Source organism: Abiotrophia sp. HMSC24B09 (genome assembly GCF_001815865.1).
Lineage (GTDB): Bacteria > Bacillota > Bacilli > Lactobacillales > Aerococcaceae > Abiotrophia.
This window is the reverse complement of the sequence record NZ_KV822213.1, coordinates 34,666-92,336: the sequence shown is the minus strand read 5'-3', so window position 1 is coordinate 92,336 and position 57,671 is coordinate 34,666. Positions and strand designations below refer to the sequence as shown.

The following is a 57,671-nucleotide window of genomic DNA, read 5'->3' as shown; positions in this document are numbered from 1 at the left end:
AGTTGCTGTATGTCAATACTTCTATCTTTGTCATTCATGAAGGCTAAGAGATCCCATTTGGTCAGATAGAAGATATCCTCCACTTGCTCTAGGTAGCCTTGTTTAAGATAGGCTCGACCCAAAGCTAGACTAACTTGCCGAATCAGGTGGTAGGCATGCGTTGAGCAATCCTTAAATTCTTCTCGCCACCACAATAAGTGACGTAAGGAGGTAGCAATCTCCTTAATCTTGCGGCTTTGACGTCCTGTCAGGCCACTAGGTAGCCCTTGATCCTTATGCTGTCTGACCAGAGACTTTTGCGCCTTATCATAATAGACATCGTCAAGAACTAGGCGTTGGATTAGTTCAAAAATTTGTTTAGGTTCTTCCATATAACTCGGCACTCTCAAGTCCAGTTCCCGCCTTGAATGATGGCCAAACTTAGCCATAAAATCAGCTAAGGCCTTAAAATCATCCCGCTGCCCTTCCTGCTGTGCAAGTTCTAATAAGCCTGGCACTGTTTGCTGCGTCCAATCGTTTTTTATCAGAGGCCGACTTCGAATCATACTAGCTAAGGCTAGCATTTCTTCTAAAGGCTGGGTATGGGAAATATTACCTAGGTCTGCAATCAATTGAAAGAACTGGTCTTGGCTTAACCATTTGAGTAGCCGTGTCTTTTGCATGGAGAGTTGGACCGTATTGATGTAGGCTTGCCAGAAATAAGTCTGCTCCGTTTTCCTGTAGCAGTCTAAGACGACTTGACGCCAGAGGGTCTCAACTTGTTCCAAGGGCGTTTCGTAACTTAGGATTGCAATCTCGGACTCTAGCTGCTTAAAGTTGTCCTGTAAATTAGTTAAGTTTTCAGGAGCTGCTTTCATGAACTTTTTGGTAAGGCTTTGTGTCTTCCAAGCCACCTTGATGAAGCGTGTCAGAAGACCCAAACTTAACTGACTTCGGTATCCTCTACCCTCGTAATCCTTATTAACCCCTAGCTCATCATCGAAATCCCGTTCAATGTAACCAGGAATTTGCTGCATGGCTACTTTGACTACCCCTAAATTCCAGTAGGGACGAGCATGGTGCCGGCGCATCAAGTCCGGCATAGGACCACTAGGGGCTAAGTCAATGGCCTCCAAGAAGCTCGACAAGGACTCTTGCCAAGCATCAAAGTAGAGACTCCACATGAGATTAGGGCAGGATTGGGCTGCCACACCGCCATCGCGAAAATTAGCTGTCGTCCAACGCCCTTGGCTGACTCGAGTAGGCAGCGTCGTCATAGGGCGAGCCTGAACTAGATAGACTTGGTCACCGCAGGCACACCACTCAACATCCATAGGGCGACCAAAGTGGGCGCTAATAAGCATGGCTTGTTCATGAAGTCTGGCCAGTAGGGCTTGAGATAGACCACTGGCTGCAGCTTGCTTCAAATCCGGCTCATACCAGGCTAAGCTTAATCGCTTTGGATTCACGCGACCACTGACTAACTGCTCTCCCGCTCCCGCTACATACTCAATCAGCATCTCTTGGTCTTGATTGGATTCAGGGTTCAAGGTGAAGTAGACCCCACTATAATCAGGCTGACATTGCTCCTGGATTAAAATGGCTAAGCCAAAGTCCTGCCAGGATTTCTCTTGCCGATGCCAATAAGCAAGGGCTTGAGGTTTAAGTAATGACAAGATGCAAGCTTTAATCCCAGCTGCAATTGATGACATGGTCTGGCAATCTGATATCGAGTCATATTGACCGGCAAAAGAAGTTGTCGACTGGTCCTCCAAGAGAGCACTACTGCGAACAATATAGGTTTTACCGTCCTCTATAAAAATCTCCATAGCTGCCTCCCATTTAGCAGGCAGATTCTGACTTTCTAACTGGTCTTGCGCCACTTTTCGATCTAACTTGAGCCACTTTTCCCAATCTAGTCTTGGGCTAGCTAATTCCGGCCAGCAATCAGCTAGCCAGGTCATAACTTGCTCGGCTGATAGAATAAGTCCATTTGGCACTGGAAGATTGAGCTGCCTCAAACTCAAAAGATGATTAATTTTCCCCCCATAGCTTGGGGTCTGTTTGGCTTGGTAGAGTGTATCCATCTTATTACTCCTATAATCGATTTTGCCTTAATTTCGCTAGATATAGTAGACGATTAACTCCTAAGTGGGTCAATGTCCCTACAAGCAATAGGCCAATGATTTGTGCCCAATTTAAGGAAATATAAAGGTGCAAGACCAAGAGAATCCCGATTAAGGAATCAATCTGATCCAGCAAAATAAAGGGATACTTCCAAGCATCCTCAGCGGTTTTACCCGGTGAAATATCTAGGCGACGCTTGAGATAAGAATTAGGTAATTCAAAAACCACATAGGCCAAACCCAAGAGTATCCCCAGCGGAAAGTTAGTCGCTAGCTTATTCGGATAATGAGCATAAATCAAATGAAGTTTCTCTAAATCCGGCTGACTCGCCAGAAAATAGGACCAAACTAATTGAGCAAGTAAGCCCCAGAACACCATCCCCCAGAATCCTTTCCAAGTCTTATTGGCCCCAAAAAGACGACGACCGTCCCCTAGTAGGCGTCCAGCATCAATGGGTTGGTTGACTGAGTCTAATAGGGAAGATTTACAAAATATCATATTAGCAATACCTGCCAATATGACTGGCATAAGGGTCAGATAAAGAGAGAGAATCATGGACATGCTGCGTCATTCCTTTGAACTAATATAAGAACCAAACTGGCCGCACGAAAAGCAGCTAGTCGGCCATCTCCTTGAAGAGAAGATAAGGAGCGATATACAAAAAGAAGCTAGGTCCCCCCAGCCTCCGCAATCGCTACTTAGACCTCGTCCCTCTTGGAAGAGCTAGCGAGCTAGTCTGAGCTGACTAAGTCTTGGCTTGCAAATCTTCATACAAAATAAGGGAGGGTCTGACTTATTATTTCTATAGTATACCATCAACTCTATAATGAAAACAATATAAAACACATATTCCTTACCGTGCTTATACGCTAGATATCCTATATTATAGGGATTTGAAGCTAATTACTGTGATAATTTAGATTGGTATTTCATTATATATAGATCTACAAAAAGGACTTTTATTATCATCTAGCGCAAATACTAACTTAGTATGCTTAATCCCTAGCCTTTCCCCCACAAAAAAAGCTGACATCCTGAGATGTCAGCTTGATACTTTATTTTTCTAGCAAGAGTTTGCGAGTCAGGAAGTTGAAGACCATGACAATAGCTGTCACCGCCACCTTAGCTGGCATGACCGGCCAATGCATGGCATCGACTGCCACCCACATGAGTCCAGCTGTAAGAGCTAAACCCAGTAAGCTTAAGATTAGAAAGAGCAAAAACTCTTGATGTTTTTGTTCCGGGCTAAACTTGCTTTCGAAGGTGAAACGCATGCTTGCCCAGTAATTGAAGATGGTAGCTAGGACAAAGGCGATGAGGACTGCTAACTGATAATGCCAGCCCAGGATACCATTGAGACCATAGACGATAGCAAAGTCAATGAGTGTCGAGAGGCCACCGACCACCAAAAAGCTCAAAATTTGAGTCGATAATCTGGTTTTCACTATTTAGCCTCAATCTTGACCTCTAAGAAATGGTCATTGTATTCAACAAGTTTGGCTTGCCCCAAGCCCTTATATACTTCTAAGCGAGCAATGAGCTCATCGTCAGGGTAGAAAGCCGTGTCTTGCGTTACATCTTCAGGTAACTGCTCCATCGCAGTCTTGTTGGGAGTTGCGTAACCAATATACTCGGCATTACGTGCTGCCACATCGGGGCGCAAGAGGAAGTTAATCAAGGCATAGGCACCTTCTACATTGCGCGCTGTTTTAGGAATAACAATATTATCAAACCAGATGTTGGAACCTTCCTTAGGTACTGTATAAGCTAACTTAGGATTACGTTCCAAGGCAGTCTTGGCTTCCCCCGAAAAGGTAATACCGACGCCCGCTTCACCTTGAGATAGGTACATCTTAATCTCATCCGACACCATAGCCCGGATGTTTGGCATTAATTGCTTGAGCTTAACTGTCGCCAACTCAAGCGCTAGGTCATCCGTTTCATTGAGGGAGTAGCCCAAGGATTGGAGGCCAATTCCCATTACCTCACGTGCGCCATCATAAATCAGAATGTCATTACGCAATTCTGGTCGCCAGAGATCATTCCATGACTGGAAGTCTTCTTCGCTGTATTTGCTGGTGTCATACACAATTCCAAGGGTGCCCCAGAAGTAAGGAACAGAATACTTGTTATCCGGGTCGAAGTCTAGGTTCAAGAAACGTTGATCCAAGTGCTGTAGGTTGCTTAGCTTACTGTGATCCAAAGGCAAGACCATGCCGTCCTTCATCATTTCCTGAATCATGTACTCACTAGGAACCGTGATATCATAAGGAGTCCCACCTTGACGGATTTTAGCCATCATGGCCTCGTTAGAATCGAAGGTCTCATAGATGACCTTGTAGCCTGTCTCGGCCTCAAATTCCTTGAGTAGTTCTGGGTCGATATAATCGCCCCAGTTATAGAAGTTAATGACCTTGTCACCGGTATAGCCCTCTGCATGTTCCAACTGATACCGAACACCGAAGAGGACAGCACTAATAGCCAGAATCGCTAGAATCCCTTGAACAATCTTACGCACGGCGACGGCCTCCCTTCTGTGCCTTAGCCATACGATTGAGTCGGCGTTGTTCCCCTGTTTGGATGAAGTAATAACCGATTACCAAAATCAAACTCATGATAAACATCAAAGTAGAGATAGCGTTGATTTCAAGGCTAATACCGCGACGTGCACGCGAGTAGATTTCAACTGATAAGGTTGAGAAACCATTCCCTGCCAAGAAGAAGGTGACTGCAAAGTCATCCAGAGAATAGGTAAAGGCCATGAAGAAACCGGCCATAATCCCTGACGCGATGCTTGGCAAGACTACTCGAGTCAAGACTTGGAAGTAGTTAGCCCCTAAGTCCTGAGCAGCGGTCACCATGGTATCATTCATTTCATAGAGACGCGGTAGCACCATAAGGACCACAATTGGGACGTTAAAGGCAATGTGAGCCAAGAGAACACTGAAGAAACCTAATTGAATGGCCAAGAGGCTGAAGAGAATGAGGAAACTTGCCCCAATCATAACGTCAGGCGTTACCATCAGAATATTGTTAAGGTTTAGTACTAACTGACGTTTGGATTTCTGTCTCAAATAGTAAATCATGATTGCCCCTAAAGTCCCAATGGCTGTTGCCAACAAGGCTGATAAGAGGGCTAAAATGAAGGTGTTGAGAATAAAAATCATAAGACGGGTATCGCCAAAGACCTTGGTATAGTGGTTTAAAGTAAAGCCAGTAAAACTATTCATATCCCCTCCTGCATTAAAGGAGTAGAAAATCAAATAGAAAATTGGCAAGTAGAGAACGGCGAACATAAACCAGAGATATAGGTTAGAAAACTTAAAAATCTTATTCATGAGTCATAGCCCCCTTATCCTTACGGTCGCGGGTTAAGTACATGACTAGCACCATGAGCACCATGAGGACGACCCCAATGGTGGAACCCATGCCTCGGTTCTGAGTGACCATGAAGTGTTGTTCAACGGCTGTCCCCAAGGTAATGACCCGGTTCCCACCAATGAGACGAGTCAACATGAAGAGGGACAAGGACGGAATAAAGACCGCCTGAATCCCTGAACGCACGCCGGGCATAGACAGTGGGAAGACAACGCGACGAAGGGTCGCCCATTTTGAGGCCCCTAAGTCTGAAGATGCTTCCATCAAGGAATGTGGAATCTCCGTAATAGAGTTATAAATAGGCATAATCATAAATGGCAATTCGATATAACCAGCTACCAAGAGAAAGGCCGCATCGGTAAAGAGTAACTGCTTAGGTCCAATCCCCATAAAGGTCAGGAATTGGTTGACTGAGCCAGTCTGACTCAAGAGGCCGATGAAGGCATAAGCCTTAAGCAAGAGGTTAATCCAGGTTGGCAGCAAGACCAAAAGCATCCAGAGCTGACGGTGCTTTGTTTTGCTAAGCAGATAGGCCATAGGATAGCTAAGAGCTAGCGTAATTATGGTCAAGAGCCCAGCATAGATAAAGGAGTTCATAGTCATCTTGATATAGTTAATAGAAGAAAAATACTCAGCATAGTTGGCCAAGGTAAAGTTCCCATGAATATCAAAGAAGGAAGAACCCAAAACTAAGACCAAGGGTAAAATAACGAAGAGACCTAGCCAGAGATAATAAGGAATAGCATAGAGATGGTTATACTTGCGGTTCATAGGCCCCCTCCTAGTCTTCGTACTGTTCTAGGCGGGCATCGAAATCTTCTTCCGACTCATTGAAGCGCATTACGTGGATGGCATCTGGTTCAAAGAAGAGACCTACTTTGGCCCCAGCGGTCACCTTCTTAGTGGTATGAATCATCCACTCGTTGCCATCTTCGTCATAGGCGATGACTTCGTTGAAGACGCCACGGAAAAGCATGGTATCGACGGTCGCAATCAGCTTGCCCTTTTCAGGCGTGGTTACGTCGATATCTTCGGGACGGATAACAATCTCAACCATTTCACCAGCTGGAATACCAGCATCCTCACAGTCAAAGACCTTACCAACAAATTCTACGCGGTAATCTTCAATCATGCGGGCATCCACAATGTTAGATTCACCGATAAAGTCGGCAACATAGTGGTTAATTGGTTCATCGTAAATGTCTACTGGGGTCCCTGATTGGATAATTTCCCCGTTATTCATGACAAAAATCCAGTCGGACATGGCAAGCGCTTCTTCCTGGTCATGAGTGACGAAGACGAAGGTAATGCCTAGTCGACGTTGCAGTTCACGCAATTCGTACTGCATATCGGTACGTAACTTCAAGTCCAGAGCTGATAGAGGCTCATCTAGCAAGAGCACTTCTGGCTCATTTACCAAGGCACGGGCGATAGCCACACGTTGGCGCTGACCCCCAGACATTTCAGAGATTGCACGATTCTCATAACCTGAGAGTCGGACCATCTTGAGGGCTTCCGTTACCTTTTCCTTAATTGTTGCCTTATCTACCTTTTTAACAGATAGACCGAAGGCAATATTGTCGTAAACATTCATATGAGGGAAGAGGGCATAGTCTTGAAAGACTGTATTGACCTTCCGTTGATTGGCAGGCACGTCTGTGACCGGCTCACCATCCAAATAAACCTGACCACTAGTGGCCGAAGAAAAGCCTGCGATAATTCGTAAGATAGTTGTCTTACCGCAGCCAGAGGGACCTAATAAGGTATAGAACTTGCCTTTTTCAAGCTCCATATCAATCGACTTTAAGACTTGCTGGTCATCATAAGACTTAGTAACGCCTTTGAGAACCACGCTGTATTGCGTTTTATTCATTACATTGCTCCTGTTGCCCCCATAGGGGTTATTTTTTCGACAATTATTGACTCCTTTTGGGTAGTTTTTTTGCCATGAGGGGACCCCTCACTGAGTTTGATTATAGCAGTTATGGTAGGGAATTACAATGTAAAAAACTGAGACTAAACTCAGCCTGAAAAAAGAAAAAAACTCGCCTAGCAAAAGGCGAGTAAAATGGGGGTATAGGGACTCGAACCCTAGACCCAATGATTAAGAGTCATTTGCTCTACCAACTGAGCTATACCCCCGTAAAGCTTAAATAGCTTACTTCATTATCTTACACCTGTTTTCAGCAAATTTCAAGTCCTAAAGTCAAGAAAATACGAAAAAATTCTCTAGCTTTTCCCTAACCTATACGCAGCTACCTAGATACAAAATAGCGCCTGCCCTAATGGGCAAGCGCTGCTTGAAATTATTTTTTGAGATTCTTAGAATTGGTCATGATGGCATCAACCAGGCCATATTTAACCGCCTCTTCAGCTGACATGTAGTTGTCGCGATCTGTATCGCGGGCAATAACCTTAAGGGTTTGACCAGTACGTTCGGCCAAAATCTTGTTAAGCGTATCGCGAGTCTTCAAAATATGCTTTGCGGCAATTTCAATTTCGGTCGCTTGACCTTGGGCTCCACCCAAAGGTTGGTGAATCATCACTTCTGCGTTAGGTAAGGCATAGCGTTTGCCCTTTTCCCCTGCCGCTAGAAGGAAAGCCCCCATAGAAGCCGCCATCCCGATTACGATAGTTTGTACATCGGCATTGATGAAGTTCATAGTATCGAAGATAGCTAAACCGGCAGAGACACTCCCACCTGGTGAATTAATATAGAGATAAATGTCCTTGTCAGGATCTTGGGCATCCAAGAATAAGAGTTGGGCAATTACACTGTTAGCCACCGCATCATCAATAGGACCGGATAACATGACAATACGGTCTTTTAAGAGTCGTGAATAAATATCGTAGGCGCGTTCGCCACGTGACGATTGTTCAATGACTGTAGGAATTAAGTTCATTCCCTTTCCTCCTTCGGATTCGGCTCTGAGCCGATTACTACTGTCTCAGTATACCCTTTTGGTCAATAAAGGTCAAGCAGGATGCTCCTACATCAGCTCTGCTAGGCAAGCGACAAGGGCAAAAGAAAAAAGCCATCCGATTGGATGACTTCCTCAACATTACTATAATTAAGCTTCCTTGGCTACGACTTGTTTGCCGTCGTAGTAACCACAGTTTGAGCATACACGGTGACTTAAACGTAATTCACCACACTCAGGACAAGGGTTCATTCCTGGAACAACTAATTTGAAATGGGTACGACGTCTGTTTTTACGTGCTTTTGAAGTTCTTCTCTTTGGTACTGCCATGGTTTACACCTCCTGAAAAATTTGTGGAATGAATAAGATTACTCATCCGCATTGGCTTCGTTTAATAGAGCTCTTAGATTAGCAAAGCGTGGGTCCCCTGCTTCCGATGACTGACGTTCTAGACTTGCTAGATAATCCGTCTCCGTCAACACAGCCCAATCCTTGCCACTTGGTAATGCAGCCGTCTCTTCCTCTTCACCAACGACACGCATTGGGAGATTCAATAGTAAGGCATCGATGACTGCTAACTCGAGGTCGATATAATCGTGTTCGAGCACAATTGTCGTCTCCTCGTACTCATCGGCATTCGCATCATATTCCGGCATCACATAGCGTTCGTCAATCGGAACTTGTAAATGAACCGGCACAGGTTCTAAGCTGCGAGTTGATGGCAATGTCATCACTGTACTTGCGGTACAATGCAAGAATATTTCCTGTCCATGAGCAACGAAATAACCTGTTACTTGAACGGGAGTTAAATGGAGAATTGACGGTTCCATCGCTTGCACCTTGGCCGCCACATCCAATTCGACATCGAAGTGGAGTAGCTCTTCCTTGTGGTCGCGAATTTTACGTAAGGTCCATTTCATCTAATATCACCTCTAAAACGACTCTTGTATTATACTTAAATTTTAGGGTCCTGTCAATCGTTTCTGGCCCCTTTTCAGCCTAGCTTTCTAATTTTTTTGTCAAAGAAAGCTGAGAACTTGTTTAGGTTGGACTTGTGACTGAATCTGTCCTCCCGGGCGTAACTGGTAGATGGCGTCCGCAGCTAAATTCCAGCCATAATCCTTCTCATAAGCAGGTTTATATTGGCTAAAGACACTTAAATCCTCTCGCTTACGCCAGGCCCCTAGCCAAGGTCGCCCCGCTTGAGAGGCATCTAGCAATCTGAAGGCTTGGGGTGTCGTTTCCTGGTTAAAGGCAGTCACTGCCGTCTGAGGAATTTGCAAGAGAATGGCCATGGCCACTCGCTGAATGGCAGCTTGAGTCCAACGCTTGGAAATCATGGCTTGACGCCAGTCCTCCCATTTCTCCTTAATCTCAGCTTGAGACTTAAGGCGATTGGCTAAACCTTCTTTGACACCGGCTATTTGTTCTAGAGAAGCCGGCGGTTGGGTCAGTAGCTGATAGCGCAGGTAAGGCCAGTAGGCTGACCAAGGTGCATCCAGTTCAGGACTAAGTTGGCCCTGGAGGCCAGCTGCTAAATCTGCCGTTATTTCCTGGCCCTGGCGAAAGGCTTGGCGAATAGCAGACCCACTCAGAATAGGCTGGCCACCCTCAGTTTCCTGCAAGCGAGGCAGGCTCAGCACCTGACAATCAGGCGCTAGTTGAGCGAGTGTCTTAAGATATTGAAGCCCTAGCTGGTGATTGGCCTGCCAAGGCGCTAGATCCGACCAATCAGCCAGAGACTGAATAGCCACTTGATAGGCTGCTGGGTAGGCTAACCCAGTCTTGAGCGCATCTTGAATACCCTTGTCGATATGAGCCTGATGCTGAGCTTCCCAAGCTAAGAAGTCCTTAAGCTGAGCAATCTGGGCACTTTCTGTTCCAAAGACAATCCGCTCCACACCTAACTTGGCTAAGATAGCCATCCCATGTCGACCAAAGTAATCCGCTGACTGCAAACTTGCCAGGGTCGGTAATTCGATCACTAAATCAGCCCCTGCGGCTACTGCAGCTTGAGCCCGATGCCATTTGTCTATGATGGCAAACTCGCCGCGTTGGACCACATTGCCACTCATTAAAACCAGAATCTGGTCTTGGGGAAAGTGTTGCTTGACCCAGTCCAGTTGGTAGGCATGCCCCCGATGTAGGGGGTTATACTCCGCCAAAATTCCTATCAGGGCCATGGTCTAGCCTCCTTTCCTGACTCTTTACTTACTAGCGCGGAAGAACCAACGGTCAGCCGTCTGCCCTTCCTGATAATAGGCCTGGCCGAAGTCCACTAGTACTTCTACCTGGCTAAAGCCAGCTTCTCTCAGCGCTGACTGGTACCAAGCTAAGGGATAGGTTCTTTCTTCTAAGTTGACGTCTGTCCTTTGATAATGGCTCCCGACTTGTTCAAAAACCGTCAGATAGTGTTGGACACTTAATTGATCCATGTCCGACTCACTATCCCACAACAAGGCATAGCGGTCGTCACTATCAAAGTAAGAAAAACCATCAAAATTCTCAATTTGTTGCGGCGACCAAACGTCAAACAAAAGTTGCCCCCCTGGAGCCAATCGCTCATATAGCTCTTTCAAGGCTCTAGCCACTTGGTCAGGACCGGCCAAAAAACAAAGAGAGTCCGCATAACATGTGATGAGATCATAATCTTGGTCTAAGGCACTCAAGTCCAAAAGATCTGCTACCAGATAGGCAGAATTCTCACTGTTGCCTGGCTCTTCCTGGGCTACCTTAATCATGGCCGGGTCGTAGTCAAAGCCTAAGATTTGGCCACAGAAAGGGGCCAAAAGCTGAGTGAACCAGCCCGTCCCACAGGCAGCATCTAAAACCTTGCCTGGCGCTTGATCCCGACTGGTCAAAGTAAAGTCTAACCAGCGCTCATAGATTTCTAAATCATTGAAGTGGTCATAGACATGCGCTATTTGACTGAAGTTACCGGCGCTCATTGAGCACTAACCCAGGCGCTGACATCCACTAATGGCGCGTCACGCCATAATTTTTCTAAATTGTAGTGGTCGCGTTCAGTGTAATGGAAGACATGGATAATAACTTCTACTAAGTCAATCAGAACCCACTTACCACCGTCTTTACCTTCGACGTTCTTGACTTCAAGGCCTTCCTTGTGGGCTGCCTCTACGACGGAGTCTACAATGGCATCCAATTGTTTATCGTTACGGGCATGTGTGACTACAAAGTAGTCAGCGATAGGGGTTACATTGCGCACATCTAAGGCCACAATGTCTTGGGCTAAACGGTCATCGGCTGCCCGGACGGCTAATTCTAAAATTTCTAAAGCTGTTTTTGTCATAGGTTCCTCCTAAATTCCCTCTTGGCACCAGCGGTTGTAGATTTCTACCGCTCCATCAAAGAGAGTTTTTTCCTTTTCAATTAAATAAGTTAATGTGCGTTTCATTTTGTACCAGCATGCCACGTTCAAATCAGTTGCAGCAAGTTCCCGAGCTACTTCAACTCCTGGAAAATCGCGGCCTGGTTCCATGTAGTCAGCTAGATAAAGAATCTTGCCGATTAAATCAAATTGATACCAGCCCACAGTGTGGCCAGCCACCGCTTCTAGGATGCGACGGTCAGTCACACCATAGCAGTCCATAAGTATTTGAGCTGCGGCAGGACCATGTAGAATGTTGCTGCCCTCTTGACTTAAATCCACTTGCGGCCAAAAAGTCTGAGCCAGAACACGCGCCTGCTCCACGTCCAAGTCTTTGGCATAGTCATGAGCTAAAGCTGCAATGCTGACCGCTTCGACATCCGCTCCATAGCGTTCAGCCAATTCAATAGCCGTCTGCTCCACCCTCAGAACGTGCTGATAACGTTTGGGCTTGATACGTTGAGCCAAATCATCCAAGAAGGCCTGACGATTGGTATTCCAATAAGTCATGTCTGCCTCCCCCTATGCTCGACCAAAGGCCGTTTTGTAGAGCCCTTGCGCATCAATGTAAGCAGCCACCGCCTCAGGCACCTGATAGCGAATGCTTTGATCACAGAAGACCCGCAAACGAATATCGGTTGAACTGACTGGCAAGGTTGGGGCTTCTACCCAATCAACCGGCCACTCGGTCTCGGGCATAGGCGTCCCGACTGGCTTTTGCGCCACAAATTGGACTAGCTCAGCCAATTGCTCAATCTGATGCCATTTATGTAATTTCTGGGCTCGATCTGCTCCCATCAGGTAATAGAACTGAGCGTCTGGGAAGAGGCGACGGAAATAACGCATGCTATCGACTGTAAATAACTTATCCCCGTGCAAAAGTTCATAAGGCTGAATTTTGAAGAAGGGATTATCCTGAATGGCCAGTTGTACCATCTTGAGCCGATGAATGACGGGCACATCTGTCCCCTCTTGCTCGTAGTGACGCTTGGCTACCGGCATAAACCAGACTTCGTCTAATTCCAATTCCTTCCCCACCTGCTCAGCTAGTAGCAAATGGCCCAAATGTGGTGGGTTAAAGGCTCCACCCAGTATGCCAATGCGTTTAGGCCCCTGAACCTGCACTTCTTGAGCCAGGCTAGTCAAGGTCTTGCCTAGGGTTTCCGTTTGTGTCATCATGCGATCACCTCTTTGAATGATTGGCTTAAGTCAGCCCAAGCATGGGCATGGTCTTACTTGATTTTCTTAAGATTAGCAGATAATTTCTGATATTTGGCAATATGAGAAGGTCGGTAGAGCACGCCTGTGTGGCCAATAACCTGAACCACATAGGCATCAAGGGCATAGGCAATCTCTGCCGTTACTTCCCGAATTTCTTCTTCGCTATTCTGCAGTACCTTAAACTTAATTAGTTCCCGCTTTGTCAAGGCCTGATCCACCTGATCAAGGAAAGTTTGGCCTAGACCTTCTTTGCCCATCTGAAAAATTGGTTTTTCGTGATGAGCAATCTTTTTAAGATGGTTAACTTGTTTCTTGTTAAGTGATGTCACTTGCTTGTTCCTCTTGTCTTTCTTAAATAATAGCGTCTCGAACGGTCACTGCTACCCCTTTGGGTACCCAAACCGTCACACGGACAGGCCGATTCACACTGAACCACCCTAGACCTGAGATGGCCACATCTTGGTCTTGACTGAGGCTTAATTCCTTAGCCACTAGGTCAGGGAAATCAGCAGCTTCTTCTTCGCTAGGTGGGCTTAGTAAGCCACCTTTGTGTTGGGCATAGAAGGCATCTGCCTTGTCCAACTTGGTACGGTGTAGGTAGCAGTCCTTAGAGACATAATAGGTAAAGGAGGCTCGTTCCCCTTTTTCAAAATCAACTCGTCCAACACCCGCTAAGAAAATTGTCTGACCCGCATTAAGCTGGAAAGTCATAGGTTTGAAAGGCTTGCTTGGCAAAAGCTTACGCATGGCCTCCCGAGACAGATAATGGGCTAGTTGGGTTCGGTGGATAATACCTGGCGTATCAATAATAGCGTGATCAGGCGTCAAGGGAATATGAATCATATCCAAAGTCGTACCTGGATAATTGGAGGTCGTTATAATCTGCCCCTCTCCACCATAATGGGCTAGAAGCTGATTAATCAGCGTAGACTTACCCACATTGGTAACACCCACGATATAAATATTACGGTCATGGATATTGGCTTCAATCAATTCCAGCAGTTCGGTTAGGGTATGGCCCTTATGGGCGCTCCCAAGGATAATATCTTGTGGAAAGAGCCCATTGTCAGCCAAAATGCCTTTGAGCCAATGCTTAACGCGATTCTGACGAGTCACCTTAGGGAGTAAGTCGAATTTATTCCCGAAAACCACGAAAGGTTGGTTGCCAATAAAACGAGCCAGGCCATGGATTAGACTGCCTTCGACATCGAAGATATCTAAGACATTGATAATCAAGGCATCATCATGGGCAATTTCGCTGAGCTTGTCTAGGAAGACTTGGTCAGGAATTTGCAGGTCTTGTAATTCATTGTAGTGGCGCAACTTAAAGCAACGTTGGCAGTAAAATTGCCCTTTTTCTAAGCCCTTAGCTAAGGCAGACGCTGGTAAATAACCAGCCTGTTCAGAATCCTGACTCTGAATGGTCGCCCCACAGCCAATACATTGGTAGTGTTCCTCAGTCAAGTTGACCCCCCCAGTCCCCTTTGCGTTTAATGCCAACTAACTTAAGCGCAAGTCGTTCAATAGCCCGGTTGGCCCAAGTATAGAAGTTGTCGTTGCGAGCGATTGGCTTGACCAAGATGCTAGCCATTTTAGCTCGGTTAGCCCCAATAATATCGGTCATGATTTGGTCGCCAATCATAATAGTATTAGCCTGACTAGTACCCAAGGCATCCAAAGCCAGCTGAAAATTCTTACGGCGAGGTTTGAGTGCGCCGGCCTTGTAGGGAATGCCTAGTGGCTCAGCGACTTTAGCAACTCGCTCCGCCTTATTGTTGGATAAGATATAAATCTTAACACCGGCTTGCGTCATGCGGCTAATCCAGTCTGCCATTTCTTCTGTATAGTTCATGTTATTCCAAGCAATGACGGTATTATCTAGGTCAATAATAGCCGCCTCATAGCCCCGCTTGAGCAGGTCTTGGGGCTGGATATCATAGACCGAGTTAATGGTCCAACTTGGCGTTATGTAGCGTTTCATTCACACATTACTCCTTTAAAGTCTATCACTTCCATTATAGCATAAGAAAACCCGCTCGTCCTTGATTTCGTCGGCCTTAATCAAACCTTAAGCTTCTGCTTGAGGCTAGCAGCAAATTAAAAGAGGCTAGGAGCCATGGTCCTAACCTCTTTGTCTCATTTATTAACCTAACATCTCGAAAATTTCGATTGCTACTAGGTCGATGTCATCGTATTGGAAGACAGACCCAGATTGGTGGTCAGTCAGTTCAAAGGTGTCGCTTTCTTTTACATAAGCCACTTGGCATTTTTCCACGCCTTCAATCTCGAAGCGGCGTACTTCTACGTCACTTTCGGTATGGGTCATAGCTTCTAAACGTTGGATAATCCCATTTAATACTGAACTTTTCATAGTTTCACTCCATTCTTAACTCTGCTGCCCATTGCGCTACGATTTCTCGCCATGAGGCAAAGTCTGGACAACATTCCTCAAACTACAATGTTATCATATCTTACTTTCAAGCTAGACGCAAGTTTCTCACTCAGATTGCCACCATAATTTGATGAGTGCCTGAGTCCCATCCTCTTCATGACCTGCTGCACAGAGTTTATCATAGAGTTGCCAAGCCAGACTGGTAGCTGGTAAATCCAAGCCCATAGCTTCTGCTTCTGCTAAGGCTATTCCTAAGTCTTTTTTGAAATGCTTAGCGAAGAAGCCTGGTGAATAGTCTTGTCGCAAAATACGCGGAGCGTAGTTGGCCATGGACCAGTTGGATGCACTGCCTGCCCCAACAGTCTCTAAGACAGAATCAAGGCTTAAGCCCGCCGCCTTAGCATAGACCAACATCTCAGTCAGCCCCGTCATGGTCCCAGCAATCATAATCTGATTGGCCATCTTAGTGTGTTGACCAGCACCGGGACCACCTTGGCGCTTAATGGTCTTCCCCATCACTTCCAAGTAAGGTAAAACACGCTCATAGCTCGCCTTGGCTCCGCCTACCATAATGGTCAAGCGTGCCTCTCTAGCTCCCAAATCGCCACCTGATACTGGCGCATCTAAGGCTTCAATACCCAGTTCTTGGGCTTTCTCAGCAATTTTAACCGCTAGTTGAGGGGTAGAGGTCGTCATATCTACGAAACAACTACCCGGATGGGCACCGGCAAAGAGGCCCTCTGGACCAAAATAGGTGCTCTCAACATCCTGAGGATAGCCTACAATCGTAAAAACTAGGTCACAAGCCTGGGCTAGCTCTTTGGGCGTATCCGCCCATCGGGCACCCGCCTGCAACAAGGGCTCCGCCTTAGCTTTTGTCCGTGTATATAAGGCTAGCTGATAACCCGCGCCCATCAAGTGACGCGCCATCGCAGCCCCCATAACACCTAGACCAATAAATCCAACGCTTGCCATCTGCTTAACCTCCCATCAGCTGCTTGTAGCGATACTTAACGCCGGCCACAACTTTGTTTAGGCCACTACTCCGCTTACGACGTTTGTTTTGCTTAATCACTTCCTCATAGAAGTCTGCTACTTGCTGTTCAAAATGCTCGAGCGACAGCGGATAAAGCAATTGGCGGTCAATATTTGGCCGGAAACCGGCCTCCATCTTAGCCAAATAATCTAAGATGGCTCGATCAAAATCTTCAAAATCTTCGAACAAGGCGCCAAAATTCTCGTTAGTCATAATTCCAGCCAAGTAATCATTGCGCTTGGCTATAATCGGTAGACGGTTGGCAAAAGCCTCCAAATAGGTCAAACCTTGTGACTCTGACATGCTGGCATTGATATAGAGGTCCGCCATTTGGTAATAAGCAGAGACTTGGCTGTGTTCTACCTCACCAACAAAGATAGGCTTAATACCTAAATCCTTTGCCTGTTGCTCCAAGACCGGGCGTTCTGGTCCCTCACCAACAATGACTAATTTTGCTTGCGGCAACTTATCTAGGACTCTTGGGTAGACTTCCAAGACTGCCGCGATATTTTTTTCCTTGGACAAACGAGAGAGAGATAGAAGTACGATATCATCTTGACTCAAACCTAGCTTCTGGCGCAAGCTATCACGGCCTTCCGGATTGTAATCTGGAATCTCAACCCCCGTCGGAATGACCCGGATAGGCGCCTTAATGCCATAAGACGTCAGGGTGTCCTTGGTCATAAGGCTAGGGGCAATCACCCCATTCCCTTGGTCACAGAAAACCTTGGATAAGACCTTAACTGTGCCAGGGCGGATCAACTTGCCGTTGAGAATGTAGTGAGTATAGTTTTCATACATGGTATGGTAGGTATGAATAGTCGGAATTTTGAGTCGGCTTGCCACATAACGGCCCGCTAAACCCAGGCTGAATTCCGTATGGGTATGGACCAAGTCCAATTGATAATTACGGGCAATCTTAAGGCAGCGCTCGAAACCTGAATAGGCCACCCGCCGATCCTCAAAACTTACAAAAGGCACGCTAGGCAGACGCACAACGCCTGGTTCTGGCCTCGCATTGGGATCAGTTGTAGTGAAGATAATGACTTCATGTCCTTGGCGAACCAACTCATCCCTTAGGAGTTTGACTGAAGTCGATACCCCACTCACTTGCGGAAAATAGGTATCCGTAAAAAAGCCAATATTCATTCGATGTTTCACCTACTTTGCTAATGTCTACTCTTATTATAAAGAATTTTGAACTAGAATTAAACCCTAATCCCTTGTTACAGGACTAGCAGTCTGGTTTTAGGCCCCTCCGGCAGGATTTTTAGGTAGAAATCATGTGATTGATTTTGAGCATAATAGAGACTAGGCACTTGGATTTGAGCCACTTCCTGCCCTGATTCAAAGCTTACCTGGTATTGGGCGTCCTCATAAACGCGTCCATGTACACCAGTCCCAGGTTCAGTGGCGAGTTTAACCTTAAGTACCTGACTCAAATCCCCCTGTCGAAGCAAGGTCACGGTCAAAGGTTGACCCTTAACTCCCTCATAGCAAGCTTGCTCAAAAGCCACTTCACTCGATGCTCGCTGAGTCTTGGCTTGATCTGGCCAACGGTAGACTGCCAGACCACTCAGGATTGGTGCGGCTTGCGCCTGATCAAGTACCAGTCGTAGACGCTGAGTCTGAACTAGCGGCCCTTTAACCAGTCGACGATAGCCTAGGGTCTGACCTTGTGCAAATGGTTGCCACTGGCCTGTTTGATCTAAGTAGTCGATGTGAAAGGCCGACACCCGTTGACCATACTGAATGGCTTCTTGAATTTGGACTAGGTCCAAGCTAGCAAGCTGAGGTAGGACCAACTCTAGCACGTTATCATGGCAAACAGAAGCCTGCCAAAGACCCGATTGATCTAGTAATTGATTCTGCGACTGTCCATTGCTATCTAGGACTTGGCCACCTGCTAAGTAATTAGTCTCATAAAGGGCCTGCCGCGCAATCTGGAAATCTCGTAGAACCTTAATATCTGCCTCTGCAAACTGACCTCGCTGATCAGGTGGAATATTAAGTAGCAGTGGGCTCCCTTTGCCAACTGAATGAAGGTAAATATCCATCAGTTCAGCCACTGACTTTGGCTGCTGATTATCATGATAGAACCAGCCTGGGCGGATGGAAACATCGACCTCAGCCAAGGAGTAGAGATCACCTTCAGAATCCCCATGATTGAGGTAATCAACATCCCCTTGCCGTAGACGGTCAGCCTTGACCTTCTGCCAGAGTGGGTCACCACCATAGCCTCGTTCATTACCTACCCAGCGCAGAGCAGTCGGTTCTGTTGAAAAGATTGCGACAGGATAACCTTGTAATTCAATATAGTCGAACCAACGCTTGAAATCATAAGTCACGGCCTGGGCCCCTTCGCCACGCGCGCCATCTAACCAGACTTCAACAAAGCGCCCTTTATAGCCGTAAGCTGGATTCTCAAACAGCTCTTGCAATTGCTTAAAGTAATAGTCGTTATAGGCCTCCTGGCGGTCAACATGATAATCAGGATGGTGGGCATCCCAAGGCGATAGATAGAAGCCAAGGGGCAAATCATAGCGATTGGCTGCAGCCGATACCTCAGCCAAGACATCCCCCTGTCCTAGTCGCCAGGGACTAGCTTTGACACTGTGGTCCGTATAGGCAGAAGGATAGAGAACAAAACCATCGTGATGCTTGAGCACCAGAATAAGACGTTTGAAGCCTGTTTCCTTGAGCACGCGAACCCATTGGTCAGCATCAAAATCACTAGGATTAAAGTCTTCTGGTGACTCTGTCCCGGTCCCCCACTCCCGGTCATTGAAAGTATTGGGACCGAAGTGAATAAAGGCTGCTAATTCATCTTGATGATAGGCCCATTGGGCGGGACTTGGAACTGGTCCATGAGGAATAATGGACTTTTGTGTTGCTGGCATAAATATCTCCTTTTAGCCGGGATACACCCTGCATTTGCAAACTCTTTCTTTCTTATTTTAACCGCATTTCCCTTTCATGACAAGATAGAGCCAATCAATCTAAATCAGATAGGAAAAAATAGATTCCTACTCCACACAAAAAAGAGGACTGAGATTATTACCCAGTCACTCAGTCTTACAATAGTTCTAAACCTGGTTTTTCATACCAAGGCTGTTGTTGGTTAATATGGTCATAGAACATGATGCCTTTGAGATGGTCTAGTTCATGTTGGACTACAATGGCTTCATAGTCGCGTAGACGGAGCTCATGTTCCTTGCCTTCCATATCTTGGTAGCGCAGGCGGATACGGCGTGGTCGTGGTACCAGGCCTGGTACTTCACGATTAACAGATAGGCAACCTTCCCCATCACGCAGGGCAACTTCCTGAACAGAATGGCTGATAATCTTAGGGTTGAAGAGAATCTCACTCAAGAGCGGTTCCGCCTCATTGCCTTCTTCATCATAGCTCATAATATGAACTGCAAAAATTTGCTTAGGTAGGTTAATCTGCGGAGCGGCTAAGCCCACACCAGCACGAAGGCCGTATTTCTCGGCAATCTCAGGATTTTGGCTATTAACCAAAAATTCATGCATAGCTAAAGCAGTCGCCTTGAGCTCGTCGGTCAAAGGAAATTCTACGGCTTCCGCAGCTTGGCGGAGGGTAGGATGTCCTTCTTCAATAATATCTTGCATTGTAATCAATGCGTCTCCTCCTCTCGGTCTTGCTGGCGACGACGATAACCCTGCAGGTGATAGTCGCCAGTATTTTCATCATAGTCGAATTTAGTCACTAGGAGTTCTTGACGCATGCCCGCCACCTTATAGGCTTCATGGGCAGGAATGCGTTGGTCAACCCAGTCAGCATCTGCCATCAACAGCTTCCAGATTTCCTGCTTCAAACGATCAATATGACTAGGTTCATAGGCAGAGATGGTAATACTTGGAAAGGCCGTCGCTTGAACTGACTGACCTGGAGCCAAACAATCAATCTTATTGTAGACTGTTAGGACTGGCAAGTGCCCATATCCCAACTCCTTAATAATCCGTAGAACAGTCTGTTCATGCAGCGTCTGAGCGGGGTCTGAGGCATCTACTACGTGCAGTAGCAAGTCCATGCCCCCAATTTCTTCCAAGGTTGACTTAAAAGCATGAATGAGTTCTGTCGGCAACTCTTCAATGAAGCCAACCGTATCCGTCAAGGTAAAGCGGTCCTCACCCTTAAGGGGCATACGCCGAGTCAATGGGTCCAAGGTCGCAAAGAGTTGGTCTTGGACATAGGTCTCTGACTGTGTCAACTGGGTTAGCAAGGTAGACTTGCCGGCATTGGTATAGCCTACCAAACCGACTTGCCAGTGACCGCCCTGAGCACGCCGAGAGCGGGTTCGCTCACGATGGGCGGCAATATCAGCCAACTCTTCCTTAACGTGGTGAATGACGCTGCGAATATGGCGACGATCACTTTCCAACTTGGTTTCACCAGGCCCTCGGGTCCCAATCCCCCCGCCCTGACGGGATAGATGCTTCCCTTGGCCATAGAGTCTTGGCAAGAGATAGTTATACTGGGCTAGCGCCACCTGGAGTTTGCCTTCACGACTTCGTGCCCTCATAGCAAAGATATCTAAAATCAGCTGCACCCGATCAATGACTTGAACCTTGAGACTGGCTTCCAGTTGGCGGTTCATGCTAGGTGTCAGAGCATTCAAACTAATGACTAGGTCAATCTCACGGGCTTCCACTAGGGCGGCAATATCTTCTAGTTTACCGCTCCCGACAGCCGTCCGGCCATCTAACTTAGGCAACTTCTGGGTTACCACTTCAATGACCTGGCCACCTGCGGTCTCCGTTAACGAGGTCATTTCATCTAAAATCACTTGGAATTGCTCCGGACTATATTGTTCTGTCTGAACAGCCATTACTAGGACACGTTCAGGGCCAACTTGTAAGTCAATCATAGGGTCCCTCCTTTCTTTGCTTGGCTATCTAATAAGTCTTGTACGAGGCTAGTCGCCTGGGCAAAAGCCATCTCATAATCACTAGCATCTAGCCAGTGGGTGCCCTGGATACGATTGCGGAACCAGGTCAGTTGACGCTTGGCATAGCGCCTAGAATTTTGCTGAATAGCGGCAATAACTGCCTCACGGTCGGTCATGTCCCCTGCCAAATATGGCCACCATTCCTTGTAACCAATACCTTGTACGCTTGGCAACAACTGGCCCTGCGCTAGTTGGTAGAGGTGACGAACTTCTGCTTCCAATCCCTGCGCCACCATGGCCTGGACTCGAGCGTTAATTCGCTCATAGAGTTGGTCACGGGGCCGGTCTAAGGCTAGAATACAGGTCTCATAGCGTGCTTGGGCGGTCTCATGCTGGCTCTGGTCAGAAAATTTTTGCCCTGTCACCTGCATGACCTCTAAAGCTCGTAAGAGGCGACGATGATTTTGAATTGGGATCTTAGACGCCGCGAGTGGGTCTTGTGCTAACAACTCAGCATAGAGAACCTGAGCTCCTTCCGTCTCTAGACGTTGCTCGAGGGCTTGACGGATGAGCGGGTCATGGCTAGCCTTGCCACCGAACTCTAAATCATAAAGTAGACCTTCTAGATAAAGGCCTGAGCCACCAACCAAAATTGGCAGGACACCACGAGCATGGCAATCCCTAATCAAGTTCTGGGCTAAAGCCTGAAACTGGCTGGCATCATAATCCTGGTCTACATCCAGAAAGTCCAAGGCATGATGAGGCACACCCTGCATCTCTTCTAGCGTCACCTTACCCGTCCCAATATCCAAGCCTCGATAAAATTGTAGGCGATCGCCATTAATGATCTCGCCCCCAAAGCGCTTGGCTAGGTCAATACTGAGTTGGGTTTTGCCCACCGCGGTGGGCCCTCCAATGACGATTAAGGGAGCCGCTAATCTAGTCATGGCAAGCCTCCCCTTGGTCTCGTACTGCAAGTGCAGCAGCTGGCGTGTCGGTCATAATGGCTTCTAAGTGGCCATCTTGGGCCAAACTTGTATAGTGCGCCCAATCAGCCGGATCATTAACTGTCCAGAGGCGGATAGGCCACTGCTTGAACTGCGCTCGTAAATTCTCATCTTGGTAAAGTTGTCGATCCAAATGTATGGCAATGGGCTCTAGGGCTGGCAAATGCGACAAATATGGCAAGAGGGCTTCTTCTACCAAGGCAGCAATCTTTGCCCCAGGGGCTAACACTTTAAGGCGTTGGAGCGTGTACCAATTAAAACTAGAGTAGACAATGTCAAAATTTGGAGCTAGTTCCTCCACGGTTGCTAAAACAGCTGCTTCGATACCAGGATAATCCTTTTGGTCAGTTTTAAGTTCTAGATTCAGTCTTCCCTTGAAACCTAAATCTCGCAATAAGTTCAATAATTCCGGTAGAGTCGGCACTCGGTCTGGGCTCACACGACCATCGGGAAAGCGCAGACGTGCGGCTTTAATCTGAGCCAGGCTTAAATCGCTAATCTCACCTTGGCTATCCGTAGTCCGGTCTAATTGTTCATCATGGATTACAAGGAGGGCACCATCTGCCGTCAAGTGCAAGTCGCATTCGATACCATCTGCACCTGCTGTCACGGCGTCTTGAAAGGCGGTTAAGCTGTTTTCGACAGCCTGAGCTTGATTGCCACGATGGGCGTAAATCTTCAACATGGCTTAGTCCTCCTCGCCTAGTTTGGCATGATGGGCCTGCAACTGACGACGTAAATCTTGGGCCATTTGCAGGGAAGCTGGCGTTAAGACCTTACCAGACATCATGCTAGCGATGGCTTCTATACGACCTTCCTCATTCAATGCCTGCACGCGAGTACGCGTACGCTCATTCTCAATAACTTTCTCAATGTAAAGATGTTGGTCGGCACTTGCAGCTACTTGGGCTAAATGGGTAATACAGAGCAGTTGGTGATGCTGGGCAATGCCTTGCATCTTCTCCGCAATGGCCTGGGCTACCCGACCTGATACCCCTGTATCAATCTCGTCAAAGACCAAGGTCATATCCGTCATACCTTGACTGAAGACCCGTTTGAGGGCCAACATAAAGCGAGACAGCTCACCACCTGAAGCAATCTTAACCAGAGGCTTCATGGCTTCACCAAGGTTGGTGGTCGCATAAAATTCTACCTGGCTTAAACCTTCGGCACTTAAGCGCTGTGCATCTGGGAACAGGCTAGCTAGGCTAGAATCACTACCCAAGCTCGTAAAGTCCACTTGGAATCGCGCATTGGCCATATACAAATCGGCCAATTCTGCTTCAATCGCTGCTACTAAGTCCTGAGCTTCCTGACGTCGGCCTTGATCTAGGGCCTGACCAGCCGCCAGACAGTCATGATAAGCGACCGTCAAGTCCTTAACTAGACGCTCTGTATACTGTTCCTGGTGTGTGAGCTGGTAAATTTCTTCGCTAATGGCATCATAATAGGCCAATAGCTGAGCTTCATCCATGCCATATTTACGGGTCAGTTGGCCTAATTGGCTGAGACGCGCTTCCAATTCATCAATGGCTTGATCATTGTCTACTTCCTGGTTGCTGACCGCTAGTTGGTGGGCCACTTCTTCTAGTTGGTAGTAGAGATCTTGTAGTTGGGACGCCAAGGCCGGATAGCTAGAGTCGTAGCTGGCTACTTCCTCTAAGGCTGCTTGGGCTTGGCTCAGTTGCGTCAAGGCGCTGGTGTCAGCTTCCGATAGTAAATGATTAACCGTCGCCAATGCTTGGCCAATCTTCTGACTGTTTTGTAGACGCCGACTTTCCTGTTCTAACTGGGCCATTTCCCCAGCGACTAAGTTAGCGGCTTCTAATTCTTGCAACTGAAATTCCAAGAAACTCAAGCGTTGGCGCTTGTCACTCCCCTCCTGCTGACTGGCTAGCCAGTCCTTACGTAGCTGGTCATAGCACTCGAAGGCAACTTGATAAGTTTGTTTTAGCTGATTTAGGCGCTCGCCCGCAAATTGGTCCAACTGGCTGAGGTGAAATTGCTTATTAAGCAAGGCCTGATGCTCATTTTGGCCATGAATATCGACAAGGTAATAGCCAATTTGCTTCAGTAAAGACACGTTAGCCAACTGACCATTAACCCGAACGGTATTCTTGCCTTGGCGGTTAAGCTCACGACGTATAATCAGGTCTTCCTGGTCCTCAAGCTCCAAACCAAAATCCGCTAATTGTGCTAACAGTGGTTCAGGAGCAGGTGACATAGAAAAGAGACCCTCCACTACCAGTTTATCGGCACCTTGCCGGATTAAATCGTTGGTCCCACGACTGCCCATAAGCAAGCTAAGGGCATCAATTATAATTGATTTCCCAGCCCCAGTCTCCCCTGCTAGAACGGTCATTCCCATCTCTAAATCCAGGGTCACATGGTCGATAATGGCAAAATTTTCAATGTTGAGACTCCGTAACATAATCGGGCCTCCTTTCTTGTCTAATCTCTTTTATTCAAAGGTTGTATGTGCGGCTTCCACCACACCGGCTAAATCCACCTGCTTCCAAGAGTCATTGGCTAGGTCTTGGTCGTTGGTCAGATAGGCCAAAAATTCGATATTGCCTTCGCCACCGGTAATAGGCGAGAAGGTCAAATCACGTAGACGATAGCCTAAGCCACAGGCATAAGACAGGATTTCCTTGAGGACATCTAAGTGTACCGCTGGATCCTTCACGATTCCCTTCTTACCCACGCGCTCCTTACCGGCCTCAAATTGCGGCTTAATTAGCATGAGGACGGTGCCTCCTGGCGCTAAAATAGGCACCAGAGGTGGCAAAATTAAACGTAGGGAGATAAAGGAGACGTCGATTGAGGCCACGCTTGGTTGCCCTTCTTGAAATTGGTCAGGTTGAGCATAACGGAAGTTCTCCCGCTCCATGACAATAACCCGGGGATCTTGGCGTAGGGAATAGGCTAGTTGGTTGTAGCCGACATCTAAGGCATAGGACTTGGCTGCACCAAATTGGAGAGCCGCGTCCGTGAAGCCACCTGTCGAAGCTCCAATATCTAGGAGGATTTGGTCAGTCATATCAATGTCAAAGACCTTAATGGCTTTTTCTAACTTAAGACCACCACGACTGACATAAGGTAGCGTCTTGCCCTTAATGTGGAATACTTTGGAGGCATCCACTTTTTCACCGGGCTTGTCATAACGTTGGTTCTGGCTGTCATAGATTTGCCCTGCCATAATCAAGCGACGTGCTTGTTCGCGCGATTCGGTCAGGCCACTCTGAACAACCAGTTTATCAATGCGTTCCTTTTTCATAGCTGCTCCTTTTACTTAGCAGAGGGTAGGGTTAAATAATCCAAGATTCCTCCCAGAATCTGATAAGGGCGGCCGCTCTCTTTAGCTAAATTCTCTAAAATTTGGCTAGCTGCGCTAACCTCTACTGCCAAGGCATCCTTGGCTCCTTGGAGGCCCAAAAGACTTGGATAGGTAGATTTGGTTAGGGCTTGATCCGCCTGAGTGACTTTACCTGTCACTTCTTGACTTCCTAAAACATCCATTAAGTCATTGTGAATCTGATAGGCTAAGCCAAAGTGACGACCAAACTGACGCAGGGCTTGGCAAGTGCTCGCATCCGCCCCACCGATAATAGCCCCTGCCTCTAAAGCAAAACGGAATAGGGCACCTGTCTTCTGATCATGAATCTGCTTCAAGCCCTGGTAGTCAACCGGCGTCTGTTCTGCTTCAATATCCCCTACTTGGCCAGCTACCATGCCCCAAGAACCCGCTGCTTGACTGAGTTGATCAATCAGGGCTAGCTTGGCCCGGTCATCCAAGAGGTCATCTGAAACCAGAACTTGGAAGGCATCTGTTAAGAGGGCATCCCCAGCCAAAATAGCCAGACCCTCGCCAAAGCGCTTATGGTTGGTGGCTTGCCCTCGACGTAGGTCATCGTTATCCATGGCCGGTAAATCGTCGTGAATCAGAGAATAGGTGTGAATATACTCCAGGGCGATGGCTGTCTTAAGGCCACACTTGACTAGGTCTTCTGATTGAATAGCCAAAACCGCCAAGAGCATGACTGGACGCAGGCGCTTGCCCCCATTTTTGAGGGAGTAGCGCATGGCTTCAATCAGACGAGGAGGTGTTAAGTGATAACGTGTCTGTTGGTCCAAGCTCCGCTCGAAGAGTTGTCGCAGGGTATCGAGTTCTAAGAAGTTCATTGGACATCCTCATCTAGGACAAAATCGCCCTCTTCTGCCATCATGTTGGCGACTGTTTCTTGAGCATCATGGAGGGTCTTTTGACAGTATTGGGTTAATTCTACCCCCTGCTTAAAGGCATCCAGAGCTTGGGTTAGAGGCAATTCGCCTCGTTCAAGTTGTTGTACAATGGTATCTAATTCAGCTAGAGCTGCTTCGAAACTCTCAGGCTTTTTCTTTTTTGTTGCCATGGTTTTTTCCTTTCTGAGCGCTAATAGTTTGAACTTGAGCGGTAGCTTGGCCATCTTGTAAGGTTAAATCGATGACCTGACCAACTTGAAGTTGCTGGACTGACTTCACCGCTTCTTGCTTATCTTCGATAATGGCATAACCCCGCGCCAGAATCTTGAGCGGGCTATAGGCCTCTAGGAGCTGGCTATAACGAGCCATCTCTCCTTGATAATGTTGACTGGTCTGAGCCATAGCCCGTTGCAACTGATGACGGAGACGGGCTAGCCGCTCCCCTTCCAGATGCAAACGACCGCTTGGCCCCTGGACTTTAAGACGAGTGGATAGGAGAGCCAGGCCTTGAGCCTGCCCCTGCAGATAAGAAGACTGAGCACGTAACAAACGCTCCTTGATGAGGTCTACTTGCTGCATATAGGCTTGGTAAAGCCGCTCCGGTTCCCGGAAAATATAGACTTCCTGATAACGACGGAGTTGGGTTTGCTTATGTTGAATCCGGCTTAGCATGGCTTGAGCCAAACGGGTTCGACTTTCTTCCAACTTGAGATAGACTTGACTTAATTCCTCAGCTGCCATTTCAGCTGCTGCGGTTGGTGTCGGAGCACGTAGGTCCCCCACTAAGTCAGCAATGGTAGTGTCAGTCTCGTGGCCGATGGCTGTAATGACCGGCAAGGGACAGGCTAGAATCGCCTGAGCCACGATTTCCTCGTTGAAGGGCCAGAGGTCTTCAATGGCCCCGCCCCCACGCGCTAGAATCACGGTATCAAAAGCCGCATGCTTGGCCTTGAGCCGTTCAAAGGCTGCGACAATTTCGCCGCTGGCCTCCTTACCCTGGACGCGGGTAGGGAAAACTACCACTTGAGCAATAGGATAGCGTCGTTTGAGGGTGGTCACAATATCTCGGATGACGGCCCCACTTGGACTGGTAATGACTGCAATCCGACGCGGAAAACGGCGCGGTTGCTTCTTAGGCAAATCCAAGAGACCCGCTTGCTTAAGCTTGGCCTTAAGTTGTTCTAGGGCCAGATAGAGGGAGCCCACGCCGTCCGGTTGAAGCGACTCAAGGGTTAATTGGTAGGAGCCACTGGGTTCATAGATAGAAACTCGCCCTACCGCTAATACTTTCATGCCTTCTTCTAACTTGAAAGGCAACTTACTAAAGGCCTGTTTGAACATGGTGACGTTGATTTTAACATTGTCTTCCTTGAGGCTGAAGTACTGATGGCCTGTCCGCAAGCGGAAGTTCGAGACCTCCCCTACTACATAGACTTTCTGCAGGTAGGGGTCCACATCGAACTTGCGCTTGAGATAGCGGGTCAGGGCCTTGACACTGAGATAGTCCTTTTGTGTATCGGTCACTGACTAGGCCTCCTCCTGGCTCAAGAAGGTCAAGGGATCTAAGTTTTGTTGTTGGCAGGCACAAGTAAAGGTCTGTTCCATTAACATAGCTACCGTCATAGGGCCAACTCCACCAGGAACTGGTGTGATGTAGCTAACCTTATGAGCTACAGCTTCAAAATCCACATCCCCTACTAGCTTACCAGACATGAGCCGGTTAATCCCGACGTCGACTACTACTGCGCCTTCCTTAAGATGGTCTGGTCCAATTAAATGCGCCTGGCCAGTCGCGACAATCAAGATATCCGCATAACGCGTATAGTGTCCTAAGTCCTGGGTCTTAGAATTGCAGACTGTCACAGTGGCCCCGCGGTTAATTAACATGATAGAAATAGGCAAGCCCACAATTTGGCTACGACCTACGACAACCACATTCTGACCTTGCAAAGGAATCTGGGCATTCTCTAAGAGCCGCACAATGCCTTTTGGCGTACAAGGATAGAGGTCTGTATTGTCTTCAACGACCCGTCCCATGGTCAGGGGGTGGAAACCATCTACATCTTTTTCTGGATCAATTAGGTGCATAGCTGACAATGGATCTAAATGCTCAGGCAGAGGCAATTGTAATAAGAGTCCATGGGTTTGAGGATCCTGGTTATGAACCTTAATGGTCCGCTCCAATTCTTCTTGGCTAATATCTGCTGGCAAGAGTACCCATTCGAAGGCATAGCCAATTTCCAAGGCACGTTTTTGCTTCTGGCCAACATAGACCTTGCTGGCAGGATCTTCCCCTACTGAGATAACGGTCAATTTGGGCTGGGTCCCGGTTTGGGAACGGAAGGCCGCTGTTGCCTGGGATAGCCGGGCGAAAATTGATTGTGAGAGAATTTTCCCATCTAAACGTTGCATGAATACCACACCTTTCGGACCCTAGGGTCACAGACTTTTCCTTCTTATTCTACCATAATTTAAGGGCGCTGTAATGCCATTTTGTCCGAAGGCCTAAAAAGCCAAAAGTGACACTCAGCTGACCTAATCATTAGCTTACGGGATTAGCCTGTTTAAGGCGTTCAATCAAGCAAAAAGCCCACTCCCAAGGGAGTAGGCAATATAATCATTATACAAGTAAAGGCATGAAGAGAGTGGCCAAGCCTAAGAAGCTGAAGAAACCACACACGTCAGTGGCCGTAGTCAGGAAGACAGTTGATACCAAGGCAGGGTCCCCACGGAATTTCTTAACCGCCAAGGGGATGAAGTAACCAAAAATTCCGGCAATGACCATATCTACAATCATAGCTAGGATGATAACCACCCCTAGGTAGACATTACCATACATAAGCATAAGAGCAATAGCAGCCACGCCCCCGGTAATGAGACCGTTGGCGAAACCCGCCCCGATTTCTTTAAGCATACCGCGCCAGTCACCCCAGTCCACTTCGCCCAAAGCTAGGGCACGGACCACAATGGTTACGGTCTGAGTACCGGCATTTCCTCCCATACCAGCTACAATCGGCATGGCAGCCGCTAAGGCCACCATTTGGCTGATGGTATCAGAGAAAAGGTTGATAACGGATGAGGCCAGAAAGGCTGTGAAGAGGTTGATAACCAACCAAGGCAGACGGCGTTTGACGGACTCGAAGACTGGACTATCTAGCGTTTCTTCCGAGTCCACCCCACCCATCAAGTACATATCTTCTGTGTACTCTTCATTGATGACGTGGATGATATCGTCGTTGGTGATAATCCCCAAAATCCGGTTCTTGTTATTAACGACCGGTACAACTGACAGGTTATACTTGGTAACAATCAGGGAAACTTCTTCCTGGTCCGTCGTCGGCGTCACCGAAATGACGTTAGGGTTAAGAATCTCACTGAGTTTTTGTTGGTCGGATTTGGTGAAAATATCGCGGATATCGACTGTCCCTTTGAGTAAGGTTTTGGCATCGACCACGAAGAGGGTCTCGATAACTTCCTTCTCCGGCGCAATCTTACGAATGGTCTCGAAGGCTTCATAAACCGTTAAGTTCTCATTCAAGGCGATGAACTCTGTGGTCATGAGACCACCAGCGGTATCCGGATCGTAGGCCAAGAGTTTCTCTAGGTCATCCGAATCACGATTCTTCATCATGTTCAGGAATTGCTTACGTTGCCAAATGGATAGGTTGCCCAAGATATCCACGATGTCATCCTGGGACATATAGGTGAAGACATTGAGCATGCGGGCAAATGGCACGGCTTCAACAATCTTGACCTGGAGTTCTTCAGAAATCTGAGTCTCCAGAATCAAGGCTAGGGCCTTGTCCGAGATAAAGCTGACAAACTTGAAAACTTCTTCATCTTCAAGTTCTTCTAGAGCCAAGGCAATATCAGCCGGGTGATGTTCCCGAATCATACGGTAAATGGCTTCAGAATGTTCGTTTAATAGGGCTGTTTGAATTTCTTCTACGAGCATAGGGGATTTCCTCCTTTGAGTCTTAGTTTATATTGTCACTCCTTAAGTCGGGACTCACATCGACCAACCCCTTTGCTTCGTTTTTTCCACCCTCTATCATACCATAAGAAGCCCCTCGAGTCAGCCCAAAAGCCAAAGAAAAAACAGTTGGAATTGACTTCCAACTGTTTGATTTACATAAAGAGAGCTCTATTAGAATTTTTAGTCTTGAAATCAAAATTTGTTCACTTTTAAGAACGTAATTTGGCTAACTCATACCCTATTTATCTATGTAATAGATAAATAGGGAAAGAAAAATCAAAACCGCCCGTACTCACGAGCGGTTTCTCCTTTATTTACCTTCAGCTCCCTTACTTAAATAAGACAAAGTAAGTAGGAAGTAAATCATGGAAGCTAACAAGAGGCAGACACCTATGACAGGCGCCATCCCCATAGCCAGGAGTCCCACCACAAGCAAGCCCATAATTATCATATAGCCTAAGCTAATCACCATGACTTGACCAGCGGTTTGACGACTAACTTGACGACTGGTCACGTGTAGGATCAAGACGCCCAGATGGACTAGGGCCACGAGGACCAAACCCCAAATACGACTAATACTATGACCCGCTAGTAGCCAGTTGTCTGGGCTCAGATAGAAGGTCGCTAAAATCAGAAACCAGTTGCTGATAGAAGCCGCGATAATTTCTTGACTTGAAGTTGCCACCTGGTCCGTTTGACGGAAGAGAAAGACAGCCAAGGCTAGAAGCGCGACAAATAAGGCCAGACTCCCCCACCAAAGGGGCTTTTCCAGTAAGACGGCTAGTCCTACCAGTGGCAATAAACCTACCCCAAACGTTCTTAATACCCGCTCTCGTCTCATGCCACACGGCCTCCTACTCCTCATTTGTTCATAGCTACAGTATACCTTCTCACTTGCTAAATGAAAAGCCCAGGCCAAAATAAAGAGACTAGAAGCAGCTTCTAGTCTCTTATGGGCTTAGCGAATTTCTAAACCTGATACTGTTTCGAGTGCAGCTCTAATCCGATCCATAGCGGATTGAACATCCTCGTCTGTTAAGGTCTTGTCTGGGTTTTGGAAGATTAGTCGGTAGGCTAGCGACTTCTTACCTCGGAAGAGGTCAAGGTTAATAAATAAGTCGAAGAGCTCAACCGACACTAAGTTGTCACCACCATGTTCCTTCATAAGCTGAGCTAGGCCTGCTTGGTCTTGCTCCAAATCTACTAAGAGGGCTAAGTCTCGTGAGGTAGAAGGATACTTAGGAATTGGACGTTGAACTAAGGCTGGACGTTGAACCGCTAAAATAGCATCGAAGTCTAATTCAGCGAAGAAGCTGGCTTCATCCAAGTCGTAAGATTTAGCTAAGACTGGATGGATTTGTCCCATAACCCCAATGACTTGGTCACCTAGGAGAACTTGGGCAGTCCGACCAGGATGGAGCTCAGGATAACTAGACACAGCCTGGAAGCTGACTTGCTTATCCAAGCGGATGGCTGCCAAGTAGCCTTCAAGAGCACCTTTGAGATCAAAGAAATCATAGGATTGAGCTGGCCCATACCAGGATTTACTTTCCTTAACCCCTGATAAGAGGATGGCTAGACGCTCTTGTTCGAGTGGTTGAACATTGCTGCCTTGACCATAGAAGACTTTACCAGTCTCATAAAAGGCCAAACTTGGATTTTGACGCGCAGCATTGTACTTGGCAATTTCTAAGAGGGCTGGGAAGAGGCTCTGACGTAAGACAGAACGGTCTTCACTCATTGGGAAGTCCAAAGCGACTACTGGGTAGTCTGACGACTTCATCAAGTCAGCTTGTTTAGGTGAGGTCAGCACATAGCTGATGACTTGGTTGAGTCCCAGGCCTTCCAAGATATTGCGAGTCTGGCGCACCAGTTTTTGTTTGGCATTGAGACGACCTGGCGTACTTGGCACTACCGGCAAGGTTGTTGGTAGGTTATCATAGCCATAAATCCGAGCTACTTCTTCTAAAATATCGGCTTCAATGCTGATATCCCAACGACGTTTAGGGACGGTCACGGTGAAGCTATCTTCCCCTAATGCTAAGTCAAAACCAAGACGACGGAAGATATGACTCAGCTCTTCATGGCTCAAGTCAATCCCAATCTTATCTTGAATAGCGCGATAAGGTACAGTGACCTCAATTGGGCTCAGGTCTAAATGATTCTCTTCGACTAGACCTGGCACCACTTGGCCCCCACTATAGTAGGCCATCCAGTTAGCGGCTTCCTGGCCCGCTTCGCTGATAGTCGCTTGGTTAATACCTTTTTCAAAACGCATGCTAGATTCAGAACGAAGGTTGAATTTCTTAGAAGTTTGACGAATAGCAATCGGATTAAAGACGGCTGATTCTAAGAGGACACGACGGGTCTTGTCGGTCACTTCTGTATCTAAGCCCCCCATTACCCCGGCTAGCGCAACTGCCCGGTCTTGGTCGGTGATGACAATGTCACTTTCTGACAAGTGGCGCTCGCTACCGTCTAGGGTCACAAGCACCTCGCCCTCACGAGCTGGGCGGACGCCTAAGGCCTTGTGCTCTAAGGTATCATAGTCAAAGGCGTGAAGTGGTTGGCCGTAAAGCATGAGGAAGTAGTTGGTGATGTCCACGATATTGTTATGTGGACGAACTCCTGCTTTCATCAGACGCATTTGCAACCAAAGTGGGCTTTCCTTAATCTCCACTTGGTCAATCACTCGAGCTTGGTAGCAAGAAGACAAATCACTATCTGAAATTTTTACCGTCACATCAGACAAGAGGGATGCATCAACGGCTTGTGTCGCTTGGCGATGAATATTATCGAAGTTAGGTGCCTGATCGATAATAGCTCCTACTTCATAGGCTGCCCCACGCATAGAGAGCGCATCTGCCCGGTTAGGCGTAATCGAGAGTTCTAAGATTGGATCATCTAACTTGAGGTATTCCACCACATCTGCACCGACTGGGGCATCTGCTGGCAAGAGGAAGAGACCCTCTGCATAGACTTTTGGCACTACACTATCAGGGAAGCCTAGTTCCTGGAGGGCACACAACATCCCATGAGATTCGACCCCACGTAATTTGCCCTTCTTAATCTTCAAACCACCGGCTAAACGAGCCCCAATAGTGGCCACAATCACTTTAGCGCCAGCCACCACATTGGGTGCCCCACAGACAATTTGCAGGGGCTCCTGATCGCCTACCGTCACTTGGCAGACATGAAGATGGTCACTATCAGCATGGTCTTCTACTGATAAAACTTGCCCGACCACTAAACCAGATAATTGAGCCCCATAGTTTTCAACTGCTTCGATTTCAATCCCGGTCCGGGACATACGATCAGCTAGGGCTTCTCCTGTTAAACCTGTTAAGTCTAAATAATCATTGAGCCATTCGAATGATAAATACATTAGTTCTGACCTCCTTTGAACTGGCTTAAGAAGCGCAAGTCATTTTGATAGAAGTGACGAATATCGTCAATGTTATACTTCAACATCGCTACCCGGTCAGGGCCTAAACCGAAGGCAAAGCCGGAATAAACGGTTGAATCAATGCCGGCCATTTCCAAGACATTTGGATGAACCATACCAGCCCCTAGGATTTCAATCCAGCCAGTATGTTTGCAGACATTACAGCCATCCCCGCCACACTTGAAGCAGCTTACGTCTACTTCAACTGATGGCTCGGTGAATGGGAAGTAGGATGGACGAAGGCGAATTTCACGTTCCGCCCCAAAGAGTGTACGGGCAAAGGCTTGAAGCGTCCCCTTGAGGTCGGCCATGGTCACATGTTTGTCTACCACTAACCCTTCAATTTGGTGGAATTGGTGGGAGTGGGTCGCATCATCACTATCGCGACGGAAGACCTTACCTGGTGAAATCATCTTCAATGGCCCTTGACTGAAATCGTGTTTTTCCATGGTCCGGGCTTGAACTGGCGAAGTGTGGGTCCGCAACAAGACTTCGCTGTCGATATAGAATGTATCCTGCATATCGCGTGCTGGGTGGGTCTTAGGCAGGTTCATCATTTCGAAGTTATAGTGGTCCAACTCTACTTCTGGACCTTCCACGACCTGATAGCCCATACCGATAAAGAGGTCTTCAATCTCCTCCATGGTTTGGGTAATGATATGGCGGGCGCCCCCAGCTGGCTTGCGACCTGGCAAGGTCACATCCACTGTCTCCAGAGCTAATTTAGCTTCCAGAGCCAATTCTTCTAGCTTGTGGCGACGACTTTCCAACATTTCTTCGAAGGCTGACTTCACTTGGTTCATTACCTGACCTAATTTAGGCCGATCTTCTGCTGACAGGTCGCGCATCGCTTGCGCAACCGCCGCAAAACGACCTTTCTTACCCAGGTAATCTAGGCGAACTTTTTCCAAATCCTTGATGGATTCAGTTGCTTCTAATTGCGGAATCGCTTGTTGACGCAAGGCTTCTAAGGCCTCAATGTGCGTATTGATATCTGACATGGTGCATGACTCCTTTATCATTATTTCAGATAAAACGAGGTAATAAAAATAGCCCGTCCCTATAAGGGACGAGCTACCGTGGTACCACCCTCGTTCTCGAAGGGACTGGCCCTTCGAGCACTTGACGCCCTTAACCGTGGCGGGCGGTGACCTGTTCATTTCTATTGACTAAAAACTTAACGGTCAAGCTAAGAAATTGAAGGCTAAGTTCGGCTTACCTTTGGCACCCTTGCAGTCGGTGAAGTGCCTCCCTGACTTGTGCGAACTTAACGGATTTCCTCATTGCTTTATGTATCATCTGTGATAGCTACTAGTATAGCTTAAAGCAAATGCATAGTCAACAGAGGATAGATAGTTAGGTAGGGCTTCAAGTCATGTTATTCGCAAATGTTCACTTTTCTTTCCTTTGCTCTCCCCTCCTGGAGTCAAATGGCGAATGATGGTGTTTTTTTAGTGACTTAAATGACCAAGGGTATAGGAAACGCTTAAGATGAGGCGTATAATAAACTGGCAAGTTATGAAAGGATGTGTAGAAAATGCTAAAACAGAAAATTAAGATGCGCTTACTGGCCCTATTATCCCTATGGTTGCTAACAAGCGCTGGTCATCCGATTGCCTGGGCACAAGACGTTTCTAGTTCAGACATCGAAAGCAGTCAAGTATCCTCAAGAGACGATGAATCAGCCAGTCAAGCTAACGATCAAGCAGAATCTAAGATAGACCTTGCTGCCTATCAAGCGGCTGATGCTAGTCAACAAGCTGAATGGGTCCGCTCTGGTAAAGTCACAAGTGAAGAATTGGTAAATTTTGCTCTAACCACTATCAAGGAAAAAGACCCTGCCCTGCATGCAGTTATTAGCCTAAGAGCTGAAGAAGCCTTGACTGAAGCTAGGCAAATTAAAGATCAAGGCCAACCATTCTTAGGCGTTCCATTATTGGTAAAAGGATTAGGTCACACCATTAAGGGCATGCCCAACTCCAATGGCCTGACCTTCTTAGCCAACCAAAAAGCTGGCTCTACAAGTCCCTTCGTTAAGTCCTTGCAAGACTTAGGCTTTATCCTCATTGGCCAGACGAATTATCCTGAAATGGGACTAAAGAACATTACAGACTCTAAGCTCTATGGCCCTACTGGCAGCCCCTGGAACCCTGACCATCAGGCAGGCGGTTCCAGCGGTGGCTCTGGTGCAGCTACAGCCGCTGGCATGACCCCAACTGCAACCGGTAGTGATGCGGGCGGCTCCATTCGTATTCCGGCTTCCTGGAATGGCCTTATTGGCCTTAAGCCTAGTCGTGGCGTCATAGTGGGCAATGCCTCCATCGACAAAAATACAGTGGCCCATTTTATGATGACCAAAACCATGGAAGATACCAAGAGCTTGTTTGAAGCGATGAAGAAACCGGATGCTTCCTTGGCTCAAGCCTTGACTGAAGCAGAGTTAAAACGACTAGCAATTGGCTATACCAGCTTATCTCCCGTTGGAACGCAAGTCAGCCCCGAGGCTCAACTGGCAGTTGAGCGAACCGTAGCCTTTTTGCGAGGCAAAGGTTTCCGTTTGGAAGAAGTAAATTGGCCCTTTGATGGTGTCCAATTAATGAAGGATTACTATACAGTCAATGCTAGCCAAATGGGTGTAGTAGGTTATCTAGCCAAGACCAAGCTCAAACGAGAGCTACGCTATGATGATGTAGACCCTACTAGCTGGCTACTCTACCAGGCAAGCAAGACCATGACCAAGGAAGAAGTAAATCAGGCCTGGGCTCGCATCCAGCAAGTCCGTCAAACCATGGCTGATTTCCACCAACGCTATCCTCTTTTCTTAACACCTACAACGGCCTACACCGCTCCGCGCATTGATCAAGCTCTAGTGTCTGACCAAGACCTTGAACTGATTAAGAATTCGGAAAATTTGAGCCATGAGGCCAAGATGCAACTGATTTATGATCACTGGCTCCCATCTCTGGCCCTTACGCCTTACACACAATTCGCCAATTTGACAGGTGAGCCTGCCCTAAGTCTTCCTGCTTTAGTCACCAAATCTGGCCTTCCTTTAGGCATTCAGTTTAATGCTGCCATAGGAAATGACCGTTACCTGCTCCAATTAGGCGATTTGATGGCAGTAGATCATCAATTTAACCGTCCAGAACTAGAAACAAGCCAGAATGAACCCAGCACTTTGGCAGCAGACACCAGCTCGAACGAATTGTTTAGCTCCTCTGAAAACCAACAGCTAATTGGTGGAGCAGAAGGAAGTAAGCAGATTTCAGCTAAACTCCCTGAGACTGGGGACCTATCGAGTGTTAGCTCTCAGGTCCTCTCCATACTCTTCACCTTACTAGGGCTAATTACGCTGTCCCAAACAAAAATAGATGGCTCCAATCCGAATTAGCTTCCACACCCCTTAGAAAATGTAGAAGAGACCCCCATGACTTAACATTCTAAGTCATGGGGGCCTTTTGCTTTTACTATGTTGATCGTGGTTGTTTCCACCGTATGACTCCACATTCGATAAGTATTTTAAACAAAGTCATTACTTCTCCTCTGCCTCACTCTCTAGCCTTACATTGCCCTTCAGATAGCTACGGCAAAGAATCCCAAAGGTCGTCATGTTATGCAAGATTGCCAAACTACTTGGTTTAAGCCAATTCAGTACCCCCAAGCCAATAAGACCTGAATTAATGGCAATAGTATCCCGCACATTCCCCTGAATTTCTTGCTTGAGATCGACAGAGACTTGATGCAAGGTTAAGAGCGAAGCTAAATTATTGGATGGCAGCATAATGTCACTAATTTGCTTAGAAACCTCCGCCCCTTCGCCCATAACCACGCCCACATCACTGGCAGATAGGGCAGCCGAATCATTGAGGCCATCCCCTATCATCAGGACGCGGTGGCCTTGCGCTTGCATCCTTTGGACATAATCAAATTTAGTCACTGGCGTCATACTGGTATGAACTTCATCAAAAGGCAAGTCTGCTACTAAGCGATTGGTTCTGGCCGCTGTATCGCCTGTTAAGAGGACTAAATACTTGCCCAAGCCTTTTAGAGCGTGTAGAACACTATGCGCCTCATGGCGAACTGGAATCGCCACGCAGAACATGGCAATCAGTTTCTGGCGATAACCTAGGTAGAGTAAATTATAGTGTGTTTCTTTCTGACGAATCAATTGACTCTGATCGGCTTCAATCTCAATCCCTGATTCTTCCATTAAACCTAAGCTCCCAATCACTACGACGTTACCATCGATTTCAGAACGAATGCCCTTGGAAGCTATGTGGTTGAGCTCGGTATGCATTTCTTCATGAATGATGCCTTCTCGAGCCGCCTTATCCACCAAGGCATGAGCGATTGGATGGTAAATATGCTCTTCTAAACAGGCGCCAATCATGATGACATCTTCTGCACTATAGCCATGAAAAGGAATGACTTCTTCAATAACTGGACGAGAAGTGGTAATGGTCCCCGTCTTATCAAAGACTAAGGTATCAACTTCATCAAATTGGTCCAGAACTGTCGAATTCTTCACAACAACTTGCTGATGCATCAATTGCTTGATGGCGGAGAGGTACACCATAGGAGTCGATAATTTAAGCGCACAGGAGTAATCGACTAACAGGAAGGAAATTGCCTTGGTAAAGGATCCTGTTAGGATATAGGTCAACGCTGCTCCCAAGAAATTATACTTGACGATGCGATCAGCAATGGAGGTGTACTTATACTGGTAGGTTCCTTCCTGCTGTGCCGCTTCTTGCATGAGCTTAACTAGCTCTTGTATACGGTAGTTAGCGGTTGGATTTTCTACACGAACGTGTAGTTCTCCACTGGTTAAGACCGTGTTAGAGTAGACTTCATCCCCCACAGCCTTGATTACTGGGAAGGATTCACCAGTCAAGGAGCTCTCATTGACACTAGCTCGACCATTCAAGACAATCCCATCAAAGAGCAACTCACTGCCTTCATAGAAGACAAGCACATCACCTACTTGGACTTCTTGGCTATCGATTTGTAGCAAGTGGTCTCCCTTGAGTAACCATACTTGGCGGCCTTGACCAGCGATGCTGGCTTCAAGATCTTCTAGGGAGCGTTTTTGGGTCCAATAGTTGAGTGTCTCCCCTAATTCTAGGATAAACATGATGGCGCTAGCCGTATCGGTCTGTTTCATCGCGAGTGACACTAGAATGGCGGAACAGTCCAAAATTTCCATGGTTAACTTACCCTGTCGCAGAACACGCCAAGCATCACGGAAGTAGCCTAGAGCTTTCCACAGGGTTCTAGCCAAACGTACAGGCACTGGCATGAACCACTTGAAGAGGTAGTGACGCCCCACAGCTGAGGATACTAAGGCATAAGGGCTTGAAGCTGCGTGATGCTGGGGATGACGATAAAGTTCTTCTAATTTATCCTTCTGAATTAAGTCCCATAATTGAGCTACAACGGCCTGACGACCAGGCATCACATGGATAGCTACCACATAAGGATCTTCATAAAAGTCCAATCTTAGAATGTCGGGGAAGTCCGAAGTTAAGCCCTCAAGATAGTATTTTACATCTTCAGTAAAAGGAAAAGTGGCGCGAAGTCGAACCCGGCCACTTGACTGATGCAACACTTGAAATTGCACGTTATTCACCCTCTAATGATGCGAGTTGATCTGCTGTTTTCTCTGCTTGATAGAGATCCTTAGCGTCAGCTACTATGTCGTCCGCATGTTGCTTGACGGCAGAAACCATGCTGTCGATACCGTCTTTAGCCTTGTAGGTTTTGGCTAAGACAGTCGCATAACCTTTTTTAGCTTCTTTGCTTGTCAACAATTTGAGTCCAAGCGTCCCAAAAGCGACGCCACTTAGAAAAACACTCGGTACTTTAGAAATGCCTTTTAAGACTTTTAATGCATTTAATGACATAAAAATAACCCCCTATAATTTTGCTATGGAATTATTATATCACATCTACTCTTAGGTCTGGTTACATTTTGATTACAAGAATAAGGGGGACCTAAATTGCCTGCTAGCGTCGTAAAAAGCAGACTTAATTTGATTCACTCTACCTATAAAGATTTCCCTGTTTTATTGGGGGCCTCCCCTCAAGACATGCAAAAGGCTGGAACTTACACATTCCCAGCCTTTTCTTATAGTTTTATATGAGACTATAGTTGGTCAAATTCTCAACTTTTACTAGCTGACTTGACACTAAGCCTATGCCTATTCCAAGCCCCTCAGCATAAAAAGTGAAAGACATGACTTGTTTTTTGTTAACAAAAACCTCAATGGACGAAGTGTCGCGAACAATTTCCAGTTCCAAGCGATAAGGGGTATCGCTCCAAATATCAAGCAGACGACTATCTAGATAAGGCTCTTCTTTACCGATAATTTGATGGCCTACCCCATCTCGTTTGACAGTCAAGAGAGCTTGATCTGCTTGCCAAGTTAAGCTGAGGCCTTCCGGATGATCGGGTTTACCACCATAATGCAGTTGGAAGACAGCACCAGGAACGGATTCTAAATTCAATTTTAAGACTTGTTGGGACTTAACCCAATCGGATAGATAGAACTCTTGGCCAGGCTCTAGTTGTCCTTGCCAGGTCTTACCCTCGCTAAATTGCGCTAGTACTGAGCTTGGAATTGACTGACACAATCGATTATCCATAACTCGCACCTGTCTTGGCAAGCTCATCGCTCCAGCCCAACCATCACCAAGTTCATGGGATGGAATGTTACGTTGCCACATCTGCATCCAAGCTACCATGATTCGCTCATTTTCTGAGTTCAGACAAGTTTGAGGGGCATAAAAATCTAACCCTCCATCAATCTCATGTTGATTTTCTACTTGGAACCGCCCGGATTCCCAGTCCACCTGTCCAACATAGGCGACAGTGGAATTCAGATTCCAATAGGCATTGCCAGCTCGCTCACGCTCAATCGGCGACATAATTAGTACCCATTTGCCGTCTAGCGGGAAAAGATCCGGGCATTCCCACATGACACCATGTCCGGCCTGTCCTTCAAGTAAAACAGACTTAAAGTCCCAATCAAAACCATTTGCGGATTCGAAGAGCAGAATCTGACCGCGATGATCAAAGGTCTTGGAGGCAATTACTGAGTAATAGCGACCATTGTGTTGCAAAATTTTAGGGTCGCGGAAATCAGCAATGTCAGCCACACCTTCAATATGCTTATGTGCAATGACAGGATTACCCTCGTATTTACGGAAGTTAATTCCATCATCAGAAACCGCCAAACATTGCGTCTGAGTCACCTGCCCCTGCTGGTCGACATGGCCGGTATACATTAAGACCAATTGACCATCAATAACCAAAGCACTACCAGAGAAGCATCCTGATTGATCATAGGCTTCGCTAGGTGCTAAGGCAACTGGAAGATCTTCCCAGTGCGTTAAATCTTTGCTACGTGCGTGACCCCAATGCATAGGTCCCCAGACGCTATCATAGGGATAGAATTGATAGAAAAGATGATAATATCCTTCATAGTAGATAAAACCATTGGGATCATTCATCCAGCCAACAGGAGGCATGAGATGATAGCTCTGACGAAAACGTGGATTTACTTGTGCTGAGTGTTGGGCAATGTAGGCATTAGCCCGTGAGAGTTGTTCTTGCATTTGGTCACCTACTTACTATTTAATCCCGGTCCCGGAACCACCCAGGCCTTGAAGAATATATTTTTGAGCTACAATATAGACGAGAATCAGAGGAATCGTTGAGATGGTCAGCACGGCCATCACTTGGTTAATATAAACAGGTTGCGTGGTATTAATGGTCGTAATCGCCACCTGCATTGAAAACTTGGAAGAATCTGTTAAGACCATCAGTGGCCAGATATAGTCGTTCCAGCTAGAGATAAAGGACAGCACGCCGACTGTTGCGATCGCTGGCTTAGACATTGGCAACATGATGCGTAAGAAAATCCGAACAATCCCTGCTCCGTCTATCCGCGCAGACTCAATAATTTCCTCCGGAATGGCGATGAAAAAGTTGCGGAAGAGATAGATATTGAAGACGCTCGCTAGACCTGGAATGATGACCGCCAAACGGCTATTCACGAGTCCTAAGGCATTAATAATGGTGAACTGCGGGATCAACATCATTTCGCCAGGGATAATGAGTAAGGCCAGAAGAAATCCGAAGAGCCACTTCTTACCTGTGAAATTAATACGGGCAAAGGCAAAGCCAGCCAAGGAATTGATTAAGATAGAGCCTACTGCAAAGGTTACAGCGTAGAAAACACTGTTAGCCATGTAGGTCACAATGCTGAAGCGTTGAAGGACTTCTTCATAAGTCTTAAACCAGTTGGCTGGATTGAGACTTGGTAAAAAGGCTTCCCAGCCTTTTAAGTTCTTATAGACATCAGCCTCTGGCTTCATAGACGAGACCACCATCCAAATCATAGGGAAGAGGAAGAGGCCAGCCAGCAAAATCAGGAGAATATATTCAAGCAAGCTTCTTGGTTTCAAGCGTTTCATCCTATTCATCCTCCTTCAAGACCCGGCGTTGCACCAGGGAAATAACCCCAATTAAGGTTGTAAAGACTAGGGCAATGGAACTAGAGTACCCTACTAAACGGTCTGTGAAACCTTTGCGGTAAATGTAGTAAACCATGGTAATGGTAGAGTTGGCCGGGCCACCCTGTGTCATAACCATTGGTTGGACCAATAGCTTAAATGCCGAAATCAAGGTCGTCAAGAGGACGAACAAGGCCGTTGGCTTGAGCAGCGGCATGGTAATATAGCGGAATTGATTCCACTTGCTAATGCCGTCGATTTCTGCTGCTTCATAAACATCTTGCGGGATATTCTGTAAGCCACCTAAGAAGAGCAACATCTGATAACCGGCCCCTTGCCAGGCAGATACAAAGACGATGGCATACATGGCTTGTTTAGGGCTGGTCAGGAATGGTTGCTTGGCAATGCCTACTTTTTCCAAGAGAGCATTCAAAAGCCCATTATTAGGATTCAAGAGGTATAGCCATAGAATGGAAATAACGACCAGGGACATGACAACCGGTGCAAAAAAAGCCACCTTAAAAAAGATATTCCCCTTCCGCTTCTTATTGACAATAAGAGCCATCCCTAGGGCTGCACCCAGTTGAACTGGGATAATCCAGACGACGAATTGCACAGTGTTCCAAAAACTCTTAATAAAAGTTTTATCCTTGGCTAGGCGGAAGAAATTATCCAACCCGATAAATTTACGTTCGTCTGGTGCTAGCATATAGTAATCTGTGAAAGCATAGTAGATGACCATACCCACTGGAATGATTAGGAAAATAAATAGCAATATCAAGGCTGGTGACAGAAAACCATAGCCTAAGAGATTTTCTTTGAATTTCTTTTTCTTGTTCATGTCAGACTCCTCTTTCTTCAAAGAAGGCAGATAGCCCCTAGCGGAACTACCTGCCCAAGGTCTTATTGATTGAGCGCTTCGTCAATCGCAATTTGCATTTCTTCTGCACGTTGATCCAAGACTTGTTGCACGTCTGGATTTTCTTCATAGTAACTAATATCTTGCATAGCTTGTTGGAAAGCACGAGATACTTGTGGGTAAGCGACCACTACTGGACGAGCGTGGGCGGTCGCAGCATTTTGTTCCATCAAGAAGCGCATTGGCTCAGATACCTTGTCTTTGATATTCGCAATGGTGGTCTTACGGATTGGCAGAACGCTGTTGCCTAGGCTAATGATTTCACTAGACTCGGTGTTGGTTGCAAACTTAATGAATTCAGCTGCACCTTCTTTTTGTTCTGACTTTTCCGTCACAGCTAATTGCCAGCTACCAGATGGGGAAACTAATTTCTTAGTAGTATTAGATACTGGGTAAGGCAAGATACCATATTCAATGTCTTTATAGTTTTCATTTAAGTCATTAATGGTCCAAGATCCGCTTAAGATCATTGGGTAAACGCCTGTTTCAAAGCCTTTTTCAACTGGGCTAATCGTGGTGTAACCTTCTTTGACTAAATCTTGAATGAATTGAACGGCCTCAACACTTTCCTTACTGTTGAAGTAACCTTGTGCCTTAGTCCCGTCTTCATTCACAACAGTCCCACCATTTGACCAGAGTAATGGCATATATGCATATGGCAGCATTTCGTCCATAGAATTGAGGCGGAAGTCAATTGCTGGTTGTTTGAAGTGGTCTGTCAACTTCTTGCTAATCGCCTTAAATTCGTCCCAGGTCCAAGGTTTTTGAAGGGTTGGAAGTTCTGAATCTTCAATGCCTGCTTCCTTGAACATTTTCTTGTTGTAATAAATCCCAACGTTGGATTCAGAGAAGCCAAAGGCATAGAATTTACCATCATAGGTCCCTTGTTGTTTAATGGAATCAAGTACATCATCCATATTAGCGTCAGCTAAGTAGTCATCCAATGGCGCAATCACCTTAGACTTAGCATAGGCTGCTGTGTTTGGTCCATCTAAAGTAATAACGTCTGGCAAGGTGTTAGTGGTAATACCCGCGTTGACCTTGTCTTCATAACCACCACCAGAACCACTACGAGGAATGTATTCTGTTGTTACTTGGTACTTTCCATCGTACTTCTTGTTGAAGTTTTCTACGACTTTTGCCCAAGCCTTCCCTTCTGCGGTCTCATCTGAAAACTGTACCCAAACCTTGATGTCTTGGCCGGCAGCATGGGCTACGGGGGTTGGCGCCATTGCTCCTGCTAAGAAGCTCATCGATAAAGTGGTCAGAGCAGATAAGATGAATCCTTTTTTCATGTTGTTTCCTCCTTTTTGAAACGTTTCAATTTTTCTTTATTATTCAAGCCCTGGCCTGATATTCTATCTTGCTGGGGCTCGGAAATGAAACGTTTCAACTTATAGCTTAATTTTAATACCGCTTTCACGGTTTGTCAAGGTCTTTTTTTAGTTTTGATCAACTTTTTTCGCGTAGTGCCTCCTTCGCGAAAATGTACGGGTAAGACGACACGATGACTGCTTGGTTGTTCCGGCCCTTTAATCAGGGTCATTAAGAGTTCTACCGCAGCATTAGCCATCTGATCAATAGGCTGCGCAATGGTTGAGAGCAGATAGTCCTGATTCTCTGCTGTTTTGAGGCCATCAAAGCCAATCAGCTGATAGTCATCGGGACAGCTCTTACCGAGGGCTTGCATTACTTTCATGACATGGAGAGCCATAAAATCGTTAACGGTGAAGAAGCCATCCAATTCTGGATTTTCCTGGATAAAGGTCTTAATATGCCCTTCTAAATTGTCAATAGGTTCTGGCATATCTAAGGTAGCCACGCTATATCCGTGTTTTGAAGCATAATCATAGAATCCGGCCTTACGCAAGACTGTCTCATTCTCGTAAATATTTGTGCCACCAATATAGGCTAGCTGCTTGGACCCGCGCATCAACAGTTGCTCTGCAGCAATCTGACCACCTACAAAGTTTTCTGCAGTAACATAATAGACATTCTCGGAGAAGTGCCGATCGATGCTAACAAAAGGAAGAGAAGACAAAATATACTTATCGATGTCAGAGTAAGTAATGCCAATAATGCCATCCACCTTGTTCTTCTTTAGCATTTCAATGTACTCGATCTCATTACTCGCATCACCATCTGCATTACAAATCAGGAGCTTATAGTGATGCTGCTGCAACTCCTTCTCTACATGATAGGCGAACTGCGAGAAAAATGGATGCCAAATGGTTGGCACAATCAGTGCCACAATATTGCTGCGATTGGTTTTGAGCCCACGGGCATATTCATCGGGCTGATAGTTTAATTCGCGTATTGCCGTCTGGACCTTCTCATAGGTTGAATCCTTAACTCGAAAGCCATTGACCACACGAGAAACCGTCCCTAGACCAACGCCAGCCCGCTCCGCCACATCTTTCATGGTCGCTTTGGCTGAGAATTGATTAGCATCTTTCATAGTATCACCTCTTACTTCTTAATCTTACCATGAAATGTAGCGTTTTCAAGTATCATTCAATTTGTCTTTGAATTTTCGTTAACTTGCCCAAATTCCTATGCAAGACGAAAAGACTGGAAACAAGCTCCAGTCTTTTCCTATAAATTAATTACCAATTAGTTTTTAACTTAAACTCACACGCACTACGCCCATCACCTTTCAGACCCATACAATGACCATAGACCAGCTTTAGCTTCTTTGGCTTCTTTTTGCGATGCCTCTAAATAATTCAAATAACGCGTATTAGGTGGGTAAACATAAGCAACTTGAGCTAGACCCTCACTCACTAAGATTTCTTGGACAAGTTGCCCATCAAGCCAAACATAAATTAAATCGCGTTGATACTTATCTTTGTGCGTTCCAATATCATATTCAACTTCAATTTTGTGAGCCTGTTGAAGCAAGTGCTGAAATCTCTGTTTGGCCTCAAGTCCATATGGCTGTTGCCCCAATCGAGGATGATGTAGTTCGGGAGTATCTATCAGTAACAAGCGAGCTTTAATCGACTTACCGGAGCCTAGGTCAAAATAGGCAGTATCTCCGTCGACTACCTGGTATGCCTTTACTTCTTCAAGTAATTTGGGATTTATTGGCTTAGCCTGTAGGTTAGGTGAAGCTTGGGCTATCACTCCTACTGGTCGGCCACCTAAACAGATAGTCACTAATACTAATAGAAGTATAAACAGTGTCCGTCTCATCGTTCACAACCGATACCGTCTCCATCACGATCAAACTTTGGATCCCATCCTGGATCACCTGGCCGGATAGGTGCAGCACCAGCAGCCTTGACTTCCTTACAGTTCTTATAGAAAACTGAAGGCTGAGTAGGAGCAGAAGCCGGCGCTTGAGCCTGACTAGCACTCAAGTCCTTGCGAACTGGATCATCGGAAAATACCCCGCTCTGAGACCAAATTTTGCTACTGGATTGCTTAGCATAGTCTTCAGATTCCCGCATGACTTTAAGATACGGTTCATCCGCTGACTGAATATAGTCCACCCGCGCTAATCCTTCCGTAACTAAAGCTTCCTGAAGCAAGATATCATCCGCCCACAGAAAAAGTGTGGATTTACCGTCAATTTTCTGTTCTGCTCCTCCCGAATCTTCTACATTTAGTGTGTCAGCCTCCCCAAGCAAACTTTCTAAACGTTCTTTTGCTTCTTTAGCAAAAGGCTTGTTCCCTTTCATTTCGGGCGCATTAACCATTGCTAAATGCGCTTCATAACTTGAATCATCAGGGAGAGTAACCCTGATTAAGTCACCTTCTAAGACCTCAATAGACTTTACTTTGGTGACTTTTCTGTCTCCCGTTTGCTGAGCCAAAACTTTATATCCCAAACTATCTTGACTAACCTTAGCGGATACATCTGCACTTAGAGCGCTACCGGCGCATAACAATAGAAACGATGCGCTAATATAGACTGACTTTTTCATTGCACACACTTCCCTCTCATTTTTTCACGCAACACAGAACAATTCTTACTATTAAATAGTATAATCATCCACAAACATCATTCTAGCACTCTCCGTTTCATCTGCAATAGGTATCATTTAAAAAAACAAAACCGATAAGTTTCACCCTAGTTTTTACTCAAAAAAAGCAGGCCTAGGCCTGCTTTTTACGCTTGAAAATAAAACATTAGAATGCCACCAGCAACTGCCACATTGAGTGACTCAGCCTGTCCTGGCATTGGAATGTAGATGGTCTGGTCAGCTACTTGAATAACCTCTTCCGAGACCCCTTGACCCTCATTGCCCAGCACTAAGGCTAGTGCCTGATCAGTCGACACATCTGTATAGGCTTTCGCCTCTTGGTGAAGGGCCGTCACAAACCAAGGAATACCAGCGGCTTCAAAGGCTGGACGGGCCTCCTGTAAGAGATCCAAACTGACGACCTCCAGGTGCCAAAGTGAACCTTGGCTCGCTCTAAGGACTTTGTCATTGTAGACGTCCACCGTGCCTTTGCCTAGAATGACCCCATCATAAGCTGCTGCATCTGCTGAGCGAATCAGGGTTCCCAGGTTACCTGGATCTTGCACCGCATCCAAAATCAGATAGCGTTGACCAGAAGGCTGCCAACCAAGGGGCGATGACGGTAAGTCTATAACCGCCATAATTCCTTGGGGTGTAGGCGTCTCGCTCAGGTCCTTCAAGAGCTCAGGACTAACCAAAAGAAGTGGCAGACTATGGGCCTGATTGGGTAACTGGCTCAAATCATAATCCGGTGTAGCCACCAAATGACGGACATTTTGCCCTGACTTAAGGGCCTCTTCTACCAGATGAGTCCCCTCAATCAGGTACTGCTCCGCCTTCTGGCGCCCTTTAGCAGTAGCTAGTTTCTTCCAGGCCTTAATCTTAGGATTTTGCTTGGACTGAATAACTTCCATGGCAAGACCTAGCGTGTAATACGGTAGATAGCTTCAGCATAAATAGCTGTTGCCTTAAGTAAGTCATCAATCGCGATAAATTCATTGGCTTGGTGCATCGTGTCAATCGAATCTGGGAACAAAGCACCGTAGGCTACCCCACGTGGCATCAGGCGGCCATAGGTACCGCCACCGATGGTCATTTCATGCCCTTCAAGGCCCGTTTGTTCTTCATAGACTGCTAGCAATTCCTTAACCATTGGGTCATCAACTGACACATAGTGTGGTTCCTTGAACTCACCCCACTCAACACTTAACTCATGGCCAGCCAAACGTTGAGCAGTTTGAGCAGCCATTTTTTCTGGATCAGTGCCTTTTGGATAACGGAAGTTGGCTACAATGCTACCACCTTTGTCATCTCGGTAGTTAACCAAGCCCACGTTCATGGTCAATTCTTGCATGACAGGATCACGGTGAGCCACGCCTAAGTTAACCCCTTCAAAGTCTTGGTGCAGATGGTCCGCTAAAAGATGAAGGAAGCTCTCTGCACCTGCTCGATCAAATTCAAAACGGTGAAGGTACTTAGCCAAGAAGGTCGCTGCATTGACCCCTTTGCTTGGCGTCGAACCGTGGGCTGCCTTCCCAATCAAGGAGAAGGTCGCTTGGTTGCCTTGCAGTTGCACTTGGCCACCTAATTGATGTTCTAAAAGGAAGGACTCAAAGTCCACCACTAGCTCTGCTAAATTAGCACTTTCTACAACAGCCGTCGCATCTTGAGGTACCATGTTTTCACGCAAGCCTGCTTCAAAACTAACTAAGTGGTTAGCTCCAGCCGCCTCAGCCCCTGCTTGGAAATTAAAAGTCGCTGACACGTTGCCTTTCTCCCCGTTAATGATTGGGAAAATAGCATCTGGTGAGAAGCCATAGTCTGGCATTTCAGCATGCTTGAAGTAGTAATCCATACATTGCCAGCCACTTTCTTCGTCGGTCCCGACAATTAAGTGGAGACGTTGGTTAAGTTCTAGCCCTAATTCACGTAAGAGTTTGAGCGCGAAGTAAGCTGCCACTGTTGGCCCCTTGTCATCGCTAGAGCCACGAGCATAGATACGGCCATCTTTTACTACTGGTTCAAAAGGATCGGTATCCCAGCCAGTTCCTACGGGTACCACATCGACGTGACCCAGAATACCAACCAGCTGATCACCTGATCCAACTTCTACACGTCCAGCCCAAGGGCCAAACTGCTTAGTCTCAAAGCCATCTTCTTGTGCCATGTTGAGAAATTCTTCTAAGGCCGCCTTAGGTCCAGGACCTACTGGCGCCTCTGGCGTTGCCTTATCGTCTTCACGAACAGATGGCACCTTCAATAAACGGAATAAATCTGCGAAGAGCGCCTCTTTACGCGCTTCGACTTCTTGTAACCAATTAATCTTTGTCATAGTCTACCTCCTAAATACTTATTCTGCCACATAACCATAAGGCTCGAGAGCTTGCGCCTCTTGCTCAGTCAAAGAGCGCCACTGGCCAATGGCTAAATCTGAATCTAAGCGCAAGGGCCCCATGGCCAAGCGATGGAGGGTCAGAACCTCCTTGCCGACAGCTTGGAACATACGCTTCACTTGATGGAATTTACCTTCCTGGATAATGACCTGAATTTGACTGGTGCCTTGATCCACATCTTGACTTAAAACGGTCAAGTCTGCAGGCAAGCTAATAAAATCGCTTAAGTCCAGCCCCGCCTCAAAGGCCGCGATATCCGCCCGGTCCACCAAACCTCGGATGGTGGCGGTGTAAGTTTTATTAACTTTCTTCTTAGGCGATAAGAGTTGGTGAGCTAGCTGCCCATTATTGGTAAGCAACAAAAGCCCCGTTGTATCAATATCCAAACGTCCCACGGGGAAGAGGTCCAAATGTTGGTAGCCCTTCCCTAGCCAGTCAATCACGGTCTGATGGCGCGCATCTTCCGTGGCAGACAAAATACCCGCCGGTTTGTTAAGTAAATAATAGTGATATCGCTGATAGGGGACCACTTGGCCCCCTACAGCAACGCGGTCGCTACCGGGCGTCACTTGCGTGCCGCCCTTGCTGCAAACCTGATCATTTATGGTGACGATTTTTTGGGCTAGCAGTTGCTTAATGTCTTTCCGACTGCCCCAGCCCGTATCCGCCAAATATTTCTCAATTCTCATGAGAAGAACCTCATCTTATCTTGCAGGTCTTTCTTACGCGAACCGAAGAGGATTGGTAAGAGACCAAATAAGGCCATCACTGTCATGTAGACGAAGACACCTACCAAGACAACCAAGATTACCTTGACGAAAGTCATGCCTCGCCCAACTGGCCCCATGAGGCCGTTCAAGACTTGAGCCCAGATGCTGGTGCTAACGCCCATCAGCGCTGTCCCAACTAGCATCTTAACAAGTTTTGGTGTCATCTCGCTATAGCGTAAAGGTACCGACTTGTGAATGGTCCGCCACATGAGCAAGGAAGACACCAAGAAGGCAAGACCTGTGGAAAGGAAGGTCCCTTGCGCTTGGAAAATCGCCACAAGTGGGAATTGCAGGACCACTTTGACGACTAAACCAATCAAGAGATGCCAAATGGAGAGACGACGGAAGTTCATTGCCTGCAGAATAGTCGATAGAATGGTGTAGAGTCCTAAAACAATCGACATGTAGGAGGCCGTCACTAGAAGGCCTGGCCCCGATTGACTCCCATTAGCATAGAAGAGTTGGTAAACTTCAGTAGGAATGCTTGCCATACCAACTGCGGCTGGCAACATCACAAAGCTGAAGAGCAAGATAACGTGCTGAATTAAGTCACCCGTTCCTTCCTTGTCCTGCTCGGCAAAACGTTTGGTGATAGCCGGCAGAGAAGACAGGGAAATCCCAATGGCCAAGGAGATGATAATCATAATCAGCTTATTGACGTCTAGGCTCAACACCCCATAGAGTTCCGCGATTTCGCTACGCAAGAGGCTAGATGTGTAGCCCATAATCTGACCGAAGGTATAGGTATCGATGTTTTGTGCGATAATAATACCGGATCCCACCAGGATGAAAGGAACAGAGTCTATAAGCATAATCCGCAGGGTCTTCATTAAATCGAATTCATCACGGGATTGGTCCGTTTCAATCAAAGCCTTAATCATCGGCAAGCGACGAAGGTAGACGAAAATCAAGTAGACCAGAGACACTGCCGCCCCGATAAAGGCCGCAAAGGTCGAATGGATAACTGCCGTTGTCGCTGCCCCATTGAAGAGCTTCATGACAGCGTAAGTCGCTGCCAACATATAGAAGACGCGAGCAATTTGTTCCAGAATTTGGGATACAGCCGTTGGCACCATGTTGTTGTAGCCTTGGAAATAGCCCCGCAAGAGGCTCATCACCGGCAAGATAACTAGTGGTGGTACTAAGGAACGAATAACCAAAGTGGCTGCTGCATGGTCAATGGTTGGGGTAGCTGCCGCTAAGGCTGGCGCTACGAAGAATAGCGCCGTCGCCGTAACCAAGCCCATCAAACTCATGACAATCATACTTGCCTTAAAAAGTTGGTCTGCAAAACGGTATTGCTTTTTGGAGTGATAGTAGGCCATCTGTTTGGCAATGGCACTTGGGAAACCCGCTGTCCCAATAGCTAGGAAAAGCGCATAAGGCTGATAACCCGCGCTATATAGGGTATTGGCATTGAGGTAGTCAGCCCCTAGCCAAGCCGCCCAAGGAATGACATAGATGGCACCCAAAATCCGGGAGAAGATATTCCCGAAAGTCAGCCAAGTCGCCCCTTTGACGATGGATTGCTTTTCGTTAAGTTCAGCTTCAATAGTGATGTCATCTTCATTCAGGTATTCCTCTAGAACTTGGTCCGTCAAAATAGGCTCAGTAAAGACCTGAGTAGCCTGGCTAACTTGGTCACTGTAGGCCTGAATGGCCTCTGGCGTAATCGCCTGGGTGTCCGTTAAGTCAAAGGCTAGTTGTTGGCCTAGAGATGGGCTTTCAGGACTGGCGGTCTGAGGTCTTTCCGTCGGACGCGCCGCTTGAGGCTCCGGGTGGCCGGCCACCGCCTCTTCTTCTAGTTCCAAATCAAAATCTGAACTAGGGGAGGTATCAGAGTCGGTTTCAAGTTCTAAGGCGTCATGTTCAGCCTCTGGCTCTACTTCTTGCTCCGAAGCTGTTAGGCTGGCACCACCTTGACTATCATCTTCATCATGGTCAGAGTCTGACTCATCAGAAGGGTGACTTGTTTGGGAATCCTCTTGAGTCGTTGCTTCTGGCTCGGACTCCTCTTCTTCCTTAGGTTCGCCTTCTTGAATCCAACGCACTAGACGTTGCCAAAGGTTAAGTTTTGGTTCAGCCACTTCCTCTTCTTGAGGCTCTTGCTCAGTTACTTGATCTGAGTCTAAGCTTTCATCAGCTTCTGGCTCGTATTTAGCTTCTGGCTCAGCTTCTGACTCAGTCTCTTGTTCCTCTATATCTAAGACAGATACTGGAGCCCATTGGTTGTCATCGTCACTCTTGTCCTCTTGTGAAGCTAAATCGGCTTCTTCTTCCAATTCAACAGGAGCTAGCAGATTAAGGTCTACACTTTCTTCTTCTGCCTCTTCTTGGGCTTGACCTTGAGTTTCTAGGTCTTCCTGACTCGGCTCCGAACTTTCAGTTCCTTGGGAAGTCTCAACACTATCCAAGTTTGCTTCAACTTGCTCAGTAGGTTCAACTTCTGCCTCAGCTAATTCCACTTTTACATCAGTTAGTTCAAGTTCTGGTTCTGCTTGATTTTCAATCGGGGTAAGCTCGTCATTAACTTCCACCTCTACAGGCTCTTCAGCTAATTTGTCTTCTGGCACAGCTGCCTCTTCCTTAGGTTTGAGGCTATTGACTCTTTGCGCGATACCTTGCCACCAGTTTTGCATCAGTCGCTCAATCTTGGTTGGGGTCAATTCTGGTGCCCCAAATTGGTCATAAGCATCCAAATCGTCTAAGTGATCTAAGCTATAGTGGGCTTCATAGACAGCGTCTAAATCTAAGCGAGGTAGCTTAAGCGATTTTGATGCTTTGGCTTCTGTCGGCTGAGGTTTTGGATGTTTTGGACGATAGATAAAAGGATTATAGTTTGGATCATCTTGTCCTTCTAAATCAAGATTACTTGTGGAGCTGCTTTCAGCACTCTCTAGCTCTAACTCTGGAAGATCAGCATCTAACTGGTCTTGTTCTTCCTCATCTTCATCTTGCTTAGTTGGCTCAGTCTCTTCTTCCCAGGCTGGCAAGTCATTGACTAACCAGTCTGCCTTATCCTTTGCTGGCTCACTAGGTGTTGGCTCGGCATCTGCTTGGAAGATGGGGTCTACATCAAATTGATCATCGTCTAGTTCCAAATCCAGGTCAGCTGGCAGATTGAGGTTAAAGTAATCGCCATCTTCTGGTTGCACATTAGGCCGACGTAGTTTCTTCATGTCTTCTTTGGAAAAGATGACGGTCTCATGCAAGTTTTGTTCTTCGGCCAACAAAGCCTGTAAATCCGGGCTTGGTGTGCCGCGCTCTAAATCGCGCTTGTCTCTTTCTGTCATCTGCATCGTCTCCTTAATTTGCTACGATATTGACTAATCGGTTAGGAATTGCTACCACTTTGCGTAGGGTCTTGCCTTCAAGTTGTGCTTGAATCTCTGGCAAGTTAAGAGCTAAATCACCTAAAGCATCTGCTGCCATATTGGCTTCTACCATGACCTTAGCCTTAATCTTCCCATTAATTTGAACTACAACTTCTACCTGATCTTCAATGGTCAATGCTTCCTCATAGCTTGGCCAAGCGACATGCGAAATGCTGTCTTGGTGACCTAGCTTTTGCCAGATTTCCTCACTAATATGCGGGGCCAATGGCGCCAATAATTGAATCAAGCCTTGGGCATATGCTTTTGGAATGATGGCCTGGTCTTTTGTGGCATTGAGGAAAATCATCATTTGCGAAATTGCGGTATTGAAGTGAAGAATTTCATAGTCTTCCGTTACCTTCTTGACAGTTTGATGGTAGACACGTTCTAGGGCAGGGTTCTCAGCATCTTGAATTCGCTCGCTGAGGCTACCATCCTCTGCCACGTAGAGGCGCCAAATCCGATCAAGGAAGCGACGAGTAGATTCCAAGCCGTTCTCACTCCAGGCAATCGAAGCATCCAATGGGCCCATGAACATTTCATAGACACGTAGGGTATCTGCACCGTATTGTTCTACCACATGGTCTGGATTGACAACATTCCCCTTGGACTTAGACATCTTATTGCCGTCCGTCCCCAAGATCATGCCTTGGTTGAAGAGCTTCATGAAAGGTTCCTTAGTTGGTACTACACCTAAGTCGTAGAGGAATTTATGCCAGAAACGCGCGTAAAGCAAGTGCAGGACGGCATGTTCCGCTCCCCCAATGTAAAGGTCGACTGGCAGCCATTTGGCTAACTTGTCTGGATCTGCTAGGCGCTCTGAATTCTGTGGGTCGATATAACGGAGATAGTACCAAGAACTACCCGCCCATTGTGGCATGGTGTTAGTCTCACGACGACCTTTACGGCCTGTCTTTGGATCTACCACCTTGACCCACTCTTCAATAGCAGCCAATGGTGATTCGCCCGTACCACTTGGTTGAATCTTATCGGTCACTGGCAGACGAAGTGGTAATTGATCTTCAGGCACTAGACTCATACTGCCGTCTTCCCAATGAATCACTGGGATAGGCTCGCCCCAATAACGTTGACGTGAGAAGAGCCAGTCACGTAGACGGTAGTTGACTTGGCGTTGGCCTTTGCCCTGAGCTTCTAACCAATCAATCATGGTTGTGATGGCTTCTGCATTATGAAGGCCGTTCAAGAAGTCAGAATTAATGTGGGGTCCGTCACCTTCATAGCAACCCGATTCATTGTGTTCGATTACAGATACAATTGGCAAATCGTACTTGCTAGCAAATTCGAAGTCCCGCTCGTCGTGGGCTGGTACCCCCATGACTGCCCCGGTTCCATAAGAAGCCAAGACATAGTCCGCAATCCAAATTGGTAAGAATTCACCAGTTACGGGATGTTTAACGTAACCTCCCGTAAAGACCCCGGATTTATCCTTATTAAGGGAAGTCCGGTCCATATCACTCTTCGTTGCGACTGCGTCAACATAGGCTTTTACCGCAGCTTCTTGTTCAGGGCTGGTGACTTTCGCTACTAATTCATGTTCAGGTGCTAAGACCACATAAGAAGACCCAAAAAGAGTATCCGCGCGTGAAGTAAAGACTTGTACTTGGTCGGCGTGACCCACAATATCAAAGTTAATCAAGGCCCCTTCGGATTTACCAATCCAGTTGCGTTGCATTTCCTTAAGGCTTTCAGGCCAGTCTAGAAGATCTAAGTCTTCTAGAAGACGCTCTGCATAGGCTGTAATCTTGAGCATCCATTGTTTCATTGGTTTACGGAAAACCGGATGCCCTCCACGCTCGGATTTACCATCAATGACTTCTTCATTAGCCAAGACTGTTCCCAGGGCTGGGCACCAGTTAACGGCTACTTCTGCTTCATAGGCTAAGCCTTTTTCATACATTTTGGAGAAAATCCATTGGGTCCATTTATAATAGTTAGAGTCGGTTGTATTGACTTCCCTCTCCCAGTCGTAGCTGAAACCAAGTGAATTGATTTGACGGCGGAAAGTTTCGATATTGGCAGCAGTAAAATCAGCTGGGTCATTCCCCGTATCCAAAGCGTATTGTTCAGCAGGCAAACCAAAGGCATCCCAACCCATTGGGTGCAAGACATCGTAGCCTTGTGCCCGTTTCATACGTGCCACGGCATCGGTTGCTGTATAGCCTTCTGGGTGCCCTACGTGCAAGCCCTGACCAGATGGATAAGGGAACATGTCTAGCGCATAGAACTTAGGATGCCCAGGACGCTCCTGAGTTTTAAAGGTTTGGTTTTGGCGCCAATAGTTTTGCCATTTTTCTTCGATTGCTTTGTGATTATAGGTCATCACATAACCTCCTTGCATTTCTGATAAAAAAAGCCCTACATAAACCGTGTTAAACACAGTTCACATAGGGCGAAATTTTCGCGGTACCACCTAATTTAAGCTAGAATAGCTTATCTCTAGCCTTAACGCGGCGGACGTCTAGTCTTACTAAGATTCAGACTAGCTTCAATTGGATGAGTTCAGTAGCACTCCCGGCTTATTTCCACCACCCATAAGCTCTCTATAACAGTTGTACCGCCTACTAATTCCAATATTGAATTACTATTAAGTCTAGTATATCAAATACTAGCGACTAGTTCAATGAGATGACTTGACCTACTTGGATGAAATGAGAACCCCCATTGTTAGCGATCAATTTGTAAACATCTACCCCATTACGACGAGCGATTGAATACAAGGTGTCACCTGCTTGGACAGTATATGAACCGCCACTTGCTTGGCTAGCGTTGTTTGCAGCTGGTGCTGGTGTTTCAGCAACGGCTGGCGCTGGACGCTCTGCAGGAGCTGGTGTTTGGCTAACTGGTGCAGGAGTTGGGGCTGGTGTTTCAGAAGCGGCGCCACCACCTGGCACCTTGATACTTTGACCTGGGTACAAGAAGTAGTTTGAAGTCCCGTTTAAGCGTTGGAGCTCTGAAATTGAAATTCCATACTTGTTAGCAATACGCCAGTAGCTGTCACCTGCTTGAACAGTATAGTTGCCACCGCCTGTGCTTGGCGCTGGTGCTGGTGTTTCAGCAGGAGCTGGTGTTGTACTTGCAGTGTTGCTAGCAGGAGCTGGTGTCGCACTTGCTGAACCTGAGCCTGGCACTTTGATGCTTTGGCCTGGGTACAAGAAGTAATTTGAAGTTCCGTTCAAGCGTTGGAGTTCTGAAATCGAAATCCCGTACTTGTTAGCAATACGCCAGTAACTGTCGCCTGCTTGGACAGTATATGAACCGCCTGCTGCTGGGGCTGCAGTCGTTGTACTTGTTGAAGTAGAAGAACTGTTTGATGAAGCAGTGGCATTTGAAGATGACCCTGAACCTGGAACCTTGAGACTTTGACCTGGGTACAAGAAGTAATTTGAAGTCCCATTCAAGCGTTGGAGTTCTGAGATAGAAATACCGTACTTGTTAGCAATACGCCAGTAGCTATCACCGGCTTGGACTGTGTATGAACCGCCCGCTGATGGTGCTGCGCTTGTTGTACTTGTTGAAGCAGAGCCACTGTTTGATGACACTGATGCATTGGTTCCTGAACCTGGCACTTTAATGCTTTGGCCTGGGTGGAGGGTGTAATCAGAGGTGCCATTTAAGCGTTGGAGTTCTTGGATAGAAATCCCGTACTTATTAGCGATACGCCAGTAGCTATCACCGGCTTGGACT

52 protein-coding genes, 1 tRNA gene and 1 other annotated feature (1 of these 54 running past the window's edge) are annotated in these 57,671 nt (G+C 46.8%); of the genes, 1 reads left to right on the top strand and 52 read right to left on the bottom strand.

What is annotated here, in order from left to right:
* The 37 genes from HMPREF3093_RS08565 to pheS form a co-directional block, all read right to left on the bottom strand.
* Window positions 1-2,066, bottom strand: the 5' portion of a protein-coding gene (locus tag HMPREF3093_RS08565) for a PEP/pyruvate-binding domain-containing protein (protein ID WP_070756561.1). It extends 427 nt beyond the left edge of the window; the window shows 2,066 of its 2,493 coding nt (coding positions 1-2,066); its start codon is at window positions 2,064-2,066; the stop codon falls past the left edge of the window.
* Window positions 2,067-2,076: 10 nt separating this feature from the next.
* Window positions 2,077-2,667 (bottom strand): CDP-archaeol synthase, encoded by a 591-nt coding sequence (locus tag HMPREF3093_RS08560; RefSeq protein WP_070756560.1) that lies wholly within the window; start codon window positions 2,665-2,667, stop codon window positions 2,077-2,079.
* Window positions 2,668-3,161: 494 nt separating this feature from the next.
* Window positions 3,162-3,551, bottom strand: a complete 390-nt coding sequence (locus tag HMPREF3093_RS08555) for a GtrA family protein (RefSeq protein WP_180363300.1) — start codon at window positions 3,549-3,551, stop codon at window positions 3,162-3,164.
* The gene (locus tag HMPREF3093_RS08550; protein ID WP_070756558.1) at window positions 3,551-4,624 is read right to left on the bottom strand and encodes an ABC transporter substrate-binding protein; all 1,074 of its coding nucleotides are present in this window, start codon (window positions 4,622-4,624) and stop codon (window positions 3,551-3,553) included. Before HMPREF3093_RS08550 ends, HMPREF3093_RS08555 begins: the two co-directional genes overlap by 1 nt.
* Window positions 4,617-5,444 carry an ABC transporter permease gene (locus tag HMPREF3093_RS08545; protein WP_070756557.1) on the bottom strand — a complete coding sequence of 276 codons (828 nt, stop codon included), beginning with the start codon at window positions 5,442-5,444 and terminating at the stop codon, window positions 4,617-4,619. The genes HMPREF3093_RS08550 and HMPREF3093_RS08545 overlap by 8 nt, the downstream gene beginning before the upstream one ends.
* On the bottom strand, window positions 5,437-6,255 hold the full coding sequence (locus HMPREF3093_RS08540) for an ABC transporter permease (protein ID WP_023391131.1): 819 nt from the start codon (window positions 6,253-6,255) through the stop codon (window positions 5,437-5,439). Before HMPREF3093_RS08540 ends, HMPREF3093_RS08545 begins: the two co-directional genes overlap by 8 nt.
* A gap of 10 nt (window positions 6,256-6,265) precedes the next feature.
* Window positions 6,266-7,357 (bottom strand): ABC transporter ATP-binding protein, encoded by a 1,092-nt coding sequence (locus tag HMPREF3093_RS08535; RefSeq protein WP_070756556.1) that lies wholly within the window; start codon window positions 7,355-7,357, stop codon window positions 6,266-6,268.
* A 196-nt stretch (window positions 7,358-7,553) separates the two neighbouring features.
* Window positions 7,554-7,626 (bottom strand) — tRNA-Lys (locus HMPREF3093_RS08530).
* A gap of 164 nt (window positions 7,627-7,790) precedes the next feature.
* Window positions 7,791-8,387, bottom strand: coding sequence for an ATP-dependent Clp endopeptidase proteolytic subunit ClpP (gene clpP, locus HMPREF3093_RS08525; RefSeq protein WP_023391133.1), 597 nt, complete (start codon window positions 8,385-8,387; stop codon window positions 7,791-7,793).
* A gap of 168 nt (window positions 8,388-8,555) precedes the next feature.
* Window positions 8,556-8,735 carry a 50S ribosomal protein L32 gene (gene rpmF / locus HMPREF3093_RS09630; RefSeq protein ID WP_083316332.1) on the bottom strand — a complete coding sequence of 60 codons (180 nt, stop codon included), beginning with the start codon at window positions 8,733-8,735 and terminating at the stop codon, window positions 8,556-8,558.
* Between the two features lie 38 nt (window positions 8,736-8,773).
* The gene (locus HMPREF3093_RS08520; RefSeq protein ID WP_070756555.1) at window positions 8,774-9,325 is read right to left on the bottom strand and encodes a YceD family protein; all 552 of its coding nucleotides are present in this window, start codon (window positions 9,323-9,325) and stop codon (window positions 8,774-8,776) included.
* Between the two features lie 99 nt (window positions 9,326-9,424).
* On the bottom strand, window positions 9,425-10,588 hold the full coding sequence (locus HMPREF3093_RS08515; RefSeq protein ID WP_070756554.1) for a nucleotidyltransferase family protein: 1,164 nt from the start codon (window positions 10,586-10,588) through the stop codon (window positions 9,425-9,427).
* 24 nt (window positions 10,589-10,612) lie between these two features.
* On the bottom strand, window positions 10,613-11,353 hold the full coding sequence (locus HMPREF3093_RS08510) for a class I SAM-dependent DNA methyltransferase (protein ID WP_070756553.1): 741 nt from the start codon (window positions 11,351-11,353) through the stop codon (window positions 10,613-10,615).
* Entirely contained in the window at window positions 11,350-11,715 is a 366-nt protein-coding gene (gene rsfS, locus HMPREF3093_RS08505; RefSeq protein WP_070756552.1) for a ribosome silencing factor, read from the bottom strand. Before rsfS ends, HMPREF3093_RS08510 begins: the two co-directional genes overlap by 4 nt.
* Window positions 11,716-11,724: 9 nt before the next feature.
* Complete coding sequence (gene yqeK, locus HMPREF3093_RS08500; protein ID WP_070756551.1) at window positions 11,725-12,303, bottom strand: bis(5'-nucleosyl)-tetraphosphatase (symmetrical) YqeK; 579 nt, start codon at window positions 12,301-12,303, stop codon at window positions 11,725-11,727.
* 12 nt (window positions 12,304-12,315) lie between these two features.
* Window positions 12,316-12,972: a nicotinate-nucleotide adenylyltransferase gene (nadD, locus tag HMPREF3093_RS08495; protein WP_070756550.1), complete on the bottom strand. Its 657-nt coding sequence runs from the start codon at window positions 12,970-12,972 to the stop codon at window positions 12,316-12,318.
* A 53-nt stretch (window positions 12,973-13,025) separates the two neighbouring features.
* Complete coding sequence (gene yhbY, locus HMPREF3093_RS08490; RefSeq protein ID WP_070756549.1) at window positions 13,026-13,343, bottom strand: ribosome assembly RNA-binding protein YhbY; 318 nt, start codon at window positions 13,341-13,343, stop codon at window positions 13,026-13,028.
* Between the two features lie 22 nt (window positions 13,344-13,365).
* The gene (gene yqeH / locus HMPREF3093_RS08485) at window positions 13,366-14,478 is read right to left on the bottom strand and encodes a ribosome biogenesis GTPase YqeH (protein WP_070756548.1); all 1,113 of its coding nucleotides are present in this window, start codon (window positions 14,476-14,478) and stop codon (window positions 13,366-13,368) included.
* Window positions 14,471-14,995, bottom strand: coding sequence for a YqeG family HAD IIIA-type phosphatase (locus HMPREF3093_RS08480; protein ID WP_070756547.1), 525 nt, complete (start codon window positions 14,993-14,995; stop codon window positions 14,471-14,473). The genes yqeH and HMPREF3093_RS08480 overlap by 8 nt, the downstream gene beginning before the upstream one ends.
* Window positions 14,996-15,157: 162 nt before the next feature.
* Window positions 15,158-15,385 carry a YkuJ family protein gene (locus HMPREF3093_RS08475; protein WP_023391144.1) on the bottom strand — a complete coding sequence of 76 codons (228 nt, stop codon included), beginning with the start codon at window positions 15,383-15,385 and terminating at the stop codon, window positions 15,158-15,160.
* Window positions 15,386-15,511: 126 nt separating this feature from the next.
* Entirely contained in the window at window positions 15,512-16,381 is an 870-nt protein-coding gene (locus tag HMPREF3093_RS08470) for an NAD(P)-dependent oxidoreductase (protein ID WP_070756546.1), read from the bottom strand.
* Between the two features lie 4 nt (window positions 16,382-16,385).
* On the bottom strand, window positions 16,386-17,591 hold the full coding sequence (locus HMPREF3093_RS08465) for a glycosyltransferase family 4 protein (protein WP_070756545.1): 1,206 nt from the start codon (window positions 17,589-17,591) through the stop codon (window positions 16,386-16,388).
* 77 nt (window positions 17,592-17,668) lie between these two features.
* Window positions 17,669-19,342: an alpha-L-fucosidase gene (locus tag HMPREF3093_RS08460; protein ID WP_070756544.1), complete on the bottom strand. Its 1,674-nt coding sequence runs from the start codon at window positions 19,340-19,342 to the stop codon at window positions 17,669-17,671.
* A gap of 175 nt (window positions 19,343-19,517) precedes the next feature.
* Window positions 19,518-20,084: a peptide deformylase gene (def, locus tag HMPREF3093_RS08455; RefSeq protein WP_035363939.1), complete on the bottom strand. Its 567-nt coding sequence runs from the start codon at window positions 20,082-20,084 to the stop codon at window positions 19,518-19,520.
* Window positions 20,081-21,334 carry a GTPase HflX gene (hflX, locus tag HMPREF3093_RS08450; protein ID WP_070756543.1) on the bottom strand — a complete coding sequence of 418 codons (1,254 nt, stop codon included), beginning with the start codon at window positions 21,332-21,334 and terminating at the stop codon, window positions 20,081-20,083. The genes def and hflX overlap by 4 nt, the downstream gene beginning before the upstream one ends.
* Window positions 21,331-22,302: a tRNA (adenosine(37)-N6)-dimethylallyltransferase MiaA gene (miaA, locus tag HMPREF3093_RS08445; RefSeq protein WP_070756542.1), complete on the bottom strand. Its 972-nt coding sequence runs from the start codon at window positions 22,300-22,302 to the stop codon at window positions 21,331-21,333. The genes hflX and miaA overlap by 4 nt, the downstream gene beginning before the upstream one ends.
* Window positions 22,295-23,047 carry a glycerophosphodiester phosphodiesterase gene (locus tag HMPREF3093_RS08440; RefSeq protein WP_070756541.1) on the bottom strand — a complete coding sequence of 251 codons (753 nt, stop codon included), beginning with the start codon at window positions 23,045-23,047 and terminating at the stop codon, window positions 22,295-22,297. The genes miaA and HMPREF3093_RS08440 overlap by 8 nt, the downstream gene beginning before the upstream one ends.
* Window positions 23,048-23,050: 3 nt before the next feature.
* Complete coding sequence (gene recN, locus HMPREF3093_RS08435; protein ID WP_070756540.1) at window positions 23,051-24,793, bottom strand: DNA repair protein RecN; 1,743 nt, start codon at window positions 24,791-24,793, stop codon at window positions 23,051-23,053.
* Window positions 24,794-24,823: 30 nt separating this feature from the next.
* Entirely contained in the window at window positions 24,824-25,639 is an 816-nt protein-coding gene (locus tag HMPREF3093_RS08430; protein WP_023391153.1) for a TlyA family RNA methyltransferase, read from the bottom strand.
* An 11-nt stretch (window positions 25,640-25,650) separates the two neighbouring features.
* On the bottom strand, window positions 25,651-26,544 hold the full coding sequence (locus HMPREF3093_RS08425; protein ID WP_070756539.1) for a polyprenyl synthetase family protein: 894 nt from the start codon (window positions 26,542-26,544) through the stop codon (window positions 25,651-25,653).
* A complete protein-coding gene (gene xseB / locus HMPREF3093_RS08420) occupies window positions 26,541-26,774 on the bottom strand; it encodes an exodeoxyribonuclease VII small subunit (RefSeq protein WP_070756538.1) in 234 nt (77 codons plus the stop codon). The genes HMPREF3093_RS08425 and xseB overlap by 4 nt, the downstream gene beginning before the upstream one ends.
* The gene (xseA, locus tag HMPREF3093_RS08415; RefSeq protein WP_070756537.1) at window positions 26,749-28,128 is read right to left on the bottom strand and encodes an exodeoxyribonuclease VII large subunit; all 1,380 of its coding nucleotides are present in this window, start codon (window positions 28,126-28,128) and stop codon (window positions 26,749-26,751) included. The genes xseB and xseA overlap by 26 nt, the downstream gene beginning before the upstream one ends.
* Before the next feature lie 3 nt (window positions 28,129-28,131).
* Window positions 28,132-29,016, bottom strand: coding sequence for a bifunctional methylenetetrahydrofolate dehydrogenase/methenyltetrahydrofolate cyclohydrolase FolD (folD, locus tag HMPREF3093_RS08410; RefSeq protein ID WP_070756536.1), 885 nt, complete (start codon window positions 29,014-29,016; stop codon window positions 28,132-28,134).
* Window positions 29,017-29,224: 208 nt separating this feature from the next.
* Entirely contained in the window at window positions 29,225-30,559 is a 1,335-nt protein-coding gene (gene mgtE / locus HMPREF3093_RS08405; RefSeq protein WP_070756535.1) for a magnesium transporter, read from the bottom strand.
* 331 nt (window positions 30,560-30,890) lie between these two features.
* Window positions 30,891-31,421 (bottom strand): hypothetical protein, encoded by a 531-nt coding sequence (locus HMPREF3093_RS08400; protein WP_070756534.1) that lies wholly within the window; start codon window positions 31,419-31,421, stop codon window positions 30,891-30,893.
* Between the two features lie 117 nt (window positions 31,422-31,538).
* A complete protein-coding gene (pheT, locus tag HMPREF3093_RS08395; RefSeq protein ID WP_070756533.1) occupies window positions 31,539-33,965 on the bottom strand; it encodes a phenylalanine--tRNA ligase subunit beta in 2,427 nt (808 codons plus the stop codon).
* On the bottom strand, window positions 33,965-35,026 hold the full coding sequence (pheS, locus tag HMPREF3093_RS08390) for a phenylalanine--tRNA ligase subunit alpha (RefSeq protein WP_070756532.1): 1,062 nt from the start codon (window positions 35,024-35,026) through the stop codon (window positions 33,965-33,967). Before pheS ends, pheT begins: the two co-directional genes overlap by 1 nt.
* 536 nt (window positions 35,027-35,562) lie before the next feature.
* Between pheS and HMPREF3093_RS08385 the strand changes: the two genes are divergently transcribed.
* The gene (locus HMPREF3093_RS08385; protein WP_070756531.1) at window positions 35,563-37,416 is read left to right on the top strand and encodes an amidase family protein; all 1,854 of its coding nucleotides are present in this window, start codon (window positions 35,563-35,565) and stop codon (window positions 37,414-37,416) included.
* A 141-nt stretch (window positions 37,417-37,557) separates the two neighbouring features.
* Here the strand turns inward: HMPREF3093_RS08385 and HMPREF3093_RS08380 are convergent, their stop codons facing one another.
* The 15 genes from HMPREF3093_RS08380 to HMPREF3093_RS09855 all read right to left on the bottom strand — a co-directional run.
* Window positions 37,558-39,645 carry a heavy metal translocating P-type ATPase gene (locus HMPREF3093_RS08380; protein ID WP_070756530.1) on the bottom strand — a complete coding sequence of 696 codons (2,088 nt, stop codon included), beginning with the start codon at window positions 39,643-39,645 and terminating at the stop codon, window positions 37,558-37,560.
* A gap of 1 nt (window position 39,646) precedes the next feature.
* Window positions 39,647-39,928, bottom strand: a complete 282-nt coding sequence (locus tag HMPREF3093_RS08375; protein WP_023391164.1) for a DUF6110 family protein — start codon at window positions 39,926-39,928, stop codon at window positions 39,647-39,649.
* 232 nt (window positions 39,929-40,160) lie between these two features.
* A complete protein-coding gene (locus HMPREF3093_RS08370) occupies window positions 40,161-41,642 on the bottom strand; it encodes a glycoside hydrolase family 32 protein (RefSeq protein WP_070756529.1) in 1,482 nt (493 codons plus the stop codon).
* Between the two features lie 15 nt (window positions 41,643-41,657).
* Window positions 41,658-42,503 (bottom strand): carbohydrate ABC transporter permease, encoded by an 846-nt coding sequence (locus HMPREF3093_RS08365; RefSeq protein WP_180363299.1) that lies wholly within the window; start codon window positions 42,501-42,503, stop codon window positions 41,658-41,660.
* 1 nt (window position 42,504) lies between these two features.
* Window positions 42,505-43,383: a carbohydrate ABC transporter permease gene (locus HMPREF3093_RS08360; protein ID WP_070756527.1), complete on the bottom strand. Its 879-nt coding sequence runs from the start codon at window positions 43,381-43,383 to the stop codon at window positions 42,505-42,507.
* Window positions 43,384-43,445: 62 nt separating this feature from the next.
* A complete protein-coding gene (locus tag HMPREF3093_RS08355; RefSeq protein WP_070756526.1) occupies window positions 43,446-44,756 on the bottom strand; it encodes an ABC transporter substrate-binding protein in 1,311 nt (436 codons plus the stop codon).
* 134 nt (window positions 44,757-44,890) lie between these two features.
* On the bottom strand, window positions 44,891-45,919 hold the full coding sequence (locus HMPREF3093_RS08350) for a LacI family DNA-binding transcriptional regulator (protein WP_070756525.1): 1,029 nt from the start codon (window positions 45,917-45,919) through the stop codon (window positions 44,891-44,893).
* A gap of 191 nt (window positions 45,920-46,110) precedes the next feature.
* Window positions 46,111-46,587: a thermonuclease family protein gene (locus HMPREF3093_RS08345; RefSeq protein ID WP_218970172.1), complete on the bottom strand. Its 477-nt coding sequence runs from the start codon at window positions 46,585-46,587 to the stop codon at window positions 46,111-46,113.
* A gap of 65 nt (window positions 46,588-46,652) precedes the next feature.
* Window positions 46,653-47,390: a thermonuclease family protein gene (locus HMPREF3093_RS09965; RefSeq protein ID WP_070756523.1), complete on the bottom strand. Its 738-nt coding sequence runs from the start codon at window positions 47,388-47,390 to the stop codon at window positions 46,653-46,655.
* Window positions 47,391-47,575: 185 nt separating this feature from the next.
* Entirely contained in the window at window positions 47,576-48,343 is a 768-nt protein-coding gene (locus tag HMPREF3093_RS08335; protein WP_070756522.1) for a TrmH family RNA methyltransferase, read from the bottom strand.
* A gap of 8 nt (window positions 48,344-48,351) precedes the next feature.
* Window positions 48,352-49,761, bottom strand: coding sequence for a dipeptidase PepV (gene pepV / locus HMPREF3093_RS08330; protein ID WP_070756521.1), 1,410 nt, complete (start codon window positions 49,759-49,761; stop codon window positions 48,352-48,354).
* Between the two features lie 18 nt (window positions 49,762-49,779).
* Window positions 49,780-50,511: a pseudouridine synthase gene (locus HMPREF3093_RS08325; protein WP_070756520.1), complete on the bottom strand. Its 732-nt coding sequence runs from the start codon at window positions 50,509-50,511 to the stop codon at window positions 49,780-49,782.
* The gene (locus HMPREF3093_RS08320) at window positions 50,508-53,885 is read right to left on the bottom strand and encodes a putative polysaccharide biosynthesis protein (protein WP_070756519.1); all 3,378 of its coding nucleotides are present in this window, start codon (window positions 53,883-53,885) and stop codon (window positions 50,508-50,510) included. The genes HMPREF3093_RS08325 and HMPREF3093_RS08320 overlap by 4 nt, the downstream gene beginning before the upstream one ends.
* Window positions 53,886-53,898: 13 nt before the next feature.
* On the bottom strand, window positions 53,899-56,307 hold the full coding sequence (leuS, locus tag HMPREF3093_RS08315) for a leucine--tRNA ligase (RefSeq protein WP_070756518.1): 2,409 nt from the start codon (window positions 56,305-56,307) through the stop codon (window positions 53,899-53,901).
* 62 nt (window positions 56,308-56,369) lie between these two features.
* Window positions 56,370-56,570 (bottom strand) — a binding site (T-box leader).
* 29 nt (window positions 56,571-56,599) lie between these two features.
* Window positions 56,600-57,671, bottom strand: a 1,072-nt coding sequence (locus tag HMPREF3093_RS09855; protein ID WP_180363298.1) for a muramidase family protein, incomplete at its 5' end; no start/stop codon positions are given.

Excerpts from the sequence above, each read along its gene's own strand:
- HMPREF3093_RS08560 (WP_070756560.1), bottom strand. The coding sequence starts at position 2,667 with ATGTCCATGATTCTCTCTCTTTATCTGACCCTTATGCCAGTCATATTG.
- HMPREF3093_RS08545 (WP_070756557.1), bottom strand. The coding sequence starts at position 5,444 with ATGAATAAGATTTTTAAGTTTTCTAACCTATATCTCTGGTTTATGTTC.
- HMPREF3093_RS08540 (WP_023391131.1), bottom strand. The coding sequence starts at position 6,255 with ATGAACCGCAAGTATAACCATCTCTATGCTATTCCTTATTATCTCTGG.
- HMPREF3093_RS08535 (WP_070756556.1), bottom strand. The coding sequence starts at position 7,357 with ATGAATAAAACGCAATACAGCGTGGTTCTCAAAGGCGTTACTAAGTCT.
- clpP (WP_023391133.1), bottom strand. The coding sequence starts at position 8,387 with ATGAACTTAATTCCTACAGTCATTGAACAATCGTCACGTGGCGAACGC.
- rpmF (WP_083316332.1), bottom strand. The coding sequence starts at position 8,735 with ATGGCAGTACCAAAGAGAAGAACTTCAAAAGCACGTAAAAACAGACGT.
- HMPREF3093_RS08520 (WP_070756555.1), bottom strand. The coding sequence starts at position 9,325 with ATGAAATGGACCTTACGTAAAATTCGCGACCACAAGGAAGAGCTACTC.
- HMPREF3093_RS08515 (WP_070756554.1), bottom strand. The coding sequence starts at position 10,588 with ATGGCCCTGATAGGAATTTTGGCGGAGTATAACCCCCTACATCGGGGG.
- HMPREF3093_RS08510 (WP_070756553.1), bottom strand. The coding sequence starts at position 11,353 with ATGAGCGCCGGTAACTTCAGTCAAATAGCGCATGTCTATGACCACTTC.
- rsfS (WP_070756552.1), bottom strand. The coding sequence starts at position 11,715 with ATGACAAAAACAGCTTTAGAAATTTTAGAATTAGCCGTCCGGGCAGCC.
- yqeK (WP_070756551.1), bottom strand. The coding sequence starts at position 12,303 with ATGACTTATTGGAATACCAATCGTCAGGCCTTCTTGGATGATTTGGCT.
- nadD (WP_070756550.1), bottom strand. The coding sequence starts at position 12,972 with ATGATGACACAAACGGAAACCCTAGGCAAGACCTTGACTAGCCTGGCT.
- HMPREF3093_RS08480 (WP_070756547.1), bottom strand. The coding sequence starts at position 14,995 with ATGAAACGCTACATAACGCCAAGTTGGACCATTAACTCGGTCTATGAT.
- HMPREF3093_RS08475 (WP_023391144.1), bottom strand. The coding sequence starts at position 15,385 with ATGAAAAGTTCAGTATTAAATGGGATTATCCAACGTTTAGAAGCTATG.
- HMPREF3093_RS08470 (WP_070756546.1), bottom strand. The coding sequence starts at position 16,381 with ATGGCAAGCGTTGGATTTATTGGTCTAGGTGTTATGGGGGCTGCGATG.
- HMPREF3093_RS08465 (WP_070756545.1), bottom strand. The coding sequence starts at position 17,591 with ATGAATATTGGCTTTTTTACGGATACCTATTTTCCGCAAGTGAGTGGG.
- HMPREF3093_RS08460 (WP_070756544.1), bottom strand. The coding sequence starts at position 19,342 with ATGCCAGCAACACAAAAGTCCATTATTCCTCATGGACCAGTTCCAAGT.
- hflX (WP_070756543.1), bottom strand. The coding sequence starts at position 21,334 with ATGATTGACTTACAAGTTGGCCCTGAACGTGTCCTAGTAATGGCTGTT.
- miaA (WP_070756542.1), bottom strand. The coding sequence starts at position 22,302 with ATGACTAGATTAGCGGCTCCCTTAATCGTCATTGGAGGGCCCACCGCG.
- HMPREF3093_RS08440 (WP_070756541.1), bottom strand. The coding sequence starts at position 23,047 with ATGTTGAAGATTTACGCCCATCGTGGCAATCAAGCTCAGGCTGTCGAA.
- recN (WP_070756540.1), bottom strand. The coding sequence starts at position 24,793 with ATGTTACGGAGTCTCAACATTGAAAATTTTGCCATTATCGACCATGTG.
- HMPREF3093_RS08430 (WP_023391153.1), bottom strand. The coding sequence starts at position 25,639 with ATGAAAAAGGAACGCATTGATAAACTGGTTGTTCAGAGTGGCCTGACC.
- HMPREF3093_RS08425 (WP_070756539.1), bottom strand. The coding sequence starts at position 26,544 with ATGAACTTCTTAGAACTCGATACCCTGCGACAACTCTTCGAGCGGAGC.
- xseB (WP_070756538.1), bottom strand. The coding sequence starts at position 26,774 with ATGGCAACAAAAAAGAAAAAGCCTGAGAGTTTCGAAGCAGCTCTAGCT.
- folD (WP_070756536.1), bottom strand. The coding sequence starts at position 29,016 with ATGCAACGTTTAGATGGGAAAATTCTCTCACAATCAATTTTCGCCCGG.
- mgtE (WP_070756535.1), bottom strand. The coding sequence starts at position 30,559 with ATGCTCGTAGAAGAAATTCAAACAGCCCTATTAAACGAACATTCTGAA.
- HMPREF3093_RS08400 (WP_070756534.1), bottom strand. The coding sequence starts at position 31,421 with ATGAGACGAGAGCGGGTATTAAGAACGTTTGGGGTAGGTTTATTGCCA.
- pheT (WP_070756533.1), bottom strand. The coding sequence starts at position 33,965 with ATGTATTTATCATTCGAATGGCTCAATGATTATTTAGACTTAACAGGT.
- pheS (WP_070756532.1), bottom strand. The coding sequence starts at position 35,026 with ATGTCAGATATCAATACGCACATTGAGGCCTTAGAAGCCTTGCGTCAA.
- HMPREF3093_RS08385 (WP_070756531.1), top strand. The coding sequence starts at position 35,563 with ATGCTAAAACAGAAAATTAAGATGCGCTTACTGGCCCTATTATCCCTA.
- HMPREF3093_RS08375 (WP_023391164.1), bottom strand. The coding sequence starts at position 39,928 with ATGTCATTAAATGCATTAAAAGTCTTAAAAGGCATTTCTAAAGTACCG.
- HMPREF3093_RS08370 (WP_070756529.1), bottom strand. The coding sequence starts at position 41,642 with ATGCAAGAACAACTCTCACGGGCTAATGCCTACATTGCCCAACACTCA.
- HMPREF3093_RS08365 (WP_180363299.1), bottom strand. The coding sequence starts at position 42,503 with ATGAAACGCTTGAAACCAAGAAGCTTGCTTGAATATATTCTCCTGATT.
- HMPREF3093_RS08360 (WP_070756527.1), bottom strand. The coding sequence starts at position 43,383 with ATGAACAAGAAAAAGAAATTCAAAGAAAATCTCTTAGGCTATGGTTTT.
- HMPREF3093_RS08355 (WP_070756526.1), bottom strand. The coding sequence starts at position 44,756 with ATGAAAAAAGGATTCATCTTATCTGCTCTGACCACTTTATCGATGAGC.
- HMPREF3093_RS08350 (WP_070756525.1), bottom strand. The coding sequence starts at position 45,919 with ATGAAAGATGCTAATCAATTCTCAGCCAAAGCGACCATGAAAGATGTG.
- HMPREF3093_RS09965 (WP_070756523.1), bottom strand. The coding sequence starts at position 47,390 with ATGAAAAAGTCAGTCTATATTAGCGCATCGTTTCTATTGTTATGCGCC.
- HMPREF3093_RS08335 (WP_070756522.1), bottom strand. The coding sequence starts at position 48,343 with ATGGAAGTTATTCAGTCCAAGCAAAATCCTAAGATTAAGGCCTGGAAG.
- pepV (WP_070756521.1), bottom strand. The coding sequence starts at position 49,761 with ATGACAAAGATTAATTGGTTACAAGAAGTCGAAGCGCGTAAAGAGGCG.
- HMPREF3093_RS08325 (WP_070756520.1), bottom strand. The coding sequence starts at position 50,511 with ATGAGAATTGAGAAATATTTGGCGGATACGGGCTGGGGCAGTCGGAAA.
- HMPREF3093_RS08320 (WP_070756519.1), bottom strand. The coding sequence starts at position 53,885 with ATGACAGAAAGAGACAAGCGCGATTTAGAGCGCGGCACACCAAGCCCG.
- leuS (WP_070756518.1), bottom strand. The coding sequence starts at position 56,307 with ATGACCTATAATCACAAAGCAATCGAAGAAAAATGGCAAAACTATTGG.